55 protein-coding genes, 4 tRNA genes, 1 pseudogene and 1 riboswitch (1 of these 61 running past the window's edge) are annotated in these 57671 nt (G+C 43.5%); of the genes and pseudogenes, 48 read left to right on the forward strand and 12 right to left on the reverse strand.

Translation table 11 applies throughout. The annotated features are described in order from the left end of the window. The first annotated feature begins 1 nt into the window (after position 1). From D8792_RS08660 to ldcB, 7 genes and pseudogenes are all read left to right on the forward strand, one after another. Positions 2–62, forward strand: a tRNA-Gly gene (locus D8792_RS08660). An 8-nt stretch (positions 63–70) separates the two neighbouring features. Continuing rightward, positions 71–156 (forward strand) — tRNA-Leu (locus D8792_RS08665). A gap of 18 nt (positions 157–174) precedes the next feature. Continuing rightward, positions 175–248 (forward strand) — tRNA-Arg (locus D8792_RS08670). A gap of 42 nt (positions 249–290) precedes the next feature. Beyond that, a tRNA-Pro gene (locus D8792_RS08675) sits at positions 291–364 on the forward strand. 345 nt (positions 365–709) lie between these two features. Beyond that, positions 710–1804 (forward strand): annotated as a pseudogene (locus D8792_RS08680) (DUF6574 domain-containing protein). A gap of 18 nt (positions 1805–1822) precedes the next feature. Continuing rightward, positions 1823–3547, forward strand: a complete 1725-nt coding sequence (locus tag D8792_RS08685) for a TcaA second domain-containing protein (RefSeq protein WP_125373688.1) — start codon at positions 1823–1825, stop codon at positions 3545–3547. 9 nt (positions 3548–3556) lie between these two features. Next, entirely contained in the window at positions 3557–4339 is a 783-nt protein-coding gene (gene ldcB, locus D8792_RS08690) for an LD-carboxypeptidase LdcB/DacB (RefSeq protein ID WP_125373689.1), read from the forward strand. A 197-nt stretch (positions 4340–4536) separates the two neighbouring features. On the opposite strand, the gene D8792_RS08695 is transcribed toward ldcB, so the two are convergent. Together D8792_RS08695 and D8792_RS08700 are read right to left on the reverse strand one after the other, a co-directional pair. After that, a complete protein-coding gene (locus D8792_RS08695; protein ID WP_125373690.1) occupies positions 4537–5331 on the reverse strand; it encodes a peptidylprolyl isomerase in 795 nt (264 codons plus the stop codon). A 55-nt stretch (positions 5332–5386) separates the two neighbouring features. Beyond that, positions 5387–5806 (reverse strand): NUDIX hydrolase, encoded by a 420-nt coding sequence (locus D8792_RS08700; RefSeq protein ID WP_125373691.1) that lies wholly within the window; start codon positions 5804–5806, stop codon positions 5387–5389. A 285-nt stretch (positions 5807–6091) separates the two neighbouring features. On the opposite strand from D8792_RS08700, the gene D8792_RS11885 reads away from it, so the two are divergent. The 4 genes from D8792_RS11885 (at position 6092) to gloA2 (ending at position 9397) form a co-directional block, all read left to right on the forward strand. Beyond that, complete coding sequence (locus D8792_RS11885; protein ID WP_502963018.1) at positions 6092–6214, forward strand: DUF2798 domain-containing protein; 123 nt, start codon at positions 6092–6094, stop codon at positions 6212–6214. A 132-nt stretch (positions 6215–6346) separates the two neighbouring features. Next, a complete protein-coding gene (locus tag D8792_RS08705; RefSeq protein ID WP_125373692.1) occupies positions 6347–6529 on the forward strand; it encodes a PspC domain-containing protein in 183 nt (60 codons plus the stop codon). Positions 6530–6600: 71 nt separating this feature from the next. Beyond that, positions 6601–8904, forward strand: a complete 2304-nt coding sequence (locus D8792_RS08710) for a DNA translocase FtsK (RefSeq protein ID WP_125373693.1) — start codon at positions 6601–6603, stop codon at positions 8902–8904. A 106-nt stretch (positions 8905–9010) separates the two neighbouring features. Next, entirely contained in the window at positions 9011–9397 is a 387-nt protein-coding gene (gene gloA2, locus D8792_RS08715; protein ID WP_125373694.1) for an SMU1112c/YaeR family gloxylase I-like metalloprotein, read from the forward strand. Positions 9398–9499: 102 nt separating this feature from the next. On the opposite strand, the gene D8792_RS08720 is transcribed toward gloA2, so the two are convergent. Continuing rightward, complete coding sequence (locus D8792_RS08720) at positions 9500–9847, reverse strand: DUF3397 family protein (protein ID WP_125373695.1); 348 nt, start codon at positions 9845–9847, stop codon at positions 9500–9502. Between the two features lie 149 nt (positions 9848–9996). Between D8792_RS08720 and rplK the strand changes: the two genes are divergently transcribed. From rplK to D8792_RS08760, 8 genes are all read left to right on the forward strand, one after another. Further along, positions 9997–10422 carry a 50S ribosomal protein L11 gene (rplK, locus tag D8792_RS08725; protein WP_001085808.1) on the forward strand — a complete coding sequence of 142 codons (426 nt, stop codon included), beginning with the start codon at positions 9997–9999 and terminating at the stop codon, positions 10420–10422. A gap of 97 nt (positions 10423–10519) precedes the next feature. After that, positions 10520–11209 (forward strand): 50S ribosomal protein L1, encoded by a 690-nt coding sequence (rplA, locus tag D8792_RS08730; protein WP_001085675.1) that lies wholly within the window; start codon positions 10520–10522, stop codon positions 11207–11209. Positions 11210–11340: 131 nt separating this feature from the next. Then, positions 11341–12789: an APC family permease gene (locus D8792_RS08735; protein WP_125373747.1), complete on the forward strand. Its 1449-nt coding sequence runs from the start codon at positions 11341–11343 to the stop codon at positions 12787–12789. Between the two features lie 310 nt (positions 12790–13099). Continuing rightward, positions 13100–14035 carry a manganese-dependent inorganic pyrophosphatase gene (locus D8792_RS08740; protein WP_005589432.1) on the forward strand — a complete coding sequence of 312 codons (936 nt, stop codon included), beginning with the start codon at positions 13100–13102 and terminating at the stop codon, positions 14033–14035. An 87-nt stretch (positions 14036–14122) separates the two neighbouring features. Continuing rightward, entirely contained in the window at positions 14123–14635 is a 513-nt protein-coding gene (locus D8792_RS08745; RefSeq protein ID WP_125373696.1) for a YiiX/YebB-like N1pC/P60 family cysteine hydrolase, read from the forward strand. Further along, positions 14628–15281: a DUF1803 domain-containing protein gene (locus D8792_RS08750; protein WP_125373697.1), complete on the forward strand. Its 654-nt coding sequence runs from the start codon at positions 14628–14630 to the stop codon at positions 15279–15281. The genes D8792_RS08745 and D8792_RS08750 overlap by 8 nt, the downstream gene beginning before the upstream one ends. Before the next feature lie 96 nt (positions 15282–15377). Then, a complete protein-coding gene (locus tag D8792_RS08755; RefSeq protein WP_125373698.1) occupies positions 15378–15578 on the forward strand; it encodes a CsbD family protein in 201 nt (66 codons plus the stop codon). Between the two features lie 142 nt (positions 15579–15720). Continuing rightward, on the forward strand, positions 15721–16470 hold the full coding sequence (locus tag D8792_RS08760) for a CPBP family intramembrane glutamic endopeptidase (protein WP_125373699.1): 750 nt from the start codon (positions 15721–15723) through the stop codon (positions 16468–16470). A 310-nt stretch (positions 16471–16780) separates the two neighbouring features. Here the strand turns inward: D8792_RS08760 and D8792_RS08765 are convergent, their stop codons facing one another. Beyond that, on the reverse strand, positions 16781–18226 hold the full coding sequence (locus tag D8792_RS08765; protein ID WP_125373700.1) for a UDP-N-acetylmuramoyl-L-alanyl-D-glutamate--L-lysine ligase: 1446 nt from the start codon (positions 18224–18226) through the stop codon (positions 16781–16783). A gap of 86 nt (positions 18227–18312) precedes the next feature. Here D8792_RS08765 and D8792_RS08770 point away from each other — a divergent pair, with 86 nt between their 5' ends. From D8792_RS08770 to mgtA, 5 genes are all read left to right on the forward strand, one after another. Then, positions 18313–19941 (forward strand): putative polysaccharide biosynthesis protein, encoded by a 1629-nt coding sequence (locus D8792_RS08770; RefSeq protein WP_125373701.1) that lies wholly within the window; start codon positions 18313–18315, stop codon positions 19939–19941. A 149-nt stretch (positions 19942–20090) separates the two neighbouring features. Beyond that, entirely contained in the window at positions 20091–21185 is a 1095-nt protein-coding gene (locus tag D8792_RS08775; RefSeq protein WP_125373702.1) for a cystathionine gamma-synthase, read from the forward strand. 1 nt (position 21186) lies between these two features. Continuing rightward, complete coding sequence (locus tag D8792_RS08780) at positions 21187–22353, forward strand: MalY/PatB family protein (protein ID WP_125373703.1); 1167 nt, start codon at positions 21187–21189, stop codon at positions 22351–22353. A 52-nt stretch (positions 22354–22405) separates the two neighbouring features. Further along, positions 22406–22561: riboswitch (M-box (ykoK) riboswitch) on the forward strand. A gap of 149 nt (positions 22562–22710) precedes the next feature. Further along, the gene (locus tag D8792_RS08785; protein ID WP_125373704.1) at positions 22711–23322 is read left to right on the forward strand and encodes a glutathione S-transferase family protein; all 612 of its coding nucleotides are present in this window, start codon (positions 22711–22713) and stop codon (positions 23320–23322) included. Between the two features lie 157 nt (positions 23323–23479). Next, positions 23480–26140: a magnesium-translocating P-type ATPase gene (mgtA, locus tag D8792_RS08790; RefSeq protein WP_125373705.1), complete on the forward strand. Its 2661-nt coding sequence runs from the start codon at positions 23480–23482 to the stop codon at positions 26138–26140. A gap of 69 nt (positions 26141–26209) precedes the next feature. Here mgtA and zwf read toward each other — a convergent pair whose 3' ends face one another. The 5 genes from zwf to D8792_RS08815 form a co-directional block, all read right to left on the reverse strand. Continuing rightward, positions 26210–27673 carry a glucose-6-phosphate dehydrogenase gene (zwf, locus tag D8792_RS08795; protein WP_045501030.1) on the reverse strand — a complete coding sequence of 488 codons (1464 nt, stop codon included), beginning with the start codon at positions 27671–27673 and terminating at the stop codon, positions 26210–26212. A gap of 121 nt (positions 27674–27794) precedes the next feature. Next, a complete protein-coding gene (locus tag D8792_RS08800; RefSeq protein ID WP_125373706.1) occupies positions 27795–29159 on the reverse strand; it encodes an MFS transporter in 1365 nt (454 codons plus the stop codon). Positions 29160–29366: 207 nt separating this feature from the next. After that, the gene (locus D8792_RS08805) at positions 29367–30182 is read right to left on the reverse strand and encodes a TIGR03943 family putative permease subunit (RefSeq protein ID WP_125373707.1); all 816 of its coding nucleotides are present in this window, start codon (positions 30180–30182) and stop codon (positions 29367–29369) included. After that, complete coding sequence (locus tag D8792_RS08810; RefSeq protein ID WP_125373708.1) at positions 30179–31084, reverse strand: permease; 906 nt, start codon at positions 31082–31084, stop codon at positions 30179–30181. The genes D8792_RS08805 and D8792_RS08810 overlap by 4 nt, the downstream gene beginning before the upstream one ends. Continuing rightward, positions 31081–31218 carry an SPJ_0845 family protein gene (locus tag D8792_RS08815; RefSeq protein ID WP_125373709.1) on the reverse strand — a complete coding sequence of 46 codons (138 nt, stop codon included), beginning with the start codon at positions 31216–31218 and terminating at the stop codon, positions 31081–31083. Before D8792_RS08815 ends, D8792_RS08810 begins: the two co-directional genes overlap by 4 nt. Positions 31219–31388: 170 nt before the next feature. Here D8792_RS08815 and D8792_RS08820 point away from each other — a divergent pair, with 170 nt between their 5' ends. The 9 genes from D8792_RS08820 (at position 31389) to D8792_RS08860 (ending at position 38606) form a co-directional block, all read left to right on the forward strand. Continuing rightward, positions 31389–33521, forward strand: coding sequence for a Tex family protein (locus D8792_RS08820; protein ID WP_125373710.1), 2133 nt, complete (start codon positions 31389–31391; stop codon positions 33519–33521). Beyond that, positions 33508–33957, forward strand: coding sequence for a SprT family protein (locus D8792_RS08825; RefSeq protein ID WP_125373711.1), 450 nt, complete (start codon positions 33508–33510; stop codon positions 33955–33957). Before D8792_RS08820 ends, D8792_RS08825 begins: the two co-directional genes overlap by 14 nt. A 101-nt stretch (positions 33958–34058) precedes the next feature. Then, positions 34059–34331: a PspC domain-containing protein gene (locus D8792_RS08830; protein WP_048792094.1), complete on the forward strand. Its 273-nt coding sequence runs from the start codon at positions 34059–34061 to the stop codon at positions 34329–34331. Between the two features lie 141 nt (positions 34332–34472). Next, a complete protein-coding gene (locus tag D8792_RS08835; protein WP_125373712.1) occupies positions 34473–34964 on the forward strand; it encodes an NUDIX hydrolase in 492 nt (163 codons plus the stop codon). A 143-nt stretch (positions 34965–35107) separates the two neighbouring features. Then, positions 35108–36043 carry an HPr(Ser) kinase/phosphatase gene (gene hprK / locus D8792_RS08840; protein WP_048792079.1) on the forward strand — a complete coding sequence of 312 codons (936 nt, stop codon included), beginning with the start codon at positions 35108–35110 and terminating at the stop codon, positions 36041–36043. After that, positions 36036–36815 (forward strand): prolipoprotein diacylglyceryl transferase, encoded by a 780-nt coding sequence (gene lgt / locus D8792_RS08845; RefSeq protein ID WP_061910101.1) that lies wholly within the window; start codon positions 36036–36038, stop codon positions 36813–36815. Before hprK ends, lgt begins: the two co-directional genes overlap by 8 nt. A 12-nt stretch (positions 36816–36827) precedes the next feature. After that, a complete protein-coding gene (locus tag D8792_RS08850; RefSeq protein ID WP_185758434.1) occupies positions 36828–37223 on the forward strand; it encodes a DUF948 domain-containing protein in 396 nt (131 codons plus the stop codon). Between the two features lie 15 nt (positions 37224–37238). Then, positions 37239–37682: a YtxH domain-containing protein gene (locus tag D8792_RS08855; protein WP_061423198.1), complete on the forward strand. Its 444-nt coding sequence runs from the start codon at positions 37239–37241 to the stop codon at positions 37680–37682. Positions 37683–37763: 81 nt separating this feature from the next. Next, a complete protein-coding gene (locus D8792_RS08860; RefSeq protein WP_125373714.1) occupies positions 37764–38606 on the forward strand; it encodes a C39 family peptidase in 843 nt (280 codons plus the stop codon). 49 nt (positions 38607–38655) lie between these two features. Here the strand turns inward: D8792_RS08860 and D8792_RS08865 are convergent, their stop codons facing one another. After that, the gene (locus D8792_RS08865) at positions 38656–38946 is read right to left on the reverse strand and encodes a DUF3270 family protein (protein ID WP_125373715.1); all 291 of its coding nucleotides are present in this window, start codon (positions 38944–38946) and stop codon (positions 38656–38658) included. A gap of 129 nt (positions 38947–39075) precedes the next feature. Between D8792_RS08865 and D8792_RS08870 the strand changes: the two genes are divergently transcribed. Further along, positions 39076–40005: a peptidase U32 family protein gene (locus D8792_RS08870; protein ID WP_125373716.1), complete on the forward strand. Its 930-nt coding sequence runs from the start codon at positions 39076–39078 to the stop codon at positions 40003–40005. A 130-nt stretch (positions 40006–40135) separates the two neighbouring features. Here the strand turns inward: D8792_RS08870 and D8792_RS08875 are convergent, their stop codons facing one another. Beyond that, positions 40136–40699 (reverse strand): TetR/AcrR family transcriptional regulator, encoded by a 564-nt coding sequence (locus D8792_RS08875; RefSeq protein WP_125373717.1) that lies wholly within the window; start codon positions 40697–40699, stop codon positions 40136–40138. 138 nt (positions 40700–40837) lie between these two features. Between D8792_RS08875 and D8792_RS08880 the strand changes: the two genes are divergently transcribed. From D8792_RS08880 to D8792_RS08910, 7 genes are all read left to right on the forward strand, one after another. Continuing rightward, positions 40838–41539 carry an ABC transporter ATP-binding protein gene (locus D8792_RS08880; RefSeq protein ID WP_062122618.1) on the forward strand — a complete coding sequence of 234 codons (702 nt, stop codon included), beginning with the start codon at positions 40838–40840 and terminating at the stop codon, positions 41537–41539. A 1-nt stretch (position 41540) separates the two neighbouring features. Continuing rightward, a complete protein-coding gene (locus D8792_RS08885) occupies positions 41541–44264 on the forward strand; it encodes an FtsX-like permease family protein (protein WP_125373718.1) in 2724 nt (907 codons plus the stop codon). Between the two features lie 94 nt (positions 44265–44358). Further along, entirely contained in the window at positions 44359–45207 is an 849-nt protein-coding gene (locus D8792_RS08890) for a metallophosphoesterase family protein (protein WP_125373719.1), read from the forward strand. A gap of 55 nt (positions 45208–45262) precedes the next feature. Then, on the forward strand, positions 45263–45712 hold the full coding sequence (locus tag D8792_RS08895; RefSeq protein WP_125373720.1) for an Rrf2 family transcriptional regulator: 450 nt from the start codon (positions 45263–45265) through the stop codon (positions 45710–45712). Positions 45713–45841: 129 nt separating this feature from the next. Then, a complete protein-coding gene (locus tag D8792_RS08900; RefSeq protein ID WP_125373721.1) occupies positions 45842–46471 on the forward strand; it encodes an NAD(P)-dependent oxidoreductase in 630 nt (209 codons plus the stop codon). A gap of 56 nt (positions 46472–46527) precedes the next feature. Then, positions 46528–47385, forward strand: a complete 858-nt coding sequence (locus D8792_RS08905) for a VOC family protein (RefSeq protein WP_125373722.1) — start codon at positions 46528–46530, stop codon at positions 47383–47385. A 35-nt stretch (positions 47386–47420) separates the two neighbouring features. Continuing rightward, complete coding sequence (locus D8792_RS08910; RefSeq protein WP_125373723.1) at positions 47421–47927, forward strand: methylated-DNA--[protein]-cysteine S-methyltransferase; 507 nt, start codon at positions 47421–47423, stop codon at positions 47925–47927. A 51-nt stretch (positions 47928–47978) separates the two neighbouring features. Here D8792_RS08910 and D8792_RS08915 read toward each other — a convergent pair whose 3' ends face one another. Further along, a complete protein-coding gene (locus D8792_RS08915) occupies positions 47979–49061 on the reverse strand; it encodes a M24 family metallopeptidase (protein WP_125373724.1) in 1083 nt (360 codons plus the stop codon). A 262-nt stretch (positions 49062–49323) separates the two neighbouring features. Between D8792_RS08915 and yycF the strand changes: the two genes are divergently transcribed. From yycF to D8792_RS08960, 7 genes are all read left to right on the forward strand, one after another. After that, positions 49324–50025, forward strand: a complete 702-nt coding sequence (yycF, locus tag D8792_RS08925; RefSeq protein ID WP_005589489.1) for a response regulator YycF — start codon at positions 49324–49326, stop codon at positions 50023–50025. After that, positions 50018–51382 (forward strand): cell wall metabolism sensor histidine kinase VicK, encoded by a 1365-nt coding sequence (gene vicK, locus D8792_RS08930; RefSeq protein WP_125373726.1) that lies wholly within the window; start codon positions 50018–50020, stop codon positions 51380–51382. The genes yycF and vicK overlap by 8 nt, the downstream gene beginning before the upstream one ends. Then, entirely contained in the window at positions 51375–52175 is an 801-nt protein-coding gene (gene walJ / locus D8792_RS08935; protein ID WP_048763295.1) for an exodeoxyribonuclease WalJ, read from the forward strand. Before vicK ends, walJ begins: the two co-directional genes overlap by 8 nt. A gap of 325 nt (positions 52176–52500) precedes the next feature. Next, entirely contained in the window at positions 52501–52860 is a 360-nt protein-coding gene (locus tag D8792_RS08945) for a YbaN family protein (RefSeq protein ID WP_125373727.1), read from the forward strand. A gap of 145 nt (positions 52861–53005) precedes the next feature. Further along, a complete protein-coding gene (rnc, locus tag D8792_RS08950) occupies positions 53006–53695 on the forward strand; it encodes a ribonuclease III (protein ID WP_125373728.1) in 690 nt (229 codons plus the stop codon). Next, positions 53695–57231, forward strand: coding sequence for a chromosome segregation protein SMC (gene smc, locus D8792_RS08955; RefSeq protein WP_125373729.1), 3537 nt, complete (start codon positions 53695–53697; stop codon positions 57229–57231). The genes rnc and smc overlap by 1 nt, the downstream gene beginning before the upstream one ends. Before the next feature lies 1 nt (position 57232). After that, a protein-coding gene (locus tag D8792_RS08960; RefSeq protein WP_125373730.1) for a Cof-type HAD-IIB family hydrolase crosses the window boundary here: on the forward strand, positions 57233–57671 show its 5' portion. 356 nt of this gene lie beyond the right edge of the window; the window shows 439 of its 795 coding nt (coding positions 1–439); it begins with the start codon at positions 57233–57235; the stop codon falls past the right edge of the window.

The raw sequence follows: 57671 nt of genomic DNA on the forward strand, positions 1-57671 counted from the left end.
TAGTTCAGTGGTAGAACACCACCTTGCCAAGGTGGGGGTCGCGGGTTCGAATCCCGTCGTTCGCTTTGAGGCCGGGGTGGCGGAACTGGCAGACGCACAGGACTTAAAATCCTGCGATTGGTAACGATCGTACCGGTTCGATTCCGGTCCTCGGCATAGCGGATATGCGACAGGGCACCCTTAGCTCAACTGGATAGAGTACCTGACTACGAATCAGGCGGTTAGAGGTTCGACTCCTCTAGGGTGCATGAAGGGAAACGAGGTCATATGACTCCGTTTTTACTTATGATCGGGAAGTAGCTCAGCTTGGTAGAGTACTTGGTTTGGGACCAAGGTGTCGCAGGTTCGAATCCTGTCTTCCCGATATACTAATTCATAAAAGACAACGGCTAAATGCTGTTGTTTTTTTATATTTCGTGGGGCTCTTTTTCTACAATAAAAGAGGCTCCATAATTCCTACAGTGGTGTTACCCACTACAGAAATTATAGAGCCTTTTATGGGTTCTGTTTTTGGGCTTTTCTATAATTTAGAGGTTTAGCAAATTAGAGAGTATCCATATAGGATGTGGTCTTTTTATTTTTTTATTAAAGTATTTGGCTTACTTCATATCTTTTTGTGTTTATGCGTGCCTATTGCCTTGATTGAATTTTTACCTGATTTTTTGTATACTAATATGAGGATAATCATTTATTGATGGGAGATTTTTATATGTTAAAGCAAGATTGGCTCGAATATTTTCAAGCCGTGAATGGCTGTTCGGCAACGGATGCGGAAATTACTCAAGCTTTGCTGGCTGGTGAATTTGTTGAACCTGAGGTGACAAGTACGAACCACGTTGGAAGTGAAACTAGCTCAATTATATCGGACTCTGTGCCAGCATAAGGAGGAGCTTCGAACGGAGAATATTATGCACAGCAGCAAAATGTTTTTCAGGAACAGCATGTACAAGCCCCGTTCGCTCAGCCAACTGGGCGGCAATATCAAGAGCTTCCTCAGCAACAGCAAAACCTAAATCAATTTGCTAATCAAACACAATCGTTTGCTCAGCAGGGCTATCCTTATCAACAGCCAAATGGTGGGCAACCTAACCAGTTTGTTGGTCAGCCTCAATCTTCTAATCCGCAAGGGCAGTTCAATGCGCAGAATTTCCAGCAAGGTCCACAGGCCTATTATAGTCAGCAACAGCCTGTGCAACCAAGTGAACTTTCTAAAACAATGAAAGGCTTCTGGGCTTGGCTTATTTCTGCTTGGAAGTCGCCAACTTCAGAAGTTGAAAGTAGTAAATTAAATGGCTATCTTTCTCTAGGCTTGACTGTTTTCTTTGCAGCTATTGTGGTGAATTATAACTTTTATAATCTTATTTACTCGGTGAGTTTTGGCTTTTATAGTGGTCCGACTTTTAATTTTAGACTTTTCTTGGTCTCACTGATAGCGGCAGCCCTCGTTCTTTTCTCCATTATTTTAGGAGGCTTTGCTGTAAAACGCATGGTCTATAAGGATGGAAGCTTCAGCTTTAATAAGGCATTTGACTGGTATGGCAGACTCTATGCGATTGTCTTACCTTTTGTGGCTCTTTCTGCTTTATTTAGTTTACTTGGGATTATGTCTGTTTCCCTCTTCTTAGCATGGATTGGCTTAGTGTTAATTGGGGTCGGTGCAACCTTTGCTTTGATTTATTCAAAATCTAGCACGTCAATGGATCCTTTTTATAAATATTTACTGGCAATTATTGTCAATGGTGTGATTACATTTATCTTTACTTTCATCGCTTTCTCATTGCTGATGAGTCTTATGGTGATGTAAGGTTCTGGGAGGTGATTTATGGTAACAAAAGAAAAGTGGGTTGAGCTTTTTGAGCAAGTGATTGGTAGAAAGCCAACCGCAGATGAGTTTTTAGAAGGAAAACGTTTTGACTTTGATCTCAGAAAGATTATTTCTATTGCGGCTCCTGCAGGACAAAGTAACGATGGGCCAGCTGAAGAGAAGCAAAGCTCGGTGACTCAGGAACAAAATTTGGGGCAAGAGGAGCCTGCCCTAGAGTTTTTCAAAGAAGAATCTGTTGTGGAGCCTCTTAAAGAAGAAAAGCAAGAGTTTTCAGAGCCTGATCAATACCAAGAACGTCGGGAGAATTGGCTACAAGCTTTTGAGATGAATATTGGTAGAAAGCCGACTAAAGAGGAATTTTTAGAAGCACGAAATCAAGGTTTTCTTAATCTGCCTATTCGCTCTGAATTATTGGATTCGGAATTACCACAGAAAGCAATAAAAAAAGCAGAAAAAAGAATGTCGAAGAAGAAAGTCATGCTGATTGCTCTCCCTCTGATTTTGCTTTCTGTTTTGGTGGCAGCCTTTCTATATCTGAGCTCAGTGACAGGTGTTAAAGTTGTTACGGATGATTTTGCAAAGGCGGTTACTAAAAAGGATTATGATGGAATCGCAAACCTGCTTTCTTCTAACTCAGATAAGTGGACACGTGCAGACGCGAGGGCTTTGGTCGAGCACTTAGAGAGTCAAGAAATCAATATTGAGACCGAGCTGGACAACATTGCTAAGTCAAAGGGTAAATCAGCCTATATTGATGACAATCAGAATAAACTTTTAGGTGTAACTGAAAAAAGCAAGAAATTTGGGATTTTTCAGGAATATCAAATAGTGGCCTATCCAGTAGAGGTTAAAGTTAACACAAACTTAGACAATGCGAGCATCAAAGCAGGAGATAAGAAAAGCCTTCCTTTGAGTAAGAATGCTGAAACGAATATTGGCAAATATCATTTTATCAAGCAGGAATTTACCCTGAAAGGGAAGACGGAAGTCGGAGAAATTGAGAGTAAGATTCAGCTTGATTTAGCAACTGCTAAGAATAATGAAATTAAATTGGATCTTAAATCTGAAAAGAAACGATTGAAGGTTATTATGCCAGCAGAAGCTTCAAATGCAACAGACCTTAAAATTGTTGTAAATGGCAAGGAAATTGGTAGTAGCTTGGAAACAGATATTCAAGTTGTACCACATCAAGAACTGGAAGTTTATGCTAAGCTTGTTGTTGCTGATAACACTTTTGTAACCAACAAGGAAAGTATTGTTGTCAAGGGAGATACGCTTGATGTTGCTTTATCTTTACCTAAAGAAGTGACAGATAAGATCAAAGAAAAGGACGAAGAAGCTAAAAAGGTAGAAGCTAACAAGGCAAAAATTACCAATTTCCTTAGCGAATATCGCACGGCTGTTTTCAGATCGGTCTCTAATCGTTCTAATTATTATGCTCAATATTATGACACTTCTAGTCCAGCATACAAAGAGATGGTTGAGTGGACTACAGGTGGTGGTATCAAGAAGGCGAAAATTGATTATTACGATCCAGGAGCTTTGGATATCCGTGAAGTGAGAGAGGAGAACGGCTCCTATATTGTGACGACTTATGAAGACTATACAGTTCACTATATTGATAGTACTCCAAATAGTGTCAATCGAAAAAATAAAACTTACTATTTGAAGCCGACCGGAAATTCCTTTGCAATCTACAATATTGAAGTTTCAGAAAGTTAGTGGAATACAATGAAATATAATAAACTTATTTTTCTAGCAATGTCAGTCTTGGTTTTAAGTGCTTGTTCAGCAGCCAAAGACAAGACTGAAAGTAGTACAAACAAGCAGACTAGTAGCTCAAAGGTATCTGTTGAAAAGAAAGAGACTGAAAAAGACCAGGCATCTAGCCAAGATACAAGGAGTGAATCGGATGGCACGGAGTCTAAGAAGGAGCAGAAACTGGACGTAACTGTTGATAAAAATGTTTCTTACAACGGAAGCTATTATAGCGTTCAAGGGAAATATGACGAAATAGTCATCGCCAATAAACACTATCCATTATCAGCTGACTACAATCCAGGTGAGAATCCGACTGCTAAAGCAGAACTACTTAAGTTAATCGCAGATATGCAGTCCAAAGGTTATCCTATCAGCAATCAATATAGCGGTTTTCGTAGCTATCAAACTCAAGTCGGCCTTTATCAAAGTTATGTGAATCGAGATGGACAAGCTGCGGCTGATCGCTATTCGGCAAGACCAGGCTACAGCGAGCACCAAACTGGTTTAGCATTTGATCTGATTGATAGTAGCGGCAATCTGGTTGAAGAAGCTGGAGCTAGTCAGTGGCTCTTGGACAATGCCTATAAATATGGTTTTGTAGTACGCTATCCTGTTGGCAAGGAGGGATCTACTGGCTATGTGCCTGAAAGTTGGCATTTACGCTATGTAGGAAAAGAGGCCAAGGAAATTTCCGAATCTGGTCTCACACTGGAAGAGTATTATCATTTTACAGGTGGTAATTATGTCCAGTAAAATCTAATTGCAGACTCAGCGTCTACCTTATTCTCAAAAGTTAGAAGCTACATATCTCACTTTAAAAGTGGAGTTGAGCTGCTGGATGATTAGAAAAATCCATAGTAAAACCAGTCCTCTTTTTGGGACTGGTTTTTTCTTTTGTTGATGCTAAGGCATAACTCATAAGATGACTAGAACTCGAGTTGACTCTGGTCCTATTCTTTTACAATTTCAATCTTTTCGATTTTAATATCTGTTTTGGGTTTATCTTTATCGCCAGTTTCTGTGGCAGCGATTTTGTCTACTACGTCCATGCCTTCAATGACTTGACCAAAGACAGTATAGCCGCCGTCAAGGCTTGGATTTCCGCCGTTCTTGTAAGCTTCAATGATTTTAGCTGGGAAGGTGTCGGTCGGTAATTGTTTGGATAAATCTTTCTTGCTTTGGTTGATGAAAAATTGACTGCCGTTGGTGTCTTTTCCAGCATTGGCCATGGCTAGTGCACCGCGCAAGTTGTAGAGGTAAGGAGAATATTCATTCTTGAAGCCATTTCCTGAGTCAATAGACTCATTCTTGCCTTTCCAAATAGATTCGCCACCCGTGCCATCTCCTTTAGGATCGCCGGTCTGAATCATGAAATCATTGATAACGCGGTGGAAAATCACACCGTTATAATAGCCTTCCTTTGCATGTGTCAGAAAATTTTCGACAGCTAAAGGAGCATATTTAGGAAACAGCTTGAGGCGAATATCTCCTTGCGTTGTGATAATCTTGACTTCGGCCTCATCTTCGGCAACTTCTGTAGATAATTGTGGGAAGTTGGCATTTTCATTGGTCATGGCATCTTTGTACTGTTCACGGAGTTTTTGAGCTTCAGCTGCCTCAGAACTGGTATCGGTAGCTGAAGACTGCTTAGGAGCGCTGGAGGACTTGGTAGTAGAATCTTCTTTAGCGGAGCAGCCCGTCAGAGCAAGTGCAGATAAAAGACTAAAAAGAATGATTTTTTTCATAAATAACCTTTCTATGCATAAGTTTATGAACTATTGCTATTTTACTATAAGTGCTTTAGTTTTTCAAACTTTCCTGCGTCAGAAATTCCAAGAGCAGGGATTTGAGGCTTTCTGGGCGCAGATTGTGGTTGTAAAGTTCTTGCAAGCTGACCCATTCGGGCTGGTAAATGTTTTGGAGACTACTGCGCTGGGCTTCCTCGCCCTGCATGAGGGGAGTCTCATCTGTACTTAGACTGGTGTAAAAATAATACTCCTCTTTGCCCTGATTGTTCAGGGAAAAAGCTGTGTGCAGCTGGTCAGCAGAAAAACTAAGATTGACTTCTTCTTTCATTTCCCGTAAGGCGGCTTCTAAAGGTTCTTCTCCAAGTTCGATAGTCCCACTGGGAATCACGAAATACTCTTGACCATTCTTCCAGCGATGAATGAGCAAAATCTTGTCCAAGAAAGGATTGTAGACAATCACACCTGCTCGCATGTTTTTCTCCTTTCCGCTCTTTTCTTCTAAATAGTCTAGCAAAAATAGCTAGAGATTACCAATCTGAGCTATAGAAACACTTTCTTGAAATTTCCGCTTTCTATAAAAATATATATGTTAAGATGAACATTATACATCAGAAATGGAGCACTTGTGCCTAGAATTTTAAGGAAGCTATATTGTTCATCTGCTTTTATAACAGCTTTTTTAGTAGAAACATTGGTCAAAGAACTGGTCCTTCGTTCATCATAAGCGCTCACAAAATATTAGGGCGTATCCTTGTCAGTGGAAAGCTATTTGGGAGCTTGGGGAACAAACTTTGTAATGGCAGTCCCCCTCAACTTCCTCTTGGTTGGACCGCTCTCGCCTTTTATACTAGGGCGTATCCAGAAACCTTTCCCGAATTAAGAAAAAGTTGAAGATTTTGAGGGCGATAGTGAAATTCCAACAATTATTTGAGGAAAAATTATGGTAAAATAAGATAAAAATCATTGGTTTCGTTTGATAAAAATCTATCGTTGATTTGAAGGGAGTTTGATTATGGCAAGACGCTTAACAAGAAGTGCTGATGATAAAATCATTGCGGGAGTTTGTTCCGGCTTGGCTCGGTATTTTAATATAGATCCGGTCATTATCCGTGTTATCTGGGGAGTTTCCTTTTTTGCTAATGGAATCGGACTTCTTCCCTACCTCATTTTCTGGGTGATTTTGCCAGAAGAATAAGGCAGAAACTAGTTGCAAAAGGCAGCTAGTTTTCTGTTTAGAAGATCTTAAAATATGGTATAATGAAAGTTATGGCAAATAAGAAAAATACAAAAAATGGTCGCACTACGAGACGACCGACAAAAGCAGAATTAGAAAGACAGAAAGCGATTCGACGGATGATAGTCACCTTTGTTTTGTCTATCGCTTTGTTGTTTGCTGCATTGAAGCTGGGCGCTTTCGGAGTCACCATCTATAATTTAATTCGGGTTCTGGTAGGGAGTCTGGCTTATGTGGCGATTCTAGCTGCCTTGTTTTATCTCTTTTTCTTTAAGTGGCTGCATAAACATGAAGGGAAGATTTCAGGCTTTATCAGCTTTTTCTTAGGATTCAGCTTGATTTTTCAAGCCTATTTTGTTCATGTTTTGCATTTGAAAGGACAGGTTTTATCCACAACGCTTACGCGAGTCTTGACAGATTTGATGGCCTTTAAAGTGTCCTCATTTGCTGGCGGTGGGCTGATTGGGGCGGCTCTTTATGCTCCGATTTCTTTTCTCTTTTCAAATATCGGCTCCTATTTCATTGGCCTGCTCCTGATTTTGCTGGGGGCTCTGCTCATGAGTCCATGGTCGCTTTATGATCTTGCTGAGAAATTTAGCGTGGCTTTCCAAAACTGGAGAGAAAAAGAGGAAGAAAAACGTCAGCTTCGTTTTCTTGAGCAGGAGGAGAAAGCTGCACAGGCAGCTATGCAAGCCATTGAGGTAGAGCAGGCAGAGACTGAAGTGGATCCTGAAACGGGGGAGATTTTAGATGGTGAGAACTTGTCTTACTCGCCTATGGACTTTGATGAGGCGGAATATGCTGAATCGGGAGAGTATGATCCTCATGAGCCTCTGGACTTTGACCGCGAAGAGGAAATAGAAGAAGCAGAGGCAGATACAGATGTAGAAGTGGATTTTACAGCTAAAGAAAGTCTAGACTATAAATTACCTACTATCAATCTCTTTGCGCCTGACAAGCCCAAAAATCAGTCCAAGGAAAAGAGGATTGTCCGAGAGAATATCAAGATTTTGGAAGAAACATTTGCTAGTTTTGGGATTAAGGTTACTGTCGAGCGGGCTGAAATCGGACCTTCTGTTACCAAGTACGAGGTTAAGCCAGCTGTTGGTGTTCGGGTCAATCGGATTTCCAATCTGGCGGACGATCTGGCTCTAGCCCTAGCTGCTAAGGATGTACGGATCGAGGCGCCGATTCCTGGAAAATCTCTTGTCGGGATTGAAGTACCCAACTCTGAAATTGCGACTGTGACTTTCCGAGAACTTTGGGAACAGTCGAAGACAGATGCCAGCAAGCTCCTAGAAATCCCACTTGGGAAGGCTGTCAATGGTTCTGTCCGGTCCTTTGACTTGGCTAAGATGCCCCATCTCTTGGTGGCGGGCTCTACTGGTTCTGGTAAATCTGTGGCGGTCAACGGCATTATCGCCAGCATTCTCATGAAGGCCAGACCCGATGAAGTCAAGTTTATGATGGTGGATCCTAAGATGGTGGAGCTATCTGTTTATAATGACATTCCCCACTTGCTTATCCCTGTTGTGACCAATCCACGCAAGGCTAGCCGTGCACTCCAGAAGGTTGTAGATGAGATGGAAAATCGCTATGAACTCTTCTCCAAGGTCGGTGCCCGTAATATTGCAGGCTACAATGCTAAAGTAGCTGAGTACAATGCCCAGTCAGAGTACAAGCAGGTTCCCCTGCCTTTAATCGTCGTCATCGTGGACGAGCTGGCTGACCTCATGATGGTGGCTAGCAAGGAAGTGGAAGATGCTATTATTCGTCTGGGACAAAAGGCGCGTGCGGCTGGAATTCACATGATTCTGGCTACCCAGCGGCCATCTGTAGATGTAATCTCGGGGCTGATTAAGGCCAATGTACCCTCTCGGATTGCCTTTGCTGTATCCAGTGGGACAGACAGTCGGACCATTCTGGATGAAAATGGAGCAGAAAAGCTCTTGGGTCGTGGGGATATGCTCTTTAAGCCAATTGATGAAAACCATCCGGTTCGTCTGCAGGGCTCCTTTATTTCAGATGAAGATGTGGAGCGAATTGTAGCATTTGTCAAGAATCAAGCTGAAGCTGACTATGACGATAGTTTTGATCCAGGCGAAGTATCTGAAAGTGATTTGGATACTGGTGGGGGCGATGATGAAGGCGATCCCCTCTTTGAGGAAGCCAAGGCCTTGGTTATCGAGACTCAGAAAGCCAGCGCTTCGATGATCCAGCGGAGACTCTCGGTCGGCTTTAACCGCGCCACCCGTCTTATGGAAGAACTGGAAGCGGCAGGCGTTATCGGACCAGCCGAAGGAACGAAGCCGAGAAAAGTGTTGCAGACAAGTTAAAGATTTTCCCGAGCAGTTGGTTAACAAGAATAATATCCTGTAAATAAAAATCTGCCAGCAGTTAGCCGGCAGATTTTCTCTACTGAAGAATGAAAGGAAAAAAGTTATGAAACTAGATAGCATTCACCATATTGCGATTATTGGCCATGATTATGCCAAGACCAGGGAGTTTTATGTGGACAAGCTGGGCTTTGAGCAGCTGGATGAGCACCATCGACCCGACAAGAAGGACATTCTCTTTAATGTCCGCAAGGGAAATCTGACGCTGGAAATTTTCATCAAGGAAGAAGCTCCCAAGCGGCCAGCCTTGCCAGCTCCAGAGCATACTGGGTTGCGTCATCTGGCTTTCCGAGTGACAGATGTTGAAGAAACGCTAGCGGAATTTGATCGTTTGGGGATTCCCCATACCGAGCTGCGTTATGACGACTTTGACGGCCGTAAGATGGCTTTCTTCTTCGATCCCGATGGCCTGCCTCTAGAGATTCACGAATAAGACTAGGAGCATCGGAGGGGCTTTGTTTCTCAACAGAAGAATGATTCATAAGATTTGCATATGAAAACCCATCGGCTCTGACCGATGGGTTTTATTTTACATTTATAAAAAGAGAGCGATGACCATGGCTAGGTACATAAAGAAGGTCAAGATAAAACCAGCCCGCCAGAAGAATTTAAAGAACTTGGAATAGTAGAAAGTCCGTTTTTTCCTGAGAAAATAGGCTGTGATGGCGATAGCTAGGCCAGACAATACTAATAATAGGTGGGGTAACAGACTATGATAGAAGGCCTTGTCTGAAATGATATACAACTCTATAGCAAAAAAAGGGAAAGCCAAATCTGCAAAATTCAAGCCAAATTTTCTTAGCCTGAAGACCTTCACCGCGATAATCGATAAGATAAGTGTTAAAAAGATAAATAATACAGAAGCAATTTTTAATAATACCATGTAACCATTTTACCATAAAAATGAGAAAATATAAGAATTTTTCTTGCATTTTGAAAAGATTAGTGTATAATAGAAAAGTATGCAAAAAGCATACTTGTGGGAGGTAAAAATCTCTAATTACCGCCAAAACCACAAAGGAGGATTTAAAAATGGCTAAAAAAGTCGAAAAACTTGTAAAATTGCAAATCCCTGCTGGTAAAGCTACTCCAGCTCCACCGGTTGGACCTGCTCTTGGTCAAGCTGGTATCAACATCATGGGATTCACAAAAGAGTTCAACGCTCGTACAGCTGACCAAGCTGGTATGATCATTCCAGTTGTTATCTCAGTATACGAAGACAAATCATTTACTTTCGTTACAAAGACACCACCAGCTGCTGTTCTTTTGAAAAAAGCTGCAGGTGTTGAAAAAGGATCAGGTACACCTAACAAAACGAAAGTTGCTACAGTTACTCGTGCACAAGTACAAGAAATTGCAGAAACTAAGATGCCAGATTTGAACGCAGCAAACATTGAGTCTGCAATGCGTATGATCGAAGGTACTGCTCGTTCTATGGGATTCACTGTTGTTGACTAATCAATAACACCCCCAATATAACCCGCAAGACTTCATCATTTCGAGGAGTGACGTGGGAGATGAAAATCGATTGAACCACTTACAAGGAGAATAGAAAATGGCTAAAAAAAGCAAACAACTTCGTGCTGCTCTTGAGAAAATCGACAGCACAAAAGCATACAGTGTAGAAGAAGCTGTAGCACTTGCAAAAGAAACTAACTTTGCAAAATTTGACGCAACTGTAGAAGTTGCTTACAACTTGAACATCGACGTTAAAAAAGCTGACCAACAAATCCGTGGCGCAATGGTATTGCCAAACGGTACTGGTAAAACTTCACGCGTTCTTGTTTTCGCACGTGGTGCAAAAGCTGAAGAAGCAAAAGCTGCAGGTGCAGACTTCGTTGGTGAAGATGACCTCGTTGCGAAAATTAACGACGGTTGGTTGGACTTTGATGTAGTTATCGCTACACCTGACATGATGGCTCTTGTTGGACGTCTTGGACGTGTCCTTGGACCACGTAACTTGATGCCAAACCCTAAAACTGGTACTGTAACGATGGATGTTGCTAAAGCAGTTGAAGAGTCTAAAGGTGGTAAGATCACTTACCGTGCTGACCGTGCAGGTAACGTTCAAGCAATCATCGGTAAAGTATCATTTGAAGCTGAAAAATTGGTTGAAAACTTCAAAGCTTTCAATGAAACAATTCAAAAAGCAAAACCAGCTACAGCTAAAGGAACTTACGTAACAAACTTGACAATCACAACTACTCAAGGTGTTGGTATCAAGGTTGACGTGAACTCACTTTAAGAATTGAATTTGAGCTACCTACGGGTAGCTCTTTTTTTTGGACAAAATATGCTGAAGACGGTTACAAAAAATGTAAAAACATGGTATAATTTTATGGAGCTATTTATTTTATATTCAAAGGAGATGAAATGATGAAAAAAGATCAGAACCAGCTGACTTGGCTGATGGTGTCCCTGATTGCCTTTAATATGGTTTGGGGTCTGGGAAATGTGGTCAACAACTACTCCCAACAAGGGATTTCAGTCGTTGTTTCTTGGATTCTTATCCTGGCCATTTACTTTATTCCCTATGCCCTTATCGTGGGGCAGCTAGGCTCGACCTTCAAGGAGAGCGGAGGTGGTGTCAGCGACTGGGTGGAGAAGACCTCTACCAAGCGCTGGGCTTATTTTGCGGCTTGGACTTACTGGGTGGTGCATATTCCCTACTTGGCTCAAAAGCCACAGGGAGTTCTGATTCCTTTAGGATGGGCTATACAAGGAAATGGCGATTTTTTGAGCAGTCTTGATATTCACTGGATTGTTATTCTTAGTTTGCTGATTTTCGGTGCCTTTCTCTACTTATCCACCAAGGGGCTGTCCACACTTAAAGTGATTGGGGGCTTGGCTGGAAGTGCGATGCTGATTATGTCCTTCCTTTTTGTTCTATTAGCGGTCGGTGCGCCTTTTATCAAGCCGGATATGCAGTTCGCAACGGCTAATATGGACAAGCTCAGTACTTATATTCCTAATTTTGATTTTTCATATTTTACGACTATCTCGCTCTTAGTCTTTGCAGTCGGTGGGGCTGAGAAGATTTCGCCTTACGTTAACCAAACTCGCAATCCAGCTAAGGAATTTCCAAAGGGCATGATTATCATGGCTGTAATGGTTGGGGCATCTGCTATTCTAGGCTCTCTAGCCATGGGTATGCTCTTTGACGGTAGCAATATTCCTGAAGATTTGATGCGCAATGGTGCTTATCAAGCCTTCCAAATGCTGGGTAACTACTGGGGTGTAGGTAATGTACTGGTAGTCATCTATGCCCTGACTAATATGGTCGGACAGATTGCAGCCTTGGCCTTCTCAATTGACGCGCCTCTACAAATCTTGCTCAATAATGCAGACGAAGAATTTGTTCCAAGCTGGCTACGTAAGCGGACATCAAAAGGTGTACTGATTAACGGTTATATCCTGACAGGGATTTTGGTAAGTTTCCTGATTGTCCTACCAATCTTTGGAATCAAGGAAATTGACGGTCTGGTTAAATGGATGACTAATCTTAACTCCATCGTTATGCCGATGCGTTATCTTTGGGTATTCGTGGCTTATATGTTGCTCAATAAAGCTTGGAAGAAATACAAGGATGCGGAATACAAACTTACTAAAAATCCAAAATTTGGCTTTATCATCGGAGCTTGGTGCTTCCTTTTCACAGCTTTTGCTTGTATTTTAGGTATGGTTCCCAAAGTAGACTATGCGGTTGATCCAGCTGGTTGGCGCTTCTCTCTGATGACAAATATCTTGACACCGATTGTCTTGATTAGTTTAGGCGTCATCTTGCCTCTATTGGCTAAACGGGAGAAGAGACAGTCACTTAAATAGTAGTGATGATCGCCTCTATCAATAACTTGATAAATTTTTCAGTCCTATCTTATGATAGGGCTATTTTTAGGAAAAAATTCCTTTCACAGGAAATAAAAATGATAAAGCAAGCGTTTCTTCTGGGGGACTTTCATAAGAGATGGTAATTGTATCGACGGTTAAGGTTGGATGATTATTTTGAAGGTTCAGCTTAGCCCTCTATTGCAAAGCTACAATTTTCTCAAGAAAATATCCTTCTCCTTTTGTGAAATACCCATAATTGTGGTAAAATAAGTGGAATAAATATTATTAAAAACAAAGAGGTATTATAATGTCTAAGATTCTAGTATTTGGTCACCAAAATCCAGACTCAGATGCCATCGGGTCATCTGTAGCCTTTGCTTATCTTGCAAAAACAGCTTACGGTTTGGATACAGAAGCAGTAGCTCTTGGGACTCCAAATGAAGAAACAGCCTTTGTATTGAACTATTTTGGTGTAGAAGCACCACGCGTGATCACATCCGCTAAAGCAGAAGGTGCAGAGCAAGTTATCTTGACTGACCACAATGAATTCCAACAATCTGTTTCAGATATTGCTGAAGTGGAAGTTTATGGCGTTGTGGATCACCACCGTGTAGCTAACTTTGAAACTGCAAGCCCACTTTACATGCGTTTGGAACCTGTTGGGTCAGCGTCTTCTATCGTTTATCGTATGTTTAAAGAACACGGTGTGGCAGTTCCTAAAGAGCTTGCTGGTTTGATGTTATCTGGTTTGATTTCAGATACACTTCTCTTGAAATCTCCAACGACACACCCAAGTGATAAGGATATTGCTCCTGAGTTGGCTGAGTTAGCAGGTGTGAACTTGGAAGAATACGGTCTCGCTATGCTGAAGGCTGGTACAAACTTGGCCAGCAAGTCTGCAGAAGAATTGATTGACATTGATGCTAAGACTTTTGAACTCAACGGAAATAATGTCCGTGTAGCGCAAGTCAACACTGTTGATATTGCTGAAGTTTTGGAACGCCAATCAGAAATCGAGGCAGCAATGCAAGCAGCTATTGCAGCAAATGGCTATTCTGACTTTGTTTTGATGATTACAGACATCGTCAACTCAAACTCAGAAATCCTTGCAATTGGCGCAAACATGGACAAGGTAGAAGCAGCTTTCAACTTCAAACTTGAAAATAACCATGCCTTCTTGGCTGGTGCCGTTTCACGTAAGAAACAAGTCGTGCCTCAGTTGACTGAAAGCTTTAATGCTTAATATCTTAAATGACAACTATAAGATAGGAAACACTGGTTTTCCGCACATGTAAAGGAGTTTCGGCTCCTTTTTTGATAGACGAGAGAAATGAAGATTCAAGATTTACAAAATGGTGATCTATTGTTTACAGTTGGGAAATCCGATATGGCAGCAGCGATTCGGACAGCTACGGGCGCCTATAGCCATGTGGGCATCGTTTTTGATGGTGAGATTTACCATGCGACGCAGGAAAAGGGAGTGGCCCATCAGCCCTTGAGCCAGTTTTTGGAAGAAGAGGACAGGTATCATGTCTTTGCTTATCCAGAGATAGATGCCTCTGCTGCCTTCAAAGAAGCCAAATCCCATCTGGGAAAGTCCTATAATGCTAGTTTCTATCCTGAGAGCGAGGGATTTTACTGTTCGGAATATATTGCTCAGATTTTGCCAATTTTTGAGACCATTCCCATGCAGTTTGGAGATGAGGAAAACTTGATTTCTAATTTTTGGCAAGTTTACTATGAGGACTTGGTCTTAGCAGTGCCTGTAGGACATCCTGGAACCAATCCCAGTCAGTTGGCTCAATCAGCCAAGCTTATCTATAAAGGAGAGCTCCATGATTAAAATTCTCAATCCGACTCGGCTGACACGACAGCCCTTATTTGAAAAACTAATCAATTATCTGGATCAGCAGGATGATGTGATTTTAAGAGAAATCAAACGTGAATTTGCGGGCTTTCCCAATCTAGATCGCTTCATGGAGGAATGTATCAAGGCGGGCTATATTCGGCGGGAGAATAAGCGCTATTATCAGCAGGTTCCGCTTTTGGAGAATCTAGAAAATCTATCTTTGGATCAGGAAATCTTTATTCGAGATGATAGTCCGATCTATCAGGAATTGCTGAATTTGCGCTTTGAGACTCAGCTTGCTAATCAGACTAATGCGGCTATTCTGCTGGAAAAGACCAATTTTCAGAGAGATAAACTGACCTTGTCCAATTTTTTTTATAAAATGCAGCGACAGTATCCGCTGTCTGAGGCACAGCAGCCTCTCTATGCTGTCTTGGGAGATGTGAATCCAGAGTATGCCCTCAAGTATATGACGACTTTCCTCCTCAAGTATGTCCGCAAGGATGAGCTCATGCAGAAGCGTCGGGATATTTTTGTCGATAGTCTGGTGATTTTAGGCTATATTTGTCAGAATGAAGCTGGCAAGTATGAGTTGCAGGCTAGCTTTGATAAGGAGCGCCTAGTGTTCCGATTGGACTGATATGTTGCCAATGAGCAGAATAATTGACCTTTACCTGGAAAAGTCTTAAACTAATGTAAACGGTGTCAAAGACCGAAAAAGAATGGAGGCAGATTTATGTCACTAGATGATAAACTCAATCAAGCCAAGGGCGCTCTCAAAGAAGGCCTTGGCAAAGTCACTGGCGATAGCAAGACAGAAGCAGAAGGTGCGGTCGAAAAAACAGTTGCTAAAGCTAAGGAAGTTGTAGAAGATGCAAAAGGAGCTGTCGAGGGAGCAGTAGAAGGTTTGAAAAACTCCTTCAAGAAAGAAGACTAAAGTCAGAGGCTGGGATAATCGTATCTCAGCCTTGCTTCTTTTCCTCCCTGTTTTCGAATGAGGGAAAAATTAGATAAACTGCTCTGTCAATTTATCCTATTCTGTGCTATAGTAATATATAGAATCTGGGAAAGGAATATGGATGACAATGTTGAAAAAAATCTATCCCGAGCAACCACTGGAGAACCTTAGATGGTTCGATATGTTGATTTTAGCAATTATTATGTTTGGTCAATTTATTTATTCCTCAACAATAAATTGGCTGACTATGTCCAGCTCTGTAGGACAAGCAATCGTGCCCAGACCAGAGGATGAAAATTTTGCCTTGCTGAGCAATTTGAAATTGCAAGTTTTCCTGCTGGTGCTGGCTCTGCTCTATCTAGGCATCCGTCATTATGATTTCAAACAGCTGAAACTACGCTTGTCTTGGTCTATTCTTTGGGCGCCCTTGATTTTTGCGGTTGTCGGTCTGACTTCTGATGTGATAGCAGCTTTAGTCGGTTCCTATAATTATTTTGACTTAGAAATTTTGCGGCATATCGACTGGACCTTTGTCGAAGTTTTTCGAAAACTAGCTGCACTGGGACCTGTCGTCATTCTCTATTCTCTCTTCAATGGTGTTTATGAGGAATTCTTTTTCTTAGGCTTGCTCACATCGGTGAAAGAAGAGAGCAAATGGTGGGTTTTAGGCTTTTCAACGCTGGTTCGCTTTTCTGTCCATACCTATCAGGGGCTAGTTTCTGCTTTTCTGATTGGCGTGGTCTTCGGTCTGTTCTATTATTTCTTTTATAAATACAAGGTTAAAAACTTGCTGCCTTTCTTTTTGTCACATGCCTTTGCGGATATGGTGGGTAGCAGCCTGCTCTACGTCTTAGTGATGTGGAATGGATAATAGAGAGTGAGACAGAAATCGGTAATTGGTTAGAATTCGATTTCGTCGTCCCACCTCCGCACAGTTGAGTAGGGCTGTAAAAGCTGATGAAATCAGCGTAGTAGAGCCCACTCAACCACTGCGTCTTGCTCGACAATCCAAAGACAATTGAGGAGGCTGGGACAAAAGTCCGACCTCAAATATAAAAAGCGAACAAAACTAGTTTTCTGGTAATCAGAATTCTGCTTTGTTCGCTTTTCGCATTTAATTATAGATTTGAAGGGCTTAATAATTAAGATTGTTAAAAATTGAAATCTTTTTGTCTCAGACTCTATATGTATTTTTCTGCCAGTGCATAATCACCGGGATAAGGAACCTTTTGGTCATTGATGATTTGGTAGGCATCAGCTCCCTTGCCAGCCAGGATGACGGCATCGCCTTTAGCATTGGTTAGGCTGAGGGCTTTTTTGATAGCTTCCTCGCGGTCGGCAATCATGTCCACCTCAAAGGAGATGTAGCTAGCAATTTCTTTTGCGATAGCAATTGGATCTTCGCGATTTGGATCATCTGCGGTCAAAATAATTTTGATTTCAGGATGCTGGTTGAGTAGGAGACCAAAGTCCTTGCGTCGACTTTCTCCCTTATTGCCAGTAGCTCCTAGTACAAGAACGGTCCGCCCTTTTTGATGTTCTTGTACGACGGACAGCAATTTAGCCAAACTGTCGCCATTGTGGGCATAGTCCACGAATACCTTGGCACCGTTTGACTGGGTCAAGACCTCCATGCGGCCCGGCACTCGTGTCTGGGCAATACCAGCTTGAATATCCTCCAAAGAAGCTCCAAGTCGTAGGCAGGCTAGGCCAGTAGCGATGGCATTTTCTTGATTGAAGCGACCAATCAGCTGGATATCGTAGGAACCAGCCAACTTACCTTGCGCTTCAAAGGAGAAGGCTTGTGATTGCTGGATGCTATTGGCGGAGTCTGGTCCATAGAAGTCGTGGTCATAGTTGGCCACTTGCTCAGCCAAAACTTGAAAATGATCCATGCCACTATTGACGACAACAGCTCGACTATTGTCCATCAAGAGTCGTTTGTGGTAGAAGTAATCTTCAAAAGTAGGATGCTCAATAGGGCCGATATGGTCAGGGCTGATATTGAGGAAGACACCTACATCAAAGGTCAGGCCGTAGACTCGCTTTTTAAGATAGGCTTGGCTGGAGACTTCCATGATGAGATGGGTACGACCATTGGCTACAGCTTGAGCCATCATCTCAAATAGGTCTAAGCTTTCAGGAGTGGTTAGGGTTGATTTAAAGAAAGTTTCGCCATCCAGAGTGGTATTCATAGTAGAAAGTAGGGCTGGTTTGTGGCTTTGTTTTAAAATATTATAAGCGAAATAAGCCGATGTGGTCTTGCCCTTGGTACCAGTAAAGGCCAAAAGTTTGAGTTTTTGCTCTGGGTGACCGTAAAATTCCATAGCAATGAGGCTCATGGCTTGTTTAATATCATTGACCAAGAGTACTGGAATTCCGACTTCGAAGTCAGTTTCACTCAGGTAAAACCCCAGTCCAGCTGCTACAGCCTTCTCTAAAAATTCCCGCTTGAAATGCTCGCCCTTGACAAAAAAGAGAGTCTTGCTATCTGCTTTGCGACTATCATAGCTAATCTTGTCAAAGGTCAAGCCCTGATAGTTGAAGTAGTAGTCTCCATTAGCGATGATTTCACGAAAATTTTGGTCTTTTTTTAAAATATCTAGTATTGTTTCAATTTTTATCATATCTCTATTGTAAACCGAAAGGCTATGTTTTACAAGAGGCAAGGAAAAGTTTATAATAAAAGAAGAACAAATGGAAGAGGTTTTCTATGAGCCAAGAAACAACAAGCCAGCAGCAGAAAATGCTAAGAGGGACTGCCTGGCTGACTGCTAGTAATTTTATCAGCCGCCTTCTTGGGGCTGTTTATATCATCCCTTGGTANATCTGGATGGGCCAGCACGGGGCAGAGGCCAATGGTCTCTTTACTATGGGCTATAATATATATGCTTGGTTCCTTTTGGTTTCCACAGCAGGAGTACCGGTAGCTGTTGCCAAGCAAGTTGCTAAGTATAATACGATTGACAAGGAGGAACACAGCTTTGCTCTCATTCGAGAGTTCCTCAAGTTCATGCTGGTATTGGGACTGATCTTTGCAGTCATCATGTACTTGATGGCACCGGTTTTTGCCTCAATGTCTGGTGGCGGGGCTGACTTGATTCCAGTCATGCAGAGTTTGTCTTGGGCCGTGCTCATTTTTCCGTCTATGAGTGTCATTCGGGGCTTCTTCCAAGGGTTTAACAATCTGAAACCATATGCGATCAGCCAGATTTCGGAGCAGGTGATTCGGGTTATCTGGATGCTACTGACGGCTTATTTCATTATGAAAATCGGTTCAGGTGACTATGTTGAAGCTGTGACCCAGTCTACCTTTGCCGCCTTTGTCGGGATGCTGGCAAGTATGCTTGTTTTGCTTTTCTATCTAGCAAAAACGGGTATGCTACGCTCTATCCTGAGAAAGCCTAAAAAGTCCGCGGGAATTAGTGGCCGTTCTCTCCTCTGGGATACCATACGAGAAGCCATTCCTTTCATTATCACAGGATCTGCCATTCAGCTTTTTCAGATTATTGACCAAAACACCTTTATCAACATTATGACCCAGATTAGCAATTATACGAAATCAGAGCTCCTAGTGCAATTCGCCTACTTCTCAGCTAATCCGAATAAAATCACCATGATTTTAATTGCGGTGGCAACTTCTATCGGTGGTGTCGGGATTCCTCTCTTGACCGAGAATTATGTCAAGGGTGACTTTCGCTCGGCTGCTCGCCTAGTGCAAGATAATCTTAGTATGTTGCTCTTCTTTATCTTTCCGTCAACAGTGGGAGCGGTTATGGTGGCTAGTCCGCTCTATACCGTTTTCTATGGTAAGCCAGATAGTCTAGCACTGGGGCTCTTCATCTGCGCTATGCTGCAGACGATCATTCTCAGCACCTATACAGTTCTGGCTCCGATGATTCAAGCTCTGTTCCAAAACAAGAAAGCCATTCTCTACTTCTTTTATGGGGTTCTTGTCAAGCTCAGTCTGCAGGTGCCGATGATCAATCTCTTCCATGCTTATGGTCCCTTGATTTCAACGACCGTCGGTCTTTTACTGCCAATCTTCTTCATGTTTAGAGAAATCCGAAAGGTTGTTGGTTTGAATCCTAAGAATCTCTTGAAGCGTCTGCTGTTGAGTATGATTCTCACAATTGCCATGGTGATCTTGGTTCTGCTTGTCGAGTATCTACTAAGCTTTATCTTCCAGCCAACTAATCGGATGTACAGCTTTATCTATGTCGCTGCCGTTGGAGGAGTCGGAATGCTCGTCTATATCGTACTGTCTCTCAAAGTTCGGCTCATAGACCGTTTTATCGGACAAAAGGCAGATAGTTTACGCCAACGATTAAGAATGAAATAAGAAACGAAGAGTCGTTCAGCGACTCTTTTTTTGGATTGTTACTCTATAGTTTCAGACTATAGCTAGCTCTTGAAAAGAAAAAAGCTCAAGATTTTCTTAAGATGTTACAATAGAAAGGTAGAATATTTTAAAAAAAGAGGAACGGTTAAATGGAGAGAGAACGGAAATTAAATACCTTGTTGGCCCAAGCGGGAGTAAAAACAGACACAACAACGGGTGCCTTAACAACCCCCTTGCATTTTTCAACGACTTACCAGCATCCAGAGTTTGGCCAGTCCACAGGTTATGACTATACTCGAACCAAGAACCCTACACGGGCTAGCTTGGAAGAGACTCTAGCTGCTATCGAAAGTGCAGATTATGCCCTAGCGACTAGCTCTGGTATGTCGGCTATTGTGCTGGCCTTTAGCGCCTTTCCAGTCGGCAGTAAGGTTTTGGCTGTTCGAGATCTCTATGGTGGCTCTTTCCGCTGGTTTGCTCAGGTCGAAGCGGAAGGACGCTTTAGCTTTACCTATGCTAATACGGAAGAAGAACTCCTGAACAAGCTAACAGAGGATATAGATATTGTCTATATCGAGACACCGACCAATCCTCTTATGGTAGAGTTTGACATTGCCCGCATTTCCCAAGCGGCTCATGAGCGAGGAGCAGCTGTCATTGTGGACAATACCTTCTACAGTCCGATTTACCAAAGACCGCTGGAAGATGGAGCTGACCTTGTCCTGCACTCTGCGACCAAGTATCTGGGTGGGCACAATGATGTCTTAGCTGGAGTTATCATGACCAATGATGCTGCCATCTATGACAAGCTTTTCTATAATCTCAATACAACTGGAGCAGTCCTATCTCCATTTGATAGTTACATGCTTTTGCGCGGGCTCAAGACCTTGGCTCTCCGCATGGAGCGCTCTACTCAGAATGCGCAAGAAGTAGTTGCATTTCTGAAGTCATCTCCTGCGGTAAAAGAGGTTCTCTATCCAGGTAAGGGCGGTATGATTTCCTTTAAAGTTGTGGATGAAGGCAAGATCCCTCATCTCTTAAATAGCCTGAAAGTCTTTACCTTTGCGGAAAGTTTGGGTGGAGTAGAGAGTTTGATTACCTATCCAACAACCCAGACTCATGCAGACATTCCTGCTGAAGTGCGTCATTCCTATGGCTTGACTGATGATTTGCTGCGCCTGTCAATTGGGATCGAAGATAGTCGAGATTTGGTAGACGATTTACGAGCAGCCTTGGAGGACTAATATGGGAAGTTATAACTTTGAAACAGCACCCAATCGGATTGGTCAGCATACTTATAAATGGAAAGAGGCGGAGAAAGACAGTCAAGTCCTGCCAGCCTGGATTGCGGATATGGATTTTGAAGTCTTGCCTGAAATCAAGCAAACTGTGCATGATTACGCTGATCAGTTAGTCTATGGCTATACCTATGCTAGTGAGGAGTTGATCAATACCGTTCTAGCTTGGGAGCGGGATGAGCATGGCTACACATTTGACCAAGAAGCCTTGGTCTTTATCGAGGGAGTTGTTCCTGCTATTTCGACGGCTATCCAAGCCTTTACCGATGAAGGTGATGCCGTTCTGATCAATACTCCTGTTTACCCGCCTTTTACCCGCAGTGTCAAGCTCAATAATCGTCGGTTGATTACTAATTCCTTGATAGAACAGGACGATCTCTTTCAGATTGACTTTGAGCAGCTGGAGCAGGACATCGTAGACAATGAAGTCAAGATTTACGTGTTGTGCAATCCGCACAATCCTGGCGGTCGAGTTTGGGAACGGGAAGTGTTAGAGAAGATTGGTCGTCTCTGCCAAAAGTACGGCGTTCTCGTGGTCTCAGATGAAATTCACCAAGATTTGACGCTGTTTGGACATAAACACCAGTCTTTCAATACTGTTTCACCTGACTTCAAGGACTTTAGCTTGATTTTAGCCAGTGCAACTAAGACTTTTAATATTGCTGGGACCAAGAATTCCTATGCGGTGATTGAGAATCCTAGCTTGCGACAAAAGTTTCAAAAGCGCCAACTGGCCAATAACCAGCATGAAATTTCGGGGCTTGGATTCTTAGCGACGGAAGCTGCCTATCGTCATGGCAAAGCTTGGTTGACAGAGCTCAAGGCTGTCTTAGAGGAAAATATTGATTTTGTAGTCGATTATTTTGCTAAGGAAGCACCACGTCTGCGGGTCATGAAACCTCAAGGAACTTATCTGGTTTGGCTGGACTTTTCAGATTATGGGCTGACAGATGACCAGCTCTTCCACTTGCTTCGAGAAGAGGCTAAGGTTGTCCTGAATCGGGGAAGTGATTTTGGCCAAGAAGGCAAAGGACATGCTCGTCTCAATACAGCTGCGCCGAAGACTATGATCAAAGAGATTTGTCGACGGATTGCGGAAGTTTTACCAAAATAAAATAAAAATAGCTCTCTTTATTGACAATCTTTCTAAAGAGGAGTATAGTAATAGTGTCAATCGGTAGGTGAGGCTACCATAAGGATACGGATGACTACCGCAAAGCAGTGGAGACACTACTCGTTGGTTAACAGTCCTGATCGCAAAGGTCAAGACTAAGCTCATTTCATCGCCTTATGGAGTTAAAGCTTGAACGGTGAATGCTTGTTTTATCTATGTTTAAAACAATGAAGCGAACAACCTGACATGCAAACAACCCTGCCCAGAATTGGCAGGGTCTTCTTTTTTGCTAAAAATATTTCAAGAGAGTAAATAGTTGATTGCCTGCCTCTTAAGAAAAAAGAAGGAGGAATAGTGATGAAATTTTGGTATTCTAGTACCAGTCCTTTTGCGCGTAAAGTCTATGCTACAATTTTACACCATCATTTAGAGGAGCAAGTGGATATTCAGAAGGTTCAGATGGCTTTCGACAAAAATTCACCGCACAATCAAGATAATCCTTTGGGTAGAATTCCTGCTTTTCAAGCTTCCAATGGAGAATGGTTGTATGGTAGTGATTTAATTTCCCAATATTTAGACGAGCTAGGTCAGGAAACTCCGCTTTTTCCTAATGGAATAGAGAAGTGGCACATTTTAAACATACTGTCCGTTGCTGAAGGGATTTTGGAAAACACAATGCCGGTTGTTGCGGAAAAAATTTTCCATGAAAAAGAGCATTGGTGGAAAGACAGACATCAGCAAATTGAAGAGAGAAATGTCCGGAGTTTGGCTTTATTAGAGAAACTGGCTACTGAGCAGGGACTTTCTTTAAATATTGCAACAATCCAAGTAGTTGCTCTTGTAGATTGGTGGAATTTACGTGAAGAAGTCATTGGATTTTCTTTGAAAGAAAATTTTCCCGACTTGCAAGAATGGGCCCAGAAGATGAATGCTACTTTTGATGTCTTGCAGGCATCTTGGGATTATTAACTGCTTTTATAAACTAAGAAAGGAGAAGTACGATGCAAATTGACGATCATCCGGAACCGCACATACACAGCCAATCGCTGATTTGTGTCGTTCTGTCCTCATAAAGTGATTGGTCCCTGTGTATGAAAATTATCAATCATACATAAAGGAGAAACCAATGAAAACAGTAAAAGAAAGATTAGTTGCTGCTCTGCAGCTTCCTGTACAAGAAACTCTGGCATTTTACAAGACTTCCTTTCGGGGCCTGACAGAAGAGCAGGTCGAAGAAAATCGTGATCTCTATGGTGAAAATATTATCACAAAGGGTCAGGAAGACTCTATTTTCAAGAAAATTTACGAGTCTATCATTAACCCCTTTACGGTCATCTTATTGGTGATTGCTCTGGTGTCCTTAGTGACCAATGTCTGGCTGGCCAAGCCTGGTGAGGAAGATCCGACGACTTCCATCATTATTGTCGTTCTAGTGCTGATTTCTGGAGGCATTCGTTTTATTCAGGAATTGCGGAGCGACCGCGCTGCTAGCAATCTGTCTCGGCTGATTGTCAATACGGCTACGGTTATCCGTGAAGGAGCAGAGCAGGAACTTCCGATTGATGAGCTTGTTGTAGGAGACATCATCAAGCTTAGTGCTGGAGACATGATTCCTGCAGATGTGCTGTTGCTGGATTCGCGTGATTTCTTTGTTCAGCAGTCCGGCCTGACAGGGGAAAGTGATGCAGTAGAAAAGATCTGTTTGACCAAGGCGGATGGGCAAAATCTCGATAGCCTTTTAGAGACAGAATCATTGGCCTTCATGGGAACTAACGTTATTTCCGGAAGAGCTACGGCTCTGGTGCTGGTGGTTGGTGATGAGACCATGATGGGAGCCATTGAGCAGACGCTTAACACCTACGATGAACCGACCTCTTTTGAGCGCGAGATGAATAGTATTTCCTGGCTCTTGATTCGTCTGATGTTGGTCATGGTGCCAGTCGTATTCTTTATCAACGGTCTGACAGACGGCGACTGGCTGGAAGCAGGTGTCTTTGCCCTCAGTGTTGGGGTCGGTCTGACCCCAGAAATGCTGCCCATGATTATCACGGCGAGCTTGGCTAAAGGTTCTATTATTATGGCTCAGGAAAAGGTCGTGATTAAAAAGCTGAATGCTATCCAAGATCTAGGAGCTATTGATATCCTTTGTACGGATAAGACGGGGACACTGACCCAAGACGAGATTGTGTTAGAATACCCGCTGGATATTCATGGTGATTTGGACTTGGCAGTGCTCCGTCGGGCCTTTCTCAATTCCTATTATCAAACAGGCCTTAAAAATCTCATGGATCGTGCCATTATCAACCGAACGGAGAAAGAAGCAGAAAAGCATGAGATTGTTCGTAATCTAGACCAAACCTTTAAGAAAATTGATGAACTTCCCTTTGACTTTGAACGTCGTCGCATGAGCGTCATCGTCAAGGATGATGAGGATGTTATCAGCATGGTGACCAAGGGGGCCTTGGAGGAAATGCTGGCCATCTCTAGCTATGTAGAGTATAAAAATCGTATTACAGAACTGACTGAGGAGATCCGTCAGGAAATCCTTGCGGAAGTGGCTCAACTTAATGAGCAAGGGCTGCGCGTGCTTGGTGTTAGCTACAAGTCAGACTTAGAAGAAGATTATGAGTATGAAGTGAAGGATGAGTCCGATATGATTTTGACGGGCTATCTAGCCTTTCTAGATCCACCTAAGTCATCTGCGGCTCCAGCTATTGAAACCTTGGCTGAATACGGTGTTGCCACTAAGATTTTGACGGGCGATAATGATAAGGTAACCCAAGCAGTCTGTGAAAAGGTTGGGTTAGATGTAGACAATATCTTGCTAGGTGTAGAGGTAGATGCTTTATCTAATGAGGAATTGAGTCAGGCGGTGGAGAACACGACAGTCTTTGCCAAGCTCTCACCTGACCAAAAAGCTCGGATCATCCTCCAGCTCAAAGCCAATGGCCACAAGGTTGGCTACATGGGTGATGGTATCAATGATGCCCCTTCAATGAAAGTAGCAGATGTTGGAATTTCAGTTGATACAGCTGTCGATATTGCCAAGGAAACGGCGGATGTCATTTTGCTGGACAAGGATCTTATGGTTCTGGAGAAAGGTCTAGTAGAAGGACGCAAGGTTTATGCCAACATGACCAAGTATATCAAGATGACGGTCAGTTCCAACTTTGGGAATATCTTTTCTCTTCTCTTCGCCAGCATCTTTTTACCTTTTCTGCCTATGGCACCAGTTCATCTGATTGTTCTCAATCTAGTTTATGACCTGTCTTGTATCGCTCTGCCCTTTGATAATGTGGATAGTGAATTTCTCAAGAGACCTCATATCTGGTCAGCTAGCTCTATTACCCGTTTTATGGCTTGGATCGGGCCTATCTCATCCGTTTTTGATGTTTTGACCTATCTGGTGCTTTACTTTATCATCGTGCCTATGATCACAGGAGGCAGCTATCAAGCTGGTACTGAACAGGCAGTGAACTTTATCACTCTTTTCCAAACAGGCTGGTTTATTGAGTCTATGTGGACCCAGACCATGGTCATCTACATGCTACGCTCACCTAAGCTGCCTTTTGTGCAAAGTCGTCCTGCCCTTTCCGTCATTGTGACGACCATGGCGGCTGCGCTCTTTGTTACTTCCTTGCCATACAGCCTCTTTGCGTCAGTTCTGAAGACAGCTCCGCTGAATGGCATCTATTTCCTTTGTCTTTTCTTGATTATTGTGCTTTATATGGTTAGCGTAACCCTTGTGAAAGGTCTTTATATCAAGCGTTACAAGGAATGGCTGTAATAGAAGGACTAGCAGATGTTTAAGAATTATAAAAAAGATTGGAGAATTTTCCAATCTTTTTTGCATGTATTATTCTTTATCAGGTTGCCATTGCCAGCTTGCTCCAAATTGGGCGAGTAGCTCAAAGGAGGCTTCTGGTCCCATAGATCCGACAGGATATTCATGGAGTGGCACTTGATTTTGGCTCCAGAGTTCTTCGATGCGATCGATGAGCTCCCAGCTGGCTTTTACTTCGTCCCAATGACTGAAATTAGTTGAGTCGTTATTAAGGACATCAAAAATTAGTTTTTCATAAGGGTCTGGAGAGGCTCCTGAAGCTGTGGCATCTGTCCGATAATCTAATGAGATGGGAGCTAGATTAAAGAGTTCTCCAACTTCCTTGCCATTAAGGCTGAGTGAAATCCCCTCGGTTGGCTGGATATAGATGGTTAGGACATTTGGTTTGAGAGGCTCACCAAAGATAGAGTCCATTTGCTTGAAGACGATATTGACATGGGTGCCTTTTTTGGTAAGGCGCTTCCCTGTTCGGAAGAAGAAAGGAACATCACGGAAGCGGTCGCTATCAATGAAGAAAGCCCCAGAAGCAAAGGTTTCAGTAGTAGACTCAGGATTGACATTTGGTTCGCTACGGTAGGAAATATATTTTCGACCGTTGATTTTGCCAGACTTGTACTGGCCGCGAATGAAGAAGCGTTTCAAATCTTCTTCGCTCGGCTGAACAAGGCGTTCAAAGACCTTGACCTTTTCTGCTCGGATATGGTCTTTGGTAAAGCTTTTTGGTTTGTCCATGGCCAGTAGTGAGAGGAGTTGTAGGGTGTGGTTTTGTACCATATCACGAAGGGCACCGGATTGATCATAGTAGCCACCGCGTTCTTCAACTCCCAACTTTTCAGCAAAGGTAATCTGTACATTATCAATGTATTGGCGGTTCCAGACATTTTCAAAAAGCAGATTAGCAAAGCGGATGGCAAAAATCTTTTGAATCATTTCCTTGCCTAGATAGTGGTCGATGCGGAAAATCTGTTCTTCGTCAAAGGTTGCCAATAGATCTTCGTTAAGCTTGCTGGCAGTTGCCAAATCTGTTCCGAAGGGTTTTTCGACAATCAGGCGTTCAAATCCTTTTCCATCAACGATTTGCTCAGACTTGAGATGCTTAGCAATGGTTCCGAAAAATTGTGGCGCCATAGAAAGGAAGAAGAGTTTGTTATTTTCTGCCTGGTATTGCTCGTTGAGCTTGTTTTGCAGCTTGCGCAATTCGATATAATGCTCGGTGTCTTGCACGTCATGGCTTTGATAATAAAAGTGGCTGGCGAACTCTTGAGCCTGCTCGGCACTGTCGGCTAGGTCAGAGATTGACTCGACAACGACAGATTCGAAATATTCCTTGCTCCAAGGTCTGCGGGCAGTTCCGATTACGGCAAAATGTTGCGAAAGATTGCCAGATTTATAAAGTCGAAAGAGAGAAGGATAAAGCTTTCTTTGAGCCAAGTCTCCGCTGGCACCGAAAATTGTAATAATAACTTTTGAAGACATGATATCTATTACCTATCTAAATGTGATTGTCTCTATTTTATCACAATTTTCAGAAAAATTGTATTTGAAAAATCTGGATTTGACCAAAGAAAATATCCCGAGGGAAAGTCGGGATAGAAAATTAGGCTTCTTTCTTCTGATGAATCGCTCGAAACAGAAAATAGTAGAAAATAAAGTTGCCTATTGCAAGAAGAAGAAGTAGGCTAAAGACATTGTGGGCGCCGCTTGTCGTATCGGGTGCTTGGTTAAGCAGGACAGCTGCAATTGCCGTTCCCAAGGCACCGGCAAAGGTTTGTGCTAGTTGAAAGAGGGCAGTCACATCCGCCGTTTTATCTCTGCTGACTTGAGAAGCTGATAAAGCCATGGTATTGTTGAAGGCCATGTTGCGTCCTAGAGTAAAGAGGATATAAAATCCTAAGATTAAAGGCAGATTGAGCCAGTTTGTAAAAAAGCTATAGACAATCATGACCAGAAAGACTAGGCTATTGCCGCCCAGCAGAGACAGTTTTGGGCCTTTGCTATCGTACAATTTTCCCAGAAAAGGCGACATGAAAGCTCCAATCATAGTTCCGGGAAGGAGGGAAAATCCAGCTTGAGCGGTGGAGACATTCTTGACTAGCACGAGAAAGTTGGGAATGAGAAAATTACTGGATAGGTTGGAGAATTGGAAAATTAAAAAGGGCAGAATTCCAAAGAAAATTGTTGGTTCTTTCAAGATACGGATGTCCAGAAACGGATCTTGAACTGTCAGACTCCGCCAGATAAAAAAGGCAAAGGAAAGGAAGAAAATGGCTAGATAAAGCCAATTGACACTATCACCACCTTCTAAACTGGAGATGGTCATCAGAGAAAAGGAAAGAGCTGTGGCGAGCGAGAGAAAGCCTAGCACATCAAAAGGACGCTTGCTTTTTCCTGCTGAATTTTCCAAGTTAACATAAGCCAGCAAAAAAGAGAGGATGGGAACTGGCATGATAAAGCTGTAGATCATGTGCCAGTCGAAGGAGCCAATCATGAATCCTCCGTAGGTCGGACCGATGGCTGGTGCCAGACTGATAACTAGGCCACTCAACCCCATATAAAATCCGATTTTCTGCCGAGGAATCCGCTCCACGATGAGATTAAACATAAGTGGAATGGCAATCCCAGTCGCTCCCCCCTGAAGGATCCGTCCCAGCATAAGGGAAGTAAAGTCTGGGGCAATCATAGCAATCAGATTACCAAGGGTAAAGATGGAAAGTGAGGTAAAGAGGATGCGACGCTCCGTCCAATTGTGGGCTAGAGTTGCGCCTAAAGTTATGGTGATGGCGACGGCTAGCAGATAGCCAGTCGTAATCCATTGTAGCACTCCTAGGCTCAGACCAAATACTTTGCTGAGGTGGGGAAAGGTCACATTCATACTGGTCTCTGAAAGAATTCCAGCAAAGGTGACTAAGGCCACAGCCAGAATAGAAAGCAAATCTCGTTTCTCTACTTTTTCTTGATTCATAAAAACAACTCCTTTTCAAATGAGATAGTATTATTGTAGCACGATTTTCCAAGAGAGGAGAGAAAAAAGTTAAATAGCAACTTTAATCAAGGATCTTGTACTTTATAAAAGTTGGTCATAACAACTTAGTAAAAGGGAAGGAATGAATTGCAAGGCTTGCATATAAAAGAAACACCCATGAAAATGGCTTTTCACAGGTGTTTGACTTTAAAAGACCCGATAGACGTAAGGGTTGTCCGGCTTTTCTACCTTATCAAAGCTTTCAACTTCTAGAGTTGGAAGGCTTTGTCCTAGGGTTTTATGGTAGTGCATGGCAAGTTTCCCCTTGGCATGAATCCAGGTATTATTCTCGAAATGCTGGGTATTTCCAGTCGTCAAGAGGCCATAGACACCCGAGTCAGCGATACAATGGATAATACCGAAGCGAAAGAGAAATTGACTCTTTTGGTCGCTGGGGTCGTTGTAGACAAAGCCAGTGAACTCCAGCGTTTTGCCTACAAACTCGTCGGGATAATCATAGATGACCTCCATGACTTCCATGTAGTTCTCAGTTGTGACCTGAATGGTATCTTGCTTGACATATTTCTTGGCGGCAGCACGCATTTCTTTTTCGTAAGCCCCTTTGGTAAAGTAGGTGCTGGTGTCCGGCTTTAGGTATTGGCTGGTTGTGCCTTCGTCCTGCTGGACAGCTGCAGAAGTTCCCTCAGCCAGTGGGAAATGAAATCCTTTGGCCGAAACGGTGGTCGAATCCAAGGTGACAGTTGGAAAGAAAATTCCCACAAAGAGCGGAATGACAAGGAGCAGCACGCTGCCTAACTTTGTCCAGCGAGTGCTTAAATGACTGTGGACCTCCATCTTTTTCATCCAGATGATCAGCTGCACGACTGCCAAGATAAAGGACAAAATCATAGATAGATAAGCCAGATAGGAATAGTGGAGATTGATGTATTGGTTGAGCTTGCCCGTCAGCTGTAGATACATAGTAATCTCAAAGTAGCCGACTAAGATTAGAAATCGAATCATAGCACTACCCCCACAAGCCAAGAGTAAAGAAAGACGACGACGGTAACCAGGCTGATAAATTGCCAGATAAAGTGTGTCTTAAAGTAGTTTTTCATCATCAGCAGATTCTTGACATCTAGCATAGGACCAATGACCAAGAAAGCTAAGACTGGCGATACGCCGAAGCTAGCAATCAAGGAGCTCCCAATGAAAGCATCAGCTTCGCTGCAAAGTGAGAGCAGGAAGGACAGCAGCATGAGCAGGAGAATAGCGACAGCTGGTGTCGAGCTGATAGAGGTCAGGATTCTGGTTGGCACATAGACTTGGACCAAGCTGGCGAAGAGACAGCCAAAGACCAGATAGCGGCCAGTGTCGAAAAATTCATCAATAGCCTGCACAAAGACCTGAAAAAACTTTTGTCCCTTGCTGAGATGTGAAAAGTCATGCTCATGAACAGCCTTGCGATTTTCTTTCTGAATATTGCTATCCGCAAAGAAGCCCAGAAAAATCCCTAAAAGAATAGCCACGACCATAGAACCTAAAGCACGAAGCAGAGCCATTCGGAAGGAATTTCCAAAAGCTGAGTAGGTCGCAAAGAGCACGATGGGGTTGATGACTGGAGCCGTTACCAGAAAAGGCACAGCCGTGTAACTGGGAACTTTCTTTTCCAAGAAGCGGTTTATAATGGGAACGATTCCGCACTCACAGGAAGGAAAGACTATGCCAATCAAGCTTCCAAAGAATATCCGAGCCCATTTGTTCTTGGGCAGGAAACGATAAACCTTGTCTGGCGTGACATACACCTCGATAAAGCCAGAAATGATACTTCCGATCAAGACAAAAGGCAGGGCCTCAATGATAATGGAGAGAAAAATAGCTCCAGCCTGTAAAACGCTGGAAGGAAGATTTGAAAAGAAGCTCATGCTTTTTTAGCCTTGTCTTCAGCTTCTTTTTTCTTTTTGTCATCTGGAAATTCGACTTTTTCAAGCTTGGGCAGAGTGGCAAACTCCTCGAACATCTTGTCTAAATCGTCTGTTTTGGTAAATTTCACAGCCATAAAGGCACCTCATTTCTAAAATAATAATTCTATTATACTACCAAAAGAAAAAAAATGATATTTTCAGCCATGATTGATCAGAGAGAGCAGACTCACCCTAGCAAAAAAAGATGGATTAAACTAGTCTTTATAGATTTTCCAGCTTCATATTATGATATAATAGAAGCGTTATGGAAAATATAAATATTGAAAAAATTGCTCAGAAATTGGGCCTTAAAGAAAGCCAAGTATCACAGGTCTTAGAACTGACCGCTGAAGGCAATACCATTCCTTTTATTGCTCGTTACCGTAAGGAAATGACAGGAAATCTGGATGAGGTCGAGATTAAGGCGATCATTGATTTGGATAAGAGTATGACCGCTTTGGTAGAGCGTAAAGCAACGGTCTTGGCCAAGATTGAGGAGCAGGGCAAACTAACGGATGCACTGCGCTCTGAGATTGAAGCTGCTGAAAAGCTGGCTGATGTGGAAGAGCTTTATCTGCCTTACAAGGAGAAGCGCCGTACCAAGGCTACTATTGCGCGTGAAGCTGGCCTCTTTCCTTTGGCTCGCCTAATCCTACAAGATGCGGCTAATCTGCAGGAAGAAGCTGAGAAACTGACTAGTGAAGCCTTTCCAACATCAGAAGCTGCTCTAGCTGGAGCAGTGGATATTCTGACTGAGGCAATTTCCGAAGATACCAAGCTGCGGGCTTGGACCTACCATGAGATTCAGACAAATTCTTCTATCGTATCTAGTCTCAAAGATGGTGATTTGGATGAAAAGCAGGTCTTCCAGATTTATTATGATTTTTCCGAAAAAGTAGCGACTATGCAAGGCTACCGTACCCTGGCTCTTAACCGTGGTGAGAAGCTAGGTATTCTCAAGGTTGGTTTTGAGCACAATATGGAGAAAATTCTGCGCTTCTTTGAAGTGCGTTTCAAGGTGAAAAATGCCTATATCATCGAAGCTATCCAGCAAGCGGTTAAAAAGAAAATCATTCCAGCCATGGAGCGCCGTATTCGGACCGAGCTGACCGAGGCCGCTGAGGATGGAGCGATTCAGCTCTTCTCAGAAAATCTCCGAAATCTTCTCCTGATTGCCCCTCTCAAAGGTCGCGTAGTACTGGGCTTTGACCCAGCTTTTCGGACAGGAGCTAAGCTGGCTGTTGTGGATCCAACAGGCAAGATGCTGACGACTCATGTTATCTATCCCGTGCCACCAGCAAAGCCAGCTCAGATTGAAGCATCTAAGAAAGAGTTGTCAGAGCTGATTGAGCAGTTTGGCGTGGAAATCATCGCCATCGGAAACGGAACGGCCAGTCGAGAAAGCGAAGCTTTTGTAGCAGAAGTTTTGAAATCTCATCCGAATGTCAGCTATGTCATCGTCAATGAGAGCGGAGCATCTGTCTACTCTGCTAGTGAACTGGCTCGTCACGAGTTTCCAGATTTGACCGTTGAAAAGCGCTCAGCTATTTCCATTGCCCGCCGTCTGCAAGATCCTTTAGCTGAGCTGGTTAAGATTGATCCTAAGTCTATCGGAGTTGGCCAGTACCAGCATGATGTCGGCCAGAAAAAACTGTCTGAAAGTCTGGACTTTGTCGTGGATACCGTGGTTAACCAAGTCGGAGTCAATATCAACACTGCCAGTCCTGCCCTGCTGGCCCATGTAGCTGGTCTTAATAAAACTATCTCAGAAAATATTGTCAAGTATCGGGAAACGGAAGGCTTGATTCGGTCTCGCGAGGCCATCAAGAAAGTGCCGCGGCTAGGCGCAAAGGCTTTTGAACAGGCAGCCGGCTTCCTGCGTATTCCCGAAAGTGATAACCTGCTAGACAATACAGGCGTTCACCCAGAGTCTTATAAGGCAGTGGAAGAGCTCTTTAAGCGTCTGGAAATCAGCAGTTTGGATGAAGCAGCCCAAGCCAAATTAAAAGCAGTGCAGACTGCTAGTTTGGCTGCAGAGCTAGGCTTGGGAGAAGAAACCCTCAAAGATATTATTGCTGATTTGCTCAAGCCTGGCAGAGATTTGCGTGATTCCTTTGACGCGCCAGTTCTGCGGCAGGATGTCTTGGATATCAAGGACCTACGTATCGGTCAAAAACTGGAGGGCGTTGTCCGCAATGTTGTCGATTTCGGAGCCTTTGTGGATATCGGTATCCACGAAGACGGTCTTATCCATATCTCCAAGCTGAGCTCAGACTATATTAAGCATCCTAGTCAAGTCCTATCTGTTGGTGACTTGGTCACTGTCTGGGTGGATAAATTGGATGTGGAACGGGAGAAGGTTAACCTCTCTCTGATAGCGCCAAATGAATCTAACTAACTACGTCAAGCAGGTGTCGCTAGAAGATTTTGGCTGGGAATTTCGCCACCAAGCTTTTTGGAATAAGCGTCTCCGTACTACAGGAGGACGCTTCTTTCCTAAAGATGGCCATCTGGATTTCAATCCCAAAATCTATGAAACTTTTGGGCTGGAGACCTTTCGAAAAATTGTCCGCCATGAGTTGGTCCACTATCATCTTTATTATCAGGGCAAGGGTTACCGCCATGGAGATAGGGATTTTAAAGAATTGCTCAAGCAGGTAGATGGTTTGCGCTATGCTCCATCCTTGTCCAACTCGCAAGCCTTTCTCATCTATAAATGCCTGAGTTGCGGAGCACTTATCCATCGTAGACGCAGAGTCAATCTTCAAAAATACCGTTGCGGTCGCTGTAGAGGTCAACTGTCCTTCCTCAAAGAGGAAACAAACAGAGAGTGAGCGGATTAAATCGGATAGATGCAGAATCAGCCTTGGGGCTGATTTTTTTGTTATCCCGCTATGATAAAATGAAGGAAAGAATGAGAGTTGAGGTCATCATCATGAAAACTAAGTTTTATAAACTAAGAAGAAACCGAGTAATTTCTGGGGTTTTGTCGGGATTGGCTGATAAATTTAACTTTGATCTTGGTTTGTTACGCTTTTTATTCATCATCTTTACAGTTTTCAATTTTGGCTTAGGCATTTTGATTTATATTTTGCTGGCCATCGTGATGCCTTACAAGGAAGATGTGGAAGCGGAAATGTATGGAACCGGCCCTCGCAAAATGAAAGATGCCGAGCCAATCAATGACAATGACGGCTGGTTTTGGTAATTATGAAAGAGCGAAATTCGGGTAGTGTTCCCGAATTTTTGCTAGATGTAGAGGAAACGAAAAGAGAGAATCTAGGGAAGCGTAGCTGACTGAATCTGGAAGCTATTGCCGAAAGATGAATGACTTATCCAAGGAGGAAATATGACAGAAGTTTGGAATGCTTATGACTTAAATCGAAATCAACTCCCTCATTTCTTAGTTCGAGGAGAAAAAATTCCTGAAGGCCAGTTTCATCTCTGTGTCAATGTCTTGGTTCGCCATCAGGATGGTGATATTCTCTTTATGCGGCGGTCAGCAAATAAAAGTCTCTATCCTGGCTATTATGAGTTCGGAGCGGGAGGTAGTGTATTGGCAGGAGAGGATAGTCAGACAGCCGCCCTGCGGGAACTAGAAGAAGAAACAGGTCTGGTTCCTGACAGTATCAGACTGTTGGAGCAGGTGTGCTCTGTTGAAGACCAGTGCCACTTTGACTTCTATGAAGCGGTGGTGTCTGGGGACAAGAGCCAAGTTCGCTATCAGGTAGGCGAAACCGATGCTCATCTCTGGCTGCCTCTAAGTGAAATACCAGCCTTTATCGAGAGCCATCCTTGCTTTCAAAATCAAAAAAGAGTTCTTAAAAAATGGATTGGCTAGTTATTTTGACTGGCCTTTTTGATGGCTGGCAGATATTTTTACAAGCATTTAGGGAAAAATCCTGCTTAATTTCCAATCTTAAAAACTCTTTTAGGGTAAAAATTTGCTATAATAGAGAAAGATAAATTTGAAGGGAGCAGGGAATGTCTGTAAAGGTCAAAGATTTGATTGAAAAAGTCCGTTTACGCATCGTTTACGGCAGTGATGACCTCTTAGAAAAGGAGATTTCGACATCGGATATTTCGCGGCCGGGCCTTGAAATGACCGGTTATTTTGACTACTATACGCCAGAACGGATTCAGCTGATTGGGATGAAGGAGTGGTCTTATCTGATGAAGATGACGTCCCATAACCGTCATCAAGTCCTTCTGAAAATGTTTCAACCAGAAACGCCAGTTGTCATTGTGGCGCGTGATCTGGAGATTCCTGAAGAAATGCGGCGAGCAGCTGAAGAAAAGCAAATCGCGATTCTTACCAGTCGCACATCAACCAGCCGTCTATCAGGGGAAATTTCTAGTTTCCTTGACTCACGCTTGGCGGTCAGAACCAGTGTCCATGGCGTATTGATGGATATCTACGGAATGGGCGTGCTGATTCAAGGAGACAGTGGTATTGGTAAAAGTGAAACTGGTCTTGAGTTAGTCAAGCGTGGCCATCGTTTGGTAGCGGATGACCGGGTTGATATCTTTGCCAAGGATGAAATGACTCTCTGGGGAGAGCCTGCTGAGATTCTTCGTCATCTCTTGGAAATTCGCGGTGTCGGCATTATCGACGTGATGAGCCTTTATGGAGCTAGTGCGGTCAAGGATTCTTCACAGGTACAGATTGCTGTCTATCTGGAAAATTATGATACCAATAAGACCTTTGACCGTCTGGGCAATAATGCAGAAGAACTGGAAGTTTCTGGTGTCAGAATTCCTCGTATTCGCATCCCAGTTAAGACAGGACGCAACATCTCTGTGGTGATTGAAGCCGCAGCCATGAACTATCGAGCTAAGGAAATGGGCTTTGATGCCACCAAGATTTTTGAAGAACGACTGACTAATCTGATTAGCCAGAATGAGGTGAAAGATGCTTGATCCAGTAGCTTTTTCAGTCGGTCCCTTTAGTATTCGTTGGTATGCAATCTGCATTGTCACTGGCTTGATTTTAGCCGTTTACTTGGCCATGAAGGAAGCGCCACGCAAGAAGATGATCCCAGATGATATTCTTGATTTCATTCTGATTGCCTTTCCCTTGGCCATCCTCGGAGCGCGACTCTACTATGTGATTTTTGAGTGGTCTTATTATGGCAAGCACTCTCTGATTGAGATTTTTCAGATTTGGAATGGTGGTTTAGCCATTTATGGCGGTTTGATCACTGGTGCCCTTGTCCTCTATTTCTTTTCTCAGAGAAGGCTAATCAATCCTGTTGATTTCTTGGATATTGCAGCACCTAGCGTCTTGATCGCTCAGAGCATCGGCCGTTGGGGCAATTTCTTTAACCAAGAAGCCTATGGAGCGGTGGTCAAAAATCTTAATTATCTGCCGTCCTTCATCCGCAACAATATGTACATAGATGGTGCTTATCGCCAGCCAACCTTCTTATACGAATCCCTTTGGAATTTACTTGGCTTTGCCCTATTGCTAATCTTACGACGCCGCCCTAAATTCTTCCGTCAGGGAGAATTGGCAGCCTTTTACCTGATTTGGTACGGCTTTGGCCGGATGATTATCGAGGGTATGCGGACCGATAGTCTCATGTTCTTGGGTGTGCGTGTATCTCAGTGGCTGTCTGCAGCTCTGATTTTACTAGGCATCGGCATTATGATTTACCAAAGAAAAAAACAAGCCCCCTATTATCAAGAATGAGAGGAGAATATTATGCTTGAAATTGCTTATACTTTAGTTGCTGTCGCTTTGATTGTCTTTCTAATCTACATGACCCTCACCGTCAAAACTCTCGGTGATAAGGCTGCAAAAATGCTGGATGAGACCGAAAATACGATCAAAGTGTTGACTTCTGATGTCAATGTCACCCTGCATCAAACCAATGATTTGATTGCCAAAGTCAATGTGTTGACAGATGATATCAACCACAAAGTAGCAACGATTGATCCGCTTTTCAATGCGGTGGCAGACCTATCGGAATCAGTCTCTGATTTAAACGATCAGGCGCGTGTTTTAGGAAAAAAAGCAGTCGCAGCAGGAAGCACGACAGCGAAAACAACAGCAGGTCTAACGGCCCTTCGTTTTGTTGGCAAATTATTTAAAAAATAAGAAAGTAGGTTTATTATGGGAAAAATTTCATCACTTTTATTAGGTGCTGTGTCTGGTGCAGCTGCAGCGTACTTTCTAACCAGTAAAAAAGGCAAAGAAATTACTGAAAAAGTTCAAGACTTTGTTGTCGACTATCGTGAAGATCCAGACAAGACTCACGAAGCAGTTGTCCAATCAGTAAAGGACTTTTCAGATCAGGCTGTCAAAGCCATCAACCAAACCAAGGAAAAGGTTGAAAATGGCGAAATTACAGCAGAAACAGTATTGGAGTCTGTTAAGGATACGACCAAGTCAGTAGTAGACTATTCGCAGGATAAATTCCAAGAAATCAAAGAAAAGTTTGAAAAAGAAGAGGAAATTCTTGAAGAAGAAATTTCTGATATCGTGGTGGAAGAAGGAGAAAAAGCCCCTTCAGAAGAAATCATCATTGATTTAGAAACAGAAGAACTTGAAAAATAAAAAAATTAGGCTAGCGTTTGCTAGCCTATCTTGATTTTTAAATAAGAAAGCGTCATCATATAAATAAAAGGGGATGTTGGTATGAAAAATTTAAAAATGCTTGCCTTGCTTGGTTTAGGCTGCTGCTTACTAGCCTGTTCTCGGCAGAAAGCTTCAGAGTCCCCTAAGTCTGGAAGATCTGACTCTTCTTCTAAGGCTCTGAGCACGAGTCAAGCCCGCTCGAAAACAGCTAGCAGTAGTCAATCTAGTGCAAATCAATCCAGCCCTAGTCAGAGTTCTGCTTCTGCGGAGTCAAAAAGCTCCAGTCAGACAACTGAAAAGGTCAGAGAAGAGGAGACACAGCCTTCTAGCAAAGAAGCGCCTTCTCCAATCAGAAAACGTCTGGAAGTTCCTATGCAGATCCAGCGAGCTTGGAATACTTGCGCACCGACCTCTGTCAGTATGATTTTAGCCTACAGAGGCGTCCAAGCTAGCCAGGAGGAATTGGCACGAGCGATGGGCACTGATGAGACCTTCGGTACCCATAATGTCAATGCAATCCGTGTCTTAAATCAATATTTATTTGGTTATGCGGAAGTGCCGGTAGGTCAAGCGGGCTACCATCTTGCGACAGTGACTAGTAGCGCTTCGAATTCTGAAGATATGCGGCTCTTTAAGGAGCGCCTGCGCAAGAATATTGATGATGGCTATCCGCTCTACTATACGATTGATAATGCCTCCATCTACCCAGGCCACAAGGGTGAACACAATGTTGTGGGGACGGGCTATGAATTATCAGCAGACGGCAGTGATGTCCTTGCAGTTTATTACATTGATCCATCCTATACCGTTCAGGATCCAGTCTATGGAGGGCTGAAAAAGGTGACTCCAGAAGAATTATTGGCAGCGATGTGTGCTTGTCAGGAACCAAATTACGCTTGGTAAAAAAACGAAAAAACGAGATCTTTTGATCTCGTTTGATTTAATTCGTGAATTAACGGCGTTTCTTTCTCCGAACAGTGCGATAGCCTTGAATAACCATGAGACTCAGGACTACAGCAAGTGTGAAAGATAGGAAGGTGCTTATCTTTGCAGATAAGAAGATAAAGCTAAAAAAGACTGTCAAAATACAGAATAAAGCGATATTTATAAAGAAAAATAGCTCACGTAATTGTGATGCTGATTCTGCTTGGGGCAGGTATTCTTGATAGGATATTTCCTTAGTTTGTTCTGTTGAATCATGCAGGGGCGCTGACTCAAACTGTTTAAAATCTCTTACTGCCATAATCTCTCTCCTAATAGTACCTTATCATTCTATCATGTTTCTACTATTAGGTATATTACAAGATAGTTACAAAACGAATAAAATCGAATTAAGAAATCATAAATCCTATTTTTTTGGTATAATAATGATATGAAAAAGATAATTATTACAGCAACAGCTGAAAGTATAGAACAAGTTCAAGCCTTATTGGAAGCAGGTGTGGATCGTATTTATGTCGGTGAGGAAAAATACGGCCTTCGTTTACCGCATAACTTCACTTATGACGAATTAAATCGTATCTCACAAATAGTTCATCAGGCAGGAAAAGAAATGACCGTTGCCGTTAATGCTTTGATGCATCAGGACATGATGGACCAGATCAAACCTTATTTGGATTTTCTTCAGGAAATTGAAGTGGACTATATCACCGTTGGGGATGCAGGTGTATTCTACGTCTTGCAGCGGGATGGCTATAAGCTAAAAACGATTTATGATGCTTCGACCATGGTTACCAGCAGCCGCCAAATTAATTTTTGGGGCAAGAATGCTGGGGTGTCAGAAGCTGTTTTGGCGCGGGAAATTCCATCGGCAGAACTCTTTAAAATGCCGGAAATCCTTGAAATTCCAGCAGAAGTTCTAGTTTATGGTGCGAGCGTTATCCACCACTCTAAACGTCCGCTTTTGCAAAATTATTATAACTTTACACACATTGATGATGCGAAATCAAGAGAGAGGGATCTCTTTCTTGCGGAACCGAGCGATCCTCAGAGCCATTATTCGATCTTTGAGGACAAGCATGGGACTCACATTTTTGCCAATAATGACTTAGACTTGATGACCAAGTTGACAGAATTGGTTGACCACGGCTTTACTCATTGGAAGTTGGAAGGTCTCTATACTCCTGGTCAGAATTTTGTTGAGATTGCTAAGCTCTTTGTTCAGGCTAGGGACTTGATTGAAAAAGGTGAATTTAGTCATGACCAAGCTTTCTTGTTAGATGAGCTGCTTCACAAATTGCATCCGAAGAATCGTTTCCTCGATACAGGATTTTATGATTACGATCCAGACATGGTGAAATAGGACAGGATTTTGCTGCCTTTATCTAAGTGGGCATCCTTAAAAAGCTATTTGCTCACCAGAAACGTTTTAAGAAAAGGCACAGATGAATCTGCGCCTTTTTGAGTTTTCATCTATAAAAATGGAGTGCTGGTCATGATTTCCAAGACTCATAATTGTAGGTAGCTAGGATCATTTGAGTAATTTCTTCGGACTCCTCCTGAGCTCCGCCGGCTATCCAAAGAGAAATAATCCCCTCAACACTGGATAGGAAGATTTCCAGGGCGTATTTCTGAGGGATATGAAAGTTCTCCTCTAAAAAACGCTGGGTAGCAGCTTTTTGCTTATCGCTCAGAATGATACTGGTTATGAACTCTCGAATAGCCCCGCGAAAGTCAATATAATGGCTCTTGGTTAGGGCATTGATCAGACGTTCATTAGCACGCAGTATATGAAATTTGGCTATCATGAACCGTTTGGAATATTCGCCTTCTTCTTCAAAAAGACTATAACTATAAAGTTGGGAAATGATGTCGTTTTTTAAACTTTCAACCATCTGATATTTATCTTGGTAGTGGAGGTAGAAGGTGCCGCGATTAATCCCTGCCCGTTTGCAGAGCTTACTGATGGAGATATTATCAAACCTTTCCTCTGATAGTAGCTGAATCAAGGCTTCTTTGATGTCTTCCTTTGTGCTAGTTTTTCGTTTCTGGACCATTTTTCTTCCTTTTTTAAATCAACACTTTGTTGATTTTTGGTTATTGCTTTTTGTCTAAGCTCATTATATAATATCTGTGATTTGGAATCAACAGTTTGTTGATTTAAGGAAACGAGCTTTGAAAAGGAGAGAAACGATATGGCTTATATTGAAATGAAACATAGCTTTAAACGTTATCAGGTAGGTGACACAGAAATTGTCGCTAACAATGATATTTCTTTTGACATTGAAAAGGGGGAACTGGTCATTATCCTAGGTGCTTCTGGTGCCGGCAAGTCTACGGTACTTAATATCCTTGGTGGTATGGATACCAATGATGAAGGAGACATCCTGATAGACGGACAGAATATTGCTGACTACAATTCCCACCAGTTGACGGACTATCGCCGCAATGACGTGGGCTTTGTTTTTCAGTTTTACAATCTGGTACCCAACCTGACGGCCAAGGAAAATGTGGAGTTGGCTTCTGAGATTGTCAAGGATGCTCAAGATCCAGTGGCAGCTCTGACCGCAGTTGGTCTGGAAGAGCGCCTCAATAATTTTCCAGCGCAGTTGTCAGGTGGGGAGCAGCAGCGGGTGTCCATCGCTCGGGCTGTGGCTAAGAATCCCAAGATTTTGCTCTGCGATGAGCCGACAGGAGCTCTAGACTACAATACCGGCAAGCAAGTTCTGCAAATTTTACAGGACATGTCCCGCAATCAAGGTGCGACAGTTATTATTGTGACCCACAATGCTGCCTTGGCTCCCATTGCTGACCGGGTTATCCGTATGCACGACGCGAGGGTCAAGAGTGTTACAATCAATGAAGAGCCTCAGGATATAAGTACATTGGAGTATTGATATGAAGAGAAAGATTTATTGGAAAGATATTCTGCGCTCCTTCACTAGCTCTAAAGGACGTTTCCTATCTATTTTAATCCTCATGATGCTGGGCTCTTTAGCTCTCGTAGGGCTCAAGGTCGCTCCACTCAATATGCGCAGAACAGCAACGGATTACTTGAAAGAACAGCGAACCATGGACTTGGCTGTTATGGCGGACTATGGTTTGGATAAGGCGGATCAGAAAGAGCTGGAATCTATTAAGGGAGCTGATGTCGAGTTTGGCTATCTGACAGATGTCACCGTAGACGAGGAGGCCCTACGAGTATTCTCGGATACTAAGGATATTTCAAACTTTCAAGTGACCTCTGGTCGTCTTCCTCAGAATGAGCAAGAAATTGCCCTAGCTAGCTTTTGGTCTAGAAAATATAAACTTGGTCAGGAGATTGATCTGACCGAGAAAGCAGGCAGCCGGTCAGTTCTGAAAAACAAGACCTATAAGATTGTGGGCTTTGTCAACTCGGCAGAGCTCTGGTCTGATAGAAATCTGGGCAATGCGACTAGTGGCAGCGGGGCCTTATCTGCCTATGCTGTAGTCAGTCCCAAGGCCTTTAAAACAGATGTGTACAGTATTGCCCGCCTGCGCTATCATGATTTAGAAAAATTAGCCCCCTTCTCTGCAAGTTATCAGGAGCGTTTGGAGGAGCACCAGACTACTTTGGACAAGAGCCTTGAAGATAATGGAGCGACCCGGTTTAAGCGATTAGAGACGGATGCCAAAAGCACCATTCAGAAGGGTGAAGACAAGATTGCTCAGGCTGAGAGTGAGCTGACCCAAGGTAAAAAACAGTTAGAGCAAGCTCAGAGTCAGCTGAACCAGCAAAAAAGTCAGCTAGAAACAGCCCAAGCCGCTTCTATCCTCCCTCCTGCTAAGCTCAGCCAGAGCCAGCAGCAGATTCAGGAAGCTGAGATCCAGCTCAATCAGAAAAAAGCAGAGCTAGCACAGGCAGAGAAAGACTTATCAGCTAGCAAGGGCAAGCTAGCTGACGCTAAGGCAAACCTTAGTCGTTTGAAAGAGCCGGCCTATCATAGCTATGACCGCAAGTCTCTGCCAGGTGGGAATGGCTATCATATGTATAAAAACTCCATGAATAGTATTGCGTCGATTGGTAATATCTTCCCGGTGGTGCTCTATCTGGTGGCAGCTATGGTGACCTTTACCACCATGACTCGCTTTGTCGACGAGGAGCGAACAAATGCAGGTGTCTTTAAGGCTCTAGGCTATCATAGCCGAGATATCATTCGCAAGTTTGCTCTTTATGGTTTTGTGGCAGGGAGTCTAGGTACCCTCATAGGGATTCTGCTGGGGCATTATTTCTTGTCAGGTGTGATTTCTTCTATTATTACCAGAGGGATGGTGCTTTCTGCCCCTCATGCATATTTTTATGTTTCCTATAGTTTACTGGCCCTTGGACTCTCCTTTCTATCGAGTGTTCTCCCAGCCTATTTGGTGGCAAGACGAGAGCTGACAGAGGAAGCAGCTCACTTGCTTTTGCCTAAGCCACCTGTCAAAGGCTCCAAGATCTTTTTTGAAAGACTGTCCTTTATCTGGCGGCACCTTAGCTTTACTCAGAAGGTCACAGCTCGCAATATCTTTCGTTATAAACAGCGGATGTTTATGACCATCTTTGGTGTGGCGGGGTCTGTTGCCCTACTCTTTTCCGGTCTAGGACTCCAATCTTCTATTGGTGGTATTCCAAAACGTCAGTTTGAGGAGATTCTGCGATACGACTTGATTGTTGCTGTCAATCCTGGGGAGAATCAAGCCGAACAAGATAAGCTGAAAAAGATGTTGGCTGATGGCTCGATTGCTGATTATCAGGAGATCTATAGTGAAACCTTGACAGAGAAATACAAAGGAAAAAAAGAGACAGAGTCAGTCACTTTAATGGCTACGGACAAGGAAAATTTTGAACCGTTCATCTCCCTAGAAAGTCCCGACAACCAGCAAAAGCTGACTCTCAAGGACGGTGCAGTGGTTTCGGATAAATTGGCCCGTATAGCTGGAGTTAGCCCCGGTGGTAGTATAGAGCTGGGTGGCAAGCCTGTCAAGCTCGCAGCAGTCAATGAGAATCATTTTGGCCATTTTGCCTTTATGAAGGCGACTGACTACCAGAAAATTTACGGGAAAAAGCCCGATAAAAATACTTATCTAGTGCGGCTCAAGGACTCTTCTAGTAAAAATATTGTGGACAAGGCCAATGAATTTATGAGCCTCAAGTCTGTCAAGAGTGTCTCCCAAAATGCTAGCATGGTGAAGCAGTTCAATGTTTTAGCTAGTTCTCTTAATAATACGATGATGATTTTAGTGCTGATTTCTATTCTTTTAGCAGTTGTCATTCTCTACAATTTGACCAATATCAATGTAGCTGAGCGGATTCGCGAGCTGTCCACTATCAAAGTTCTGGGCTTCCATAATAAGGAAGTGACCCTCTATATCTATCGAGAGACCATTATTCTGTCAGTAATTGGGATGGCAGTTGGGCTTCTAGGCGGTTTCTTCCTGCATCGTTTTTTGATTGAGAAGGTTGCGCCTAGCATTATCAGCTTAACCCCTCAAGTAAGTCCCTCAGTCTATCTGTTTCCTCTAACAGCGGTGACTCTTATCCTGACCTTGCTTGGCTTCTTTGTCAATTATCGCCTCAGACGGGTGGATATGCTGGAAGCACTCAAATCTGTTGATTGATAAAAAACATTTTAAAGCTTTCACTCACTTGATGGGTGGAAGTTTTTTTGAACTTTGATATAATATTCTTTGTAAAGAAAGAGAAAGACACACAATGACACGAAAAATTGCCTTATTATCCGATGTGCATGGGAATAGCACAGCCTTGGAAGCAGTACTTGCGGATGCGGAAAGCCAGCAGGTGACAGACTATTGGTTTTTAGGGGATTTGCTTCTGCCAGGAACCGGTCGCAGAAATATCTTAGATAGGATGGAGCAGCTGCCCATCAGCCTCCAGGTCAGAGGGAATTGGGAAGACAGCCTCTGGCATGCCCTGCACCAAAAGTTAGACTTGACACGTCCCAGCCATCTCTACCTGACCCGGCTCTGTCATTTTGTCCTAGAAGAAATCAAGCCTGAAGAGATTGACCGTATGCAGGAGCTTCCCCTACAGATCCTGACAGAAGTAGAGGGATTGAAGATTGCGGTTAGCCACCATCTGCCAGATAAGAATTGGGGGCGGGAGTTGATTCATATTGGCGAGCAGAGTTATTTCGACCGCCTTTTCGAGGGCAATGACTGTGCTGTTGCTGTTTATGGTCATATCCATCAGCAGTTTCTTCGTTATGGGACTCAGGGCCAGCTGATTATCAATCCCGGCTCTATTGGCCAGCCATTCTTTCTTGATTCAGCTTTGCGTCAGGACTTGCGAGCCCAGTATGCCATCTTAGAGATAGATCAGATGGGTCTGGCTGATGTCGACCTTCGGCGCGTGGCCTACGATGTGGAGCAGGAGCTGAGATTGGCTCGGGAGTTCCACTTGCCTTACTATGAGATTTATCGGGAGAGTTTGGTCAATGGTATCCACCATACCCACAACCACGACTTGTTGCGAGAGATTAGCGAGCGTGAAGGCTATGCAGATGAGATTGCAGCTTTCTTAAAGTCTGGTCGTAACTCTTGAAGTTACACCATTTTTGAGATATAATAGTGAGAGAAAATGATGAGGGAGGAGAAAAATGCAGATTTCTAGCCGTTTTACCATTGCCACGCATATGCTGATTGTACTGGCTTTGGAGGGAAAAAAGCGAAAACTGACAAGTGATATTCTTGCTGGAAGTGTCGGCGTCAATCCAGTTATTATCCGCAAGACCCTGTCCCAGCTCAAGAATGCCGGGATGATTACCGTTGCTCGTGGGACTGGAGGAGCAGAGATTGCCAAAAATTTGAAAGACATTAGCCTGTTGGATATCTATAGTGCGGTTGAATGTCTGGGCAAGAGTGGCCAGCTCTTTAGCTTTCATGACAAGCCCAATCCAGACTGTCCTATCGGCAAGAACATTCACAATGTCTTAGATGACCGCTTGGCGGCTATTCAAGCAGCCATGGAAGCTGAATTGGCTCAGACCAGCCTTGATGAGGTCGTCGCAGCAACCGAAAAAGAAATAAAAGAACAATCTGTTTCCTAGTGAGCAGATTGTTTTTTTGGGTGAATAATATTCCTAGATGTAATCATTGACGTTACATTAAGGCGTGGTATACTACTAGATGTAACAAAAACAATTACAATACAAAATTAACTATCGGAGGATAAGACTATGAAAATCGCAGTAATCGGAGCAAATGGAAAAGCTGGCAGCCTCATCGTGAATGAAGCAGTTGAGCGGGGGCATGATGTAACGGCCATCGTTCGGTCAGCTAATAAAAGTGAGGCCCAGCATGAATTGATTAAAGATTTGTTTGACCTGACTAAGGAAGACCTACTTGAGTTTGATGCAGTCGTATCAGCTTTTGGAGCTTTTGCACGCGACAACCTGCCTCAGCATACAAGTTCATTGGAACATCTAGCAATGCTTTTGGCAGATACAAAGATTCGATTGTTGATTGTCGGTGGTGCAGGCAGCCTCTATATGGATCCAGAAATGAGCATCCAGCTGTCAGATACACCAGATTTTCCAGCAGATTACAAGCCTTTGGCTAAAGCTATGGCGGAAGGGCTAGCTCATTTGCGTCAGTTTGATAATGTTCTATGGACCTACATCAGTCCTGCAGCAGATTTTGATGCAGATGGTGCTAAGACGGGCGATTATATCCTAGCTGGCGAGGTCTTTACTGTCAATGAAGCCGGTCAAAGTCGAATTAGCTATGCAGATTATGCTGTGGCTATGCTGGATGAGATTGAAAAGGGCAGCCACATCAAGAAACGTATCTCTGTTTTGGGGAAATAAAAAAAGATTGAGCAGAAGAACTGCTAAAATTTAGAATCGAAGAGAGGAGAAAGTACATGACTTTTGAATATGAAAGCAAGATTTATCTAGGAGAGGTGGCACTTTATGTAGCAGACCTAGCAAGACAAAAGGACTTTTATCAGCGCGTTTTAGGGCTGGAGCTTTTGGAAGAGCAGGACGGACAGGTGGCTTTGGGCAGGGACGGACAAGCGCTGGTGAAACTCTTAGCAACCAGTGACCGGCAGTCAGTTAAGTCGGCTTACGGTCTTTATCATCTGGCACTCTTGCTTCCAAGCCGTCAAGCTTTAGCGGATATCCTTAAGCATTTATCAGAAAATAGAGTTCCTATGGTCGGAGGAGCGGACCACGGTTATAGTGAAGCCATTTATCTGGAGGATCCAGAAGGCAATGGCATTGAGCTTTATCGGGACAAACCTCAGGCTGATTGGGATATTCGAGAAGATGGCCGCATTATCGGAGTGACGGAAGCGCTCGCGGCTCAAGAAATCTATGAACTAGGTCAGGAAGTCCAGCCGTTTAGTATTGCTGAAGGAACTCGTATGGGCCATGTCCACCTGTCTGTGAAAAATAGCAGAGCAGCCAGTCATTTTTACCAAAAACTTCTAGGCTTGGAGGACAAATTTTCTGTACCTTCTGCAAGCTGGCTGGCATCCGGAAACTACCATCATCATTTAGCCGTCAATGAATGGGGAGGTTCTCACTTGAATCATCGCCAACCTAAACAACAGGGACTAGCCTATTTTGAGGCGGAAGTAGAAGGAAAAGAAGACCTAGTAGCTATTTATGAAAATGCTCTGGACTTGCAGGCGCCAGTCCGATGGATTAGCTCCCAAGAGCTAGAAATCACAGATCCAGATGGGATTGTGGCAAAAATTAAGACAAGAGTGGTATAATAAGGCATATCAAAAAGCTAAAAGAAAGAAAAAATATGTACAAGACTTATTATGCATCACCGATTGGCCGGATTCTTATCTTGACAGACGCAAATGCCTTGTTGGGACTTTGGCTGGAGAATCAAAAATATTTTGGGGCAGGCTATAATCTAGAGCAAGCGCAGCAGGAGGAGACAGAAGTCAGCCGACGCGTCTCTGCCTGGCTGGATGCTTATTTTAAGGGAGAAAATCCTGCGACTGATGAGATACCGCTTGCGCCTCAAGTGACTGAGTTTAGAAGCAAGGTTCTGACAGTACTGCAGAAGATTCCCTATGGACAAACGGCTACCTATTCAGATATTTTGCGGGAATTGCAGGATGAGTATGGGAAAATTGGCTCTGCTAGAGCAGTTGGTGGCGCCATTGGTCATAATCCCATTTCCCTTCTGATTCCTTGCCATCGGATTGTCGGAAGCGACGGCAAACTAACCGGTTATGCCGATGGCCTTGATAAAAAAGCCTTCCTACTGGAGTTGGAGGCTGGGGAGAAGACAACAGGATAAATAAAACTATTGATAAGCTAAAAAAGCACCGAACGGTGCTTTTCTGTTATTCTATTCAAAATACAACAAGTCCTTGCTAGTCTCGGTGAAGATTTCAAAACCATTCTTAGTGACATGGCCGCAGTCTTCGATACGGACACCGACCTTGCCAGGGATGTAGATGCCAGGCTCAACAGAGAAGCACATGCCTTCTTCGATGACCATGTCGTTGCCCTCCATGATGGATGGAAATTCGTGGACATCCATACCGATACCGTGTCCAAGGCGGTGGTTAAAGTATTCGCCATAACCAGCTTTTTCGATGACTTCACGGGCGGCGCGGTCTACTTCATGAGCTGTGACGCCTGGTTTGATAAAATCAAGCGCTGCTTGCTGGGCTTCCAATGTCAGATAGTAGATATCTTTTTTGAACTGATCTGGCTGGCCGACAGCAACGGTCCGTGTCATATCGCTGGCATAGCCATTGACCATGCAGCCAAGGTCAAAGAGAAGAAGGGCATTGTTTTCGATCTTATTGGCTCCGGGAATGCCGTGCGGATTGGCTGCGTTATTGCCTGTCAGAACCATAGTTTCAAAGCTCATTTCGTAGCCTTCTCGCTTGATGGCGAAGTCGATTTGAGCGATGATGTCTGTTTCAGTATTTTCTAGTGAAATATTGTCAAAACCGATGTTGACAGCCTTGTCAGCATACTTGCCGGCTACTAGCATTTTCTGGATTTCATCGGCTGACTTGATCAAGCGCAAGCGGTTGATGTAAGGAGTCAAATTGACAAATTCAGCCCCATCAAAAACGGTACGCAGGCCGTGGTACTTGGTTAAAATCAGATTGTCAAACTCGACCGCTACTTGTTTGAAGGTGTGAGATGGTAGGGAAGCCTTGATTTTTTCCCAAGGATTTTCAGAATCGACATAGCCCACAACCTGAAAGTCTACGGTAGAAGAAGCACGCTCAACTTCCAGTGCTGGTACGAAAAGAAGTGGCTCATGGTCAGTGTAGACGAATAGGAACATCTGGCGTTCATGTGGATCGCTGTAAAAGCCTGTTAGGTAATGAATGGTTACAGGATCGGAGATTACAGCTACATCCTGCTTTTCATTTTCAAGATAAGTGATGATTTGATTGATTTTTGTCATAGTTCAACCTTCTTTCTATGCCTCTATTTTTGCAGAAAAAGTGAAAAAAATCAAGGATTTTAGTGAGGATTCCTCATCCTTGATTGAGATTTTTGGGAGAAAGAAAGATAGGGTAAAATTTTTACAAGAATGTTGGAATATAGTGTGCGAAAATAGTATTTTTTAAGGAAAATTTGATATAATAGTGCTTATGGAGCAGTAGGACAAGTACAAAAACAATAGATGTCTAAGCTTAAAAATCGTATAGATATGAAGGTAAAAAATGAAAAAAATATTAGTTGTAGATGACGAGAAGCCAATCTCGGACATTATAAAGTTTAACATGGCTAAGGAAGGCTATGAAGTACTGACAGCCTTTGATGGTAAAGAAGCTCTAGAAATGTTTGAAGCAGAGCAGCCGGATATCTTAATTCTGGATTTGATGTTGCCAGAAGTGGATGGACTGGATGTTGCTCGGACCATCCGCAAGACCAGCAATGTGCCGATTATTGTACTTTCGGCCAAAGATAGCGAATTTGATAAGGTAATCGGTCTGGAAATCGGTGCCGATGACTATGTGACCAAGCCCTTTTCAAATCGTGAATTACTGGCTCGGGTCAAGGCCTTGTTGCGCCGTTCTGAATTAATCCCAGATAGTCATGTGGACGAGAGCAGTCCAAAGGAATTGTTTATTGGGGATTTGCAGATTCTTCCAGATGCTTTTGTGGTGAAAAAACATGGGAAAGAATTGGAATTGACCCATCGTGAATTTGAACTCTTGCACCATTTGGCTACTCATGTTGGTCAGGTTATGACGCGTGAGCACTTGCTGGAAACCGTCTGGGGCTATGATTACTTTGGAGATGTGCGGACAGTCGATGTGACCATTCGTCGTCTGCGCGAAAAAATCGAAGATACTCCAAGCCGTCCAGAGTACATCTTGACTCGCCGCGGTGTCGGTTATTACATAAGAAATAATGATTGAAACGCTAAAAGAATTTGTGCTTTCTCCTGACTTTGTCTTTTCACTGATTGTTGTCGGATTTATCATCGTTGTGGCTCTTTTACTTCTGGAAAATCGACGAGATACTCAAAAGCTGGTGCAGTTAAATCAAAAGATCAAGGGATTGATTGCAGGAGATTATTCAGAAGTTTTAGATATGCAGGGCAGTCCTGAAATCACGGACATGACCAATTCCATTAATGATCTTTCTGAAGTGATTCGCCTGACGCATGAAAATTTGGAGCAAGAGACCAAGCGTCTATCCAGCATCTTGTCTTATATGACGGATGGTGTGCTTGCGACCAATCGTCGAGGGCAGATTATTACCATCAATGATATGGCAACCAAGCAATTGGGGGTCAAACGTGATGATGTGCTTAATACCAGTATTTTAGATTTGCTGGATATTGCCGATGAGTACGATCTACGCGAATTGATTACCAATGTTCCAGAATTGACCATTGATTCTCAAGACGAAAACGGCGAATACGTAAGCTTGCGGGTTCGATTTGCCTTGATCAGACGGGAGTCAGGTTTTATATCAGGGTTGGTAGCAGTGTTGCACGATACAACGGAGCAAGACAAGGAAGAACGGGAGCGTCGGCTTTTCGTTTCCAATGTTAGCCATGAATTGCGGACGCCTCTAACCAGTGTAAAATCCTATCTGGAGGCTTTAGACGATGGCGCTCTGTCAGAGCCTGTTGCACCGGAATTTGTCAAAGTCTCACTAACTGAGACAAATCGGATGATGCGGATGGTGACGGACTTGCTTAGCTTATCGCGGATTGATAATAATACCAGCCATCTGGACGTTGAGCTGACCAATTTTACGGCCTTTATCACCTATATCCTCAACCGTTTTGATAAGATAAAAAATCAGGATGAGACCAAAAAATATGAGATTATCAGGGATTATTCAATTACGCCGATTTGGGTAGAGATTGATACGGATAAGATGACTCAGGTTATTGATAATATCATGAACAATGCCATCAAGTATTCACCTGATGGTGGGACGATTACGGTTTCTGTGAGGACAACAGATGTTCAGTTGATTCTTTCAATTTCGGATGAAGGTTTGGGCATTCCCAAGCAGGATCTGCCAAAGATTTTTGATCGTTTCTATCGGGTGGATAAGGCCCGCAGTCGAGCCCAGGGAGGAACGGGCTTGGGTCTGGCTATTGCTAAAGAAATTATCAAGCAGCATCATGGCTTTATCTGGGCCAAAAGTGAGTACGGAAAGGGCTCTACCTTTACTATCGTCCTTCCATATGATAACGATGCTGTCCGTGTAGATGACTGGGAAAATGAAGAGAATGTAGAAAGTGAACATGACTAAGGGATTTCAATATAGTATTCTAGCATCAGGCTCGAGTGGTAATTGCTTTTATCTGGAAACAGACCAAAAACGCCTACTTGTCGATGCTGGTCTATCAGGGAAAAAAATTACCAGCCTTTTGAGTGAAATTGATCGCAAACCAGAAGATTTAGATGCTATTTTGGTCACCCATGAGCACAAGGATCACATCCATGGTGTAGGAGTTTTGGCGCGTAAGTACAATCTAGATATTTATGCCAACGAAGCAACCTGGCGAGCGATGGAAAAGGACTTGGGCAAGCTGGATGCCAGTCAGAAGCATATCTTTGAAATGGGTAAGATGAAGACCTTCGGTGACCTCGATATCGAAAGTTTTGGAGTGAGCCATGATGCGGCTGCTCCTCAGTTTTACCGCTTTATGAAGGATGACAAGAGCTTTGTCATGCTGACGGATACGGGCTATGTTAGCGACCGCATGGCTGGAGTGATTGAGAATGCAGATGCTTATTTGATCGAGAGCAATCATGATATCGAGATTCTCCGGAGCGGTGCTTATCCGTGGAGTCTGAAACAGCGCATCCTGTCTGACTTGGGGCATTTATCCAACGAAGACGGTGCAGAGACCATGATTCGCACACTTGGCAATCGCACCAAGCGCATTTATCTGGGGCATTTGAGCAAGGAAAATAATATCAAGGAGCTGGCTCATATGACTATGGTCAATCAACTGGCTCAAGCTGACTTGCCAGTGGGTCATGATTTCCAAGTCTTTGATACTTCTCCTGACACTGCAACGCCTTTGGTAAATATCTAATCATCAGTCGCTCAGAAAGAGAGTGGGACGGAAATCGGTAATTCGTTAGAATTCGATTTCGTCGTCCCACCTCCGCACAGTTGAATAGGGCTGTAAAAGCTGATGAAATCAGCGTAGTAGAACCCACTCAACCACTGCGTCTTGCTCGACAATCCAAAGACAATTGAGGGGCTAGGACTTTTGTCCCAACCTCTTTTTTAGGATTGACAAGAATTATTATTTATGGGAAACTAGTTTTATATTTTTTAGCTTGTTTTTTATACTAGAAAGGAAGCTAAAGAATTGAAATGAAGAACGACTATGAAAATCTACGTGAGGAAACCAAATGCGCTTGATTTATTTTGTGATTGCCTGTCTATCTTTGGCCTTAGGAGTGCTGGGGATTTTTCTGCCCCTTCTTCCTACGACCCCATTTTTGCTTTTGTCTATTGCTTGCTTTTCGCGTAGCTCCAAGCGGATTGAGAATTGGCTTTATCACACCAAAATGTATCAAATCTATGTCGCAGATTTTCGGGAGACTGGCTCGATTGCCAAAGAGCGCAAGAAAAAGATTATCGTGTCCATCTATATCTTGATGGGAATTTCTATTACTTTCGCGCCCATTATTTGGGTGAAAATTTTCTTGTTCGCCCTGACAATCTTTATTACTTATTACCTTTTCAAGGTCATCCCAGATAAGGAATAGACCGGGAATTACGCTAAGAAGACAAGTAAACAAGTGCGTTGACACTTGTTTTTTGGTATAATGGTAGATAGTTCACAAAGAACATCATTTTAGAAAGGACGGATTGGACTCATGCTCTGCCTTGGCCTAGCATGAAAAAGAAACTATGGAACATTTAAAAGATGCACTGCTGGAGCAGTTTGGACTGGTGTTTGAAGACAGCAGTCTGCTAGAGACCGCTTTTACTCACACCAGCTATGCCAATGAGCACCGCCTCTTAAAAATTTCACACAATGAACGCCTGGAATTTTTAGGAGACGCTGTTCTGCAGCTGATTATTTCTGAGTATTTATATAAAAAATACCCCAAAAAACCAGAAGGAGATTTGTCAAAACTACGCTCTATGATTGTTCGGGAGGAGAGTTTAGCTGGCTTTGCACGGGACTGTCAGTTTGATCAGTTTATCAAGCTGGGTCGCGGTGAGGAAAAGTCCGGAGGCCGCAATCGCGATACCATTCTGGGTGACTTATTTGAGGCCTTTTTGGGTGCCCTTCTTTTGGATAAGGATGTGGAGACTGTTAAGGACTTTATTTATCAAGTCATGATTCCCAAGGTGGAAGCAGGAGACTTTGAGCAGGTGACTGACTATAAGACCAAGCTGCAGGAACTTCTGCAGGTTAATGGCGATGTGGAGATTGTCTATCAGGTTACAGATGAGACAGGGCCAGCCCATGCTAAGAATTTTGCTGTGGCTGTATTGATTAATGGTCAGAAAGCAGGTCAGGGACAAGGCCGTTCTAAGAAACTGGCTGAGCAGGAAGCTGCCAAGGATGCATTTGAAAAGGAAAGTCACTAATGTTTTTAAAGGAAATTGAAATTCAGGGCTTCAAGTCATTTGCAGACAAGACCAAGGTGGTTTTTGACCAAGGGGTGACTGCTGTTGTTGGTCCCAATGGCTCAGGCAAGTCCAACATTACAGAGAGCCTGCGCTGGGCTCTGGGTGAGTCGAGCGTCAAGAGTCTGCGGGGCGGTAAGATGCCCGATGTTATTTTTGCTGGGACGGAGAACCGCAAGCCCCTCAACTATGCTTCGGTCGTTGTGATTTTGGATAATCAGGACCAGTTTATCAAGCAGGCTGGCAAGGAAATCCGTGTCGAGCGCCATATCTATCGTAGTGGTGATAGCGAGTACAAGATTGACGGTAAAAAGGTTCGGCTGCGCGATGTCCATGACCTTTTCATGGATACAGGGCTAGGACGAGATTCCTTCTCCATCATTTCCCAAGGGAAGGTCGAGGAAATCTTTAACAGCAAACCAGAAGAGCGTCGGGCTATCTTTGAAGAAGCGGCTGGAGTGCTCAAATACAAGACCCGCCGCAAGGAAACAGAGAGCAAGCTAGCGCAGACTCAAGACAATCTGGATCGCTTGGAAGACATTATCTACGAGCTGGATAGTCAAGTCAAGCCACTGGAAAAGCAGGCTGAGACTGCTAAGCGCTTTTTAGAACTGAATCAAGAGCGTCAGGAGCTCTATCTGGATGTTTTGGTGGCTCAAATTAAGGCGAATAAAACTGATTTGACGGTGGCAGAGGCTGATTTGGAGAGTATCAAGCAGGAGCTGGTGGCCTATTATACGAAACGGGATGAGTTGGAACGTGAAAATCAAGAGATTAAGGTCAAACGCCAGGAAGTGAGTCAAAAACTGTCTGACGATCAGGCCAGTCTTTTGGAGCTGACGCGTTTGATCAGTGATTTGGAACGCCAGATAGACCTAGCTAAGTTGGAGTCTAGTCAGGCGGCCAACAGCCGTTTGGAAAATGAAGAACGTTTGGCTGGGTTGAGAGAAAAAAGCCAGCAGTTGACAGCTGATATTTCCTCCAAGGAAGCTCATCTAGCTGATTTAGCAGTCCAGTTGACAGAAAATCAAGAGGCTATGAGCCAGTTGGAAGCAGAATTGGCGGACTTTTCAGATGACCCGGATCAGTTGATTGAAAATCTGCGGGATCGTTACGTCAAGCTCATGCAAGAAGAAGCGGATCTGTCTAACGACTTGACATCGCTCGAAAATCGTCTGGAGAATGAGCGTAGTCAAGCTGCCAGCAAACAGGCTGAGTTTAGCAAACTGCAGGCTGATTTAAAAGCTGGTAGGGCAGAAGAAGCGGATCGACAGGCGGAATTAGAAGAGGCTCAGACTGCCCTCAGAGCCTTGCTAGATCAGTATCAGGAGCAGCAGGGGCAGGTCGAGAAGTTGGCGACTGCTTATCAAAATGAGCAGACCAGCATGTTTGCCCTGCTGGATGATTTGAAAAATAAAAAAGCCCGTGCAGCCAGTTTAGAAGCTATCCTTAAAAATCACAGTAATTTTTATGCAGGTGTAAAAAGCGTCCTGCAGGAGGCTGATCGTCTGGGTGGTATTGTCGGGGCAGTCAGCGAGAAATTAAGCTTCGATNCTCANTACCAGACTGCTTTNGAAATTGCGCTGGGGGCAAGCAGCCAGCATATCATCGTTGAGGACGAGGGAGCAGCGACCAGAGCCATCGATTTTCTCAAGAAAAATCGGGCTGGTCGGGCTACTTTCCTGCCTCTGACGACCATCAAGGCTCGTCAACTTCCTGAGCAAAATCAATCTCGAATTGAGGCTAGTCCTGGCTTCCTAGGTTTGGCTTCAGAGCTGGTGACCTATGAGGCAGGTTTGGAGAATATTTTCCAAAATCTGCTGGGAATAACCGCTATTTTTGATACGGTTGAACATGCGCGTGCAGCTGCCCGTCAGGTTCGTTACCAAGTAAGAATTGTCACGCTGGACGGTACGGAACTGCGCACAGGCGGTTCTTATGCCGGAGGAGCTAATCGCAATAATAACACAATCTTTATCAAGCCTGAACTGGACAGCCTGCTCGTAGAAATGGAGCAGCAGTCTCAGAAGCTAAAAGCTCAGGAGCAGCAAGTCGAAAGCTTGCAGTCTCAGCTATCAGAGGCCAAGCAAGCCTTGGAAGCCATCAAGTCTGAGGGTGAGCAAGCCCGCTTGACGGAGCAAAGAGTCAAGTTGGCCTACGAACAGATTGCAGAGCGGGTTGCGGAACTCAGCCAGCTAGAGCAATTGCAGGAGCAAGATTTGGCTAGCCAGTCTGAGACTGCAGGGCTTGCTGAAAAGAAAAAAATGGAAGAGCGGCTGTCGGCTATCGAGGCTTCCAAAGTAGCCATTACTGCTGAAATCGAGCAAGTCAAGTCGAATAAAAACGCTGTTCAGGATCGCTTCGATCAGCTATCGGCTAACCTGTCTGAACTGAAATTGAAGGACACGGAGCTGACTTCTAGCCAGCGCTTTGAGAAGAATGATTTATCGCGTTTGCTAGAGGAGAAGGCTGCACTGGACAAGGAAGTCGCTACTTTGCAGCTTTTGATAGAGCAAAAGGAAGAAGCAGTCAGCCAGAAGATGGATATTTCCGTCTTGGAAGAACAGCTCAAAACTGCTCAAGAGAAAAAGACAGACTTGGATCAGAGTCTCATCCGACTCAAATTTGAGCTGGATGACTTAGAGGGCCAGTCTGAGGATATTCTAGGGCATTTAGATCAAGCCCGTCAGCAAAACGAAAGTCTGATTCGCCGTCAGGCCAAGGCAGAGGCAGAAAAAGAGAAATTTTCAGATGCCTTGCGTCGTCTGCTGACCAATCTGACGGATAATTACCAGATCAGCTTTGAAGAGGCTGATCAAAGAGCGCGTTCTTTGGAAAATCTTGCAGCTGCGGAGGCTCAAGTCAAAGATTTAGAAAAGGCTATTCGTGCTTTGGGACCAGTCAATCTGGAAGCAGTAGAACAATTTGAAGAAGTCAGCAACCGACTGAATTTCCTCAATAGTCAGCGGAACGATGTCCTCTCGGCTAAAAATCTCCTCTTGGAAACCATTGAAGAGATGAATGACGAAGTCAAGGAACGTTTCCAAACAACTTTTGAAGCCATTCGTGAAAGCTTCAAGCTGACCTTTAGACAGATGTTTGGCGGCGGTTCAGCGGACCTGATCTTGACAGAAGGAGACCTGCTGACAGCTGGGGTAGAGATTTCAGTTCAGCCTCCAGGCAAGAAAATCCAATCCCTCAATCTCATGAGTGGTGGGGAAAAAGCCCTGTCAGCCTTGGCGCTTCTCTTCTCCATCATCCGCGTCAAGACTATTCCTTTTGTCATCTTGGATGAAGTTGAGGCAGCTCTGGATGAGGCCAATGTTAAGCGCTTTGGAGATTATCTTAACCGCTTTGACAAAGAAAGCCAGTTTATCGTTGTGACCCACCGCAAGGGAACCATGTCTGCGGCAGATTCCATCTATGGAGTGACCATGCAGGAGTCAGGAGTTTCCAAGATTGTGTCGGTCAAGTTAAAAGATTTAGAAAGTTTATAGTATGAGCATAAAATTAGTAGCAACAGATATGGATGGTACTTTTTTAGATGACAAGGGCCAGTTTGATATGGAACGGCTCAAGTACCTGCTAGCTCAGTTTAGAGAAAAGGGCATCTACTTTGCTGTTGCCAGTGGTCGAGGGATTCTCTCTCTTGAAAAGCTCTTTCATGAAGTTCGGGATGATATTATCTTTATTGCAGAAAATGGTAGCCTAGTAGAGTTTCAAGGGAAAGATTTATACGAAGCTACCATGCCAAGAGAATTTTATCTAAAGGTATTTGACAAGCTTAAGGAGTCGCCCTTTGTCAATATCAACGAGTTGCTCCTAACAGGGAAAAAAGGCTGTTATGTCCTAGATACAGTAGATCCGGCTTATCTCTCTTTCAGCGCTAATTATAATGAAAATATCCAAAAGGTAGCTGATTTTAGTGAGATTACAG

The organism is Streptococcus cristatus (assembly GCF_003943505.1).
In the GTDB taxonomy this organism is placed as follows: domain Bacteria; phylum Bacillota; class Bacilli; order Lactobacillales; family Streptococcaceae; genus Streptococcus; species Streptococcus cristatus_E.

Coding starts and splice junctions, on each gene's coding strand:
- D8792_RS08685 (WP_125373688.1), top strand. CDS start 1,823: ATGGTAACAAAAGAAAAGTGGGTTGAGCTTTTTGAGCAAGTGATTGGT.
- ldcB (WP_125373689.1), top strand. CDS start 3,557: ATGAAATATAATAAACTTATTTTTCTAGCAATGTCAGTCTTGGTTTTA.
- D8792_RS08695 (WP_125373690.1), bottom strand. CDS start 5,331: ATGAAAAAAATCATTCTTTTTAGTCTTTTATCTGCACTTGCTCTGACG.
- D8792_RS08700 (WP_125373691.1), bottom strand. CDS start 5,806: ATGCGAGCAGGTGTGATTGTCTACAATCCTTTCTTGGACAAGATTTTG.
- D8792_RS08705 (WP_125373692.1), top strand. CDS start 6,347: ATGGCAAGACGCTTAACAAGAAGTGCTGATGATAAAATCATTGCGGGA.
- D8792_RS08710 (WP_125373693.1), top strand. CDS start 6,601: ATGGCAAATAAGAAAAATACAAAAAATGGTCGCACTACGAGACGACCG.
- gloA2 (WP_125373694.1), top strand. CDS start 9,011: ATGAAACTAGATAGCATTCACCATATTGCGATTATTGGCCATGATTAT.
- D8792_RS08720 (WP_125373695.1), bottom strand. CDS start 9,847: ATGGTATTATTAAAAATTGCTTCTGTATTATTTATCTTTTTAACACTT.
- rplK (WP_001085808.1), top strand. CDS start 9,997: ATGGCTAAAAAAGTCGAAAAACTTGTAAAATTGCAAATCCCTGCTGGT.
- rplA (WP_001085675.1), top strand. CDS start 10,520: ATGGCTAAAAAAAGCAAACAACTTCGTGCTGCTCTTGAGAAAATCGAC.
- D8792_RS08735 (WP_125373747.1), top strand. CDS start 11,341: ATGAAAAAAGATCAGAACCAGCTGACTTGGCTGATGGTGTCCCTGATT.
- D8792_RS08740 (WP_005589432.1), top strand. CDS start 13,100: ATGTCTAAGATTCTAGTATTTGGTCACCAAAATCCAGACTCAGATGCC.
- D8792_RS08745 (WP_125373696.1), top strand. CDS start 14,123: ATGAAGATTCAAGATTTACAAAATGGTGATCTATTGTTTACAGTTGGG.
- D8792_RS08750 (WP_125373697.1), top strand. CDS start 14,628: ATGATTAAAATTCTCAATCCGACTCGGCTGACACGACAGCCCTTATTT.
- D8792_RS08755 (WP_125373698.1), top strand. CDS start 15,378: ATGTCACTAGATGATAAACTCAATCAAGCCAAGGGCGCTCTCAAAGAA.
- D8792_RS08760 (WP_125373699.1), top strand. CDS start 15,721: ATGACAATGTTGAAAAAAATCTATCCCGAGCAACCACTGGAGAACCTT.
- D8792_RS08765 (WP_125373700.1), bottom strand. CDS start 18,226: ATGATAAAAATTGAAACAATACTAGATATTTTAAAAAAAGACCAAAAT.
- D8792_RS08775 (WP_125373702.1), top strand. CDS start 20,091: ATGGAGAGAGAACGGAAATTAAATACCTTGTTGGCCCAAGCGGGAGTA.
- D8792_RS08780 (WP_125373703.1), top strand. CDS start 21,187: ATGGGAAGTTATAACTTTGAAACAGCACCCAATCGGATTGGTCAGCAT.
- D8792_RS08785 (WP_125373704.1), top strand. CDS start 22,711: ATGAAATTTTGGTATTCTAGTACCAGTCCTTTTGCGCGTAAAGTCTAT.
- mgtA (WP_125373705.1), top strand. CDS start 23,480: ATGAAAACAGTAAAAGAAAGATTAGTTGCTGCTCTGCAGCTTCCTGTA.
- zwf (WP_045501030.1), bottom strand. CDS start 27,673: ATGTCTTCAAAAGTTATTATTACAATTTTCGGTGCCAGCGGAGACTTG.
- D8792_RS08800 (WP_125373706.1), bottom strand. CDS start 29,159: ATGAATCAAGAAAAAGTAGAGAAACGAGATTTGCTTTCTATTCTGGCT.
- D8792_RS08805 (WP_125373707.1), bottom strand. CDS start 30,182: ATGATTCGATTTCTAATCTTAGTCGGCTACTTTGAGATTACTATGTAT.
- D8792_RS08810 (WP_125373708.1), bottom strand. CDS start 31,084: ATGAGCTTCTTTTCAAATCTTCCTTCCAGCGTTTTACAGGCTGGAGCT.
- D8792_RS08815 (WP_125373709.1), bottom strand. CDS start 31,218: ATGGCTGTGAAATTTACCAAAACAGACGATTTAGACAAGATGTTCGAG.
- D8792_RS08820 (WP_125373710.1), top strand. CDS start 31,389: ATGGAAAATATAAATATTGAAAAAATTGCTCAGAAATTGGGCCTTAAA.
- D8792_RS08825 (WP_125373711.1), top strand. CDS start 33,508: ATGAATCTAACTAACTACGTCAAGCAGGTGTCGCTAGAAGATTTTGGC.
- D8792_RS08830 (WP_048792094.1), top strand. CDS start 34,059: ATGAAAACTAAGTTTTATAAACTAAGAAGAAACCGAGTAATTTCTGGG.
- D8792_RS08835 (WP_125373712.1), top strand. CDS start 34,473: ATGACAGAAGTTTGGAATGCTTATGACTTAAATCGAAATCAACTCCCT.
- hprK (WP_048792079.1), top strand. CDS start 35,108: ATGTCTGTAAAGGTCAAAGATTTGATTGAAAAAGTCCGTTTACGCATC.
- lgt (WP_061910101.1), top strand. CDS start 36,036: ATGCTTGATCCAGTAGCTTTTTCAGTCGGTCCCTTTAGTATTCGTTGG.
- D8792_RS08850 (WP_185758434.1), top strand. CDS start 36,828: ATGCTTGAAATTGCTTATACTTTAGTTGCTGTCGCTTTGATTGTCTTT.
- D8792_RS08855 (WP_061423198.1), top strand. CDS start 37,239: ATGGGAAAAATTTCATCACTTTTATTAGGTGCTGTGTCTGGTGCAGCT.
- D8792_RS08860 (WP_125373714.1), top strand. CDS start 37,764: ATGAAAAATTTAAAAATGCTTGCCTTGCTTGGTTTAGGCTGCTGCTTA.
- D8792_RS08865 (WP_125373715.1), bottom strand. CDS start 38,946: ATGGCAGTAAGAGATTTTAAACAGTTTGAGTCAGCGCCCCTGCATGAT.
- D8792_RS08870 (WP_125373716.1), top strand. CDS start 39,076: ATGAAAAAGATAATTATTACAGCAACAGCTGAAAGTATAGAACAAGTT.
- D8792_RS08875 (WP_125373717.1), bottom strand. CDS start 40,699: ATGGTCCAGAAACGAAAAACTAGCACAAAGGAAGACATCAAAGAAGCC.
- D8792_RS08880 (WP_062122618.1), top strand. CDS start 40,838: ATGGCTTATATTGAAATGAAACATAGCTTTAAACGTTATCAGGTAGGT.
- D8792_RS08885 (WP_125373718.1), top strand. CDS start 41,541: ATGAAGAGAAAGATTTATTGGAAAGATATTCTGCGCTCCTTCACTAGC.
- D8792_RS08890 (WP_125373719.1), top strand. CDS start 44,359: ATGACACGAAAAATTGCCTTATTATCCGATGTGCATGGGAATAGCACA.
- D8792_RS08895 (WP_125373720.1), top strand. CDS start 45,263: ATGCAGATTTCTAGCCGTTTTACCATTGCCACGCATATGCTGATTGTA.
- D8792_RS08900 (WP_125373721.1), top strand. CDS start 45,842: ATGAAAATCGCAGTAATCGGAGCAAATGGAAAAGCTGGCAGCCTCATC.
- D8792_RS08905 (WP_125373722.1), top strand. CDS start 46,528: ATGACTTTTGAATATGAAAGCAAGATTTATCTAGGAGAGGTGGCACTT.
- D8792_RS08910 (WP_125373723.1), top strand. CDS start 47,421: ATGTACAAGACTTATTATGCATCACCGATTGGCCGGATTCTTATCTTG.
- D8792_RS08915 (WP_125373724.1), bottom strand. CDS start 49,061: ATGACAAAAATCAATCAAATCATCACTTATCTTGAAAATGAAAAGCAG.
- yycF (WP_005589489.1), top strand. CDS start 49,324: ATGAAAAAAATATTAGTTGTAGATGACGAGAAGCCAATCTCGGACATT.
- vicK (WP_125373726.1), top strand. CDS start 50,018: ATGATTGAAACGCTAAAAGAATTTGTGCTTTCTCCTGACTTTGTCTTT.
- walJ (WP_048763295.1), top strand. CDS start 51,375: ATGACTAAGGGATTTCAATATAGTATTCTAGCATCAGGCTCGAGTGGT.
- D8792_RS08945 (WP_125373727.1), top strand. CDS start 52,501: ATGCGCTTGATTTATTTTGTGATTGCCTGTCTATCTTTGGCCTTAGGA.
- rnc (WP_125373728.1), top strand. CDS start 53,006: ATGGAACATTTAAAAGATGCACTGCTGGAGCAGTTTGGACTGGTGTTT.